This window comes from Pseudomonas sp. KH_046_2 (genome assembly GCF_057838985.1).
In genome coordinates, this window is the sequence record NZ_CM174480.1 from 1812835 (window position 1) to 1869163 (window position 56329).

The following is a 56329-nucleotide window of genomic DNA, read 5'->3' on the forward strand; positions in this document are numbered from 1 at the left end:
GGCAGGGCTTACTTCTTGTCGCGAATCGAGAAGTTCGCCATGTGTTCCAGACCCTTGATCAGCGCCGAGTGGTCCCAGTTGCTGCCACCGATGGCCGCGCAGGTGCTGAACACTTGCTGGGTGTTGGCAGTGTTCGGCAGGTTGATGTTCAGTTCCTTGGCGCCTTGCAGGGCCAGGTTCAAGTCCTTCTGGTGCAGGCTGATGCGGAAGCCTGGATCGAAGGTGCCCTTGATCATGCGCTCGCCGTGCACTTCGAGGATCTTCGAGGACGCGAAACCGCCCATCAGCGCTTCACGCACCTTGGCTGGATCGGCACCGTTTTTCGAAGCGAACAGCAGGGCTTCAGCCACGGCCTGGATGTTCAGGGCCACGATGATCTGGTTGGCCACCTTGGCGGTTTGACCGTCGCCGTTGCCACCGACCAGGGTGATGTTCTTGCCCATGGCCTGGAACAGCGGCAGGGCGCGTTCGAAGGCGTCGGCATCGCCGCCGACCATGATGCTCAGGGTCGCAGCCTTGGCGCCGACTTCACCGCCGGACACTGGCGCGTCGAGGTACTGGGCGCCAGTTTCGTTGATTTTCGCTGCGAAGGCCTTGGTGGCGGTCGGAGAGATCGAGCTCATGTCGATCACCACTTTGCCTTTGCCCACGCCGGCAGCGATGCCGTCGGCACGGAACAGCACGTCATCGACCTGCGGGGTATCCGGCACCATGACGATGATGAACTCGGCTTCCTGGGCGACTTCTTTCGGGTTCGCCAGGGCAATGGCGCCAGCGGCGACCAGGTCGGCAGGCGCAGGGTCGTGGTGGGCCGACAGGAACAGGCTGTGACCGGCTTTCTGCAGGTTCGCCGCCATTGGGTGGCCCATGATGCCGGTGCCGATAAATCCGATTTTAGCCATGAGAAAGTCCTCTTGTTTTTATTGCTGCTTCAAGCAAATAGGGGAGTGCTGCTTTTTTGTGGGGGATCTGTGTCAGATCGCGTTATGGGTTTTCAACCAGCCCAGGCCCGCTTCAGTGGTGGTCAGCGGCTTGTATTCGCAACCGACCCAGCCCTGGTAACCGATGCGGTCCAGGTGTTCGAACAGGAAGCGGTAGTTGATTTCACCGGTGCCTGGTTCGTTGCGCCCCGGGTTGTCCGCGAGCTGCACGTGGTTGATCTCGCCCAGGTGCGATTGCAGGGTGCGGGCCAGATCGCCTTCCATGATTTGCATGTGATAGATGTCGTATTGCAGGAACAGGTTGGCGCTGCCGACCTGCTCGCGAATCGACAGGGCTTGCGCGGTGTTGTTCAGGTAGAAACCTGGAATGTCACGGGTGTTGATCGCTTCCATCACCAGCTTGATACCCGCCGCTTGCAGCTTGTCGGCCGCGTACTTGAGGTTGGCGACGAAGGTTTTCTCCACGGTGGCATCGTCAAAGCCCTGCGGACGAATACCGGCCAGGCAGTTGACCTGTGTGTTGCCCAGCACTTGCGCGTAAGCGATGGCCAGGTCGACACCGGCACGGAACTCTTCGACCCGGTCCGGCAGGCACGCGATACCGCGCTCGCCCTTTGCCCAGTCACCGGCCGGCAGGTTGAACAGCACTTGGGTCAGACCGTGTGCGTCGAGCTGGGCCTTGATTTCGGCGGAGCTGAAGTCGTACGGGAACAGGTATTCGACACCACTGAAGCCGGCCTTGGCGGCCGCTTCGAAACGGGCGAGAAAGTCCTGTTCGGTGAACAGCATGGACAGGTTGGCTGCGAAACGCGGCATGGTTGTCTCCCGTAAATGTGTGAAGGCCCCCTGTAGGAGCGAGCTTGCTCGCGAAAGCGGTGGATCAGTCAACATCTCTGTTGGATGTGAAGCCGCCTTCGCGGGCAAGCCCGCTCCCACAGGGGGAGCGGTCAGCAGTTAATCGAGCAAGGAAATCGCAGTCGGTGCGTCGTCGCCGACCAGCGCCAGGTCTTCGAATTCGTTGACGGCGTTGATCTCGGTGCCCATGGAAATGTTGGTCACGCGCTCCAGGATGATCTCGACGATCACTGGCACCTTGAACTCTTCGATCAGCTCCTGGGCCTTGCGCAGGGCAGGCTGGATCTGAGCCGGTTCGAACACACGCAGTGCCTTGCAGCCCAGGCCTTCGGCCACCGCGACGTGGTCGACACCGTAGCCGTTGAGTTCCGGCGCGTTCAGGTTGTCGAAGGACAGCTGTACGCAGTAGTCCATGTCGAAACCGCGCTGCGCCTGACGGATCAGGCCCAGGTACGAGTTGTTCACCACGACGTGGATGTACGGCAGCTTGAACTGCGCGCCCACCGCCAATTCCTCGATCATGAACTGGAAGTCATAGTCCCCCGACAGGGCCACGACTTTACGGTTCGGATCGGCCTTGACCACGCCCAGTGCTGCCGGAATGGTCCAGCCCAACGGGCCTGCCTGACCGCAGTTGATCCAGTGACGCGGCTTGTAGACGTGCAGGAACTGCGCGCCGGCAATCTGCGACAGACCGATGGTGCTGACGTAGCAGGTGTCTTTGCCAAACACCTGGTTCATTTCTTCGTAAACGCGTTGCGGCTTGACCGGCACGTTGTCGAAGTGAGTCTTGCGCTGCAGGCTGGCTTTACGCTGCTGGCAGTCTTGCAGCCAGGCGCTGCGGTTCTTCAGCTTGCCGGCGGCTTGCCATTCGCGAGCGACTTCGATGAACACGGTCAGCGCGGCAGCGGCGTCGGAAACGATGCCCAGGTCCGGGGTGAACACGCGGCCGATCTGAGTGCCTTCGATGTCGACGTGAATGAACTTGCGGCCTTCGGTGTAGACGTCGACCGAACCGGTGTGACGGTTGGCCCAACGGTTACCGATACCCAGAACCACGTCGGATTTCAGCATGGTCGCGTTGCCGTAGCGGTGCGAGGTCTGCAAGCCAACCATGCCCACCATCAGCGGGTGATCGTCCGGAATGGTGCCCCAGCCCATCAGGGTCGGGATGACCGGGATGCCGGTCAGCTCAGCGAACTCGACCAGCAGATCGCTGGCATCGGCGTTGATGATGCCACCACCGGCGACCAGCAATGGACGCTCGGCCTGATCCAGCATGGCCAGGGCTTTTTCAACCTGGACGCGGGTAGCGCTCGGCTTGGCCAATGGCAGCGGCTGGTAGGCGTCGATGTCGAATTCGATTTCGGCCATCTGCACGTCGAACGGCAGGTCGATCAGCACCGGGCCTGGACGGCCGGAGCGCATTTCATAAAAGGCTTTCTGGAACGCGTAAGGCACCTGGCCCGGTTCCATGACGGTGGTTGCCCACTTGGTCACTGGCTTGACGATGGTGGTGATGTCGACAGCCTGGAAGTCTTCCTTGTGCATACGGGCGCGGGGTGCCTGGCCGGTAATGCAGAGGATTGGAATCGAGTCGGCCGAGGCGCTGTAGAGCCCGGTGACCATGTCGGTACCGGCAGGGCCGGAAGTGCCGATGCACACGCCGATGTTGCCGGCCTTGGTGCGGGTGTAGCCCTCGGCCATGTGCGAGGCGCCTTCAACGTGGCGAGCGAGTACGTGATCGATGCCGCCGACCTTTTGCAGGGCGGAGTACAGCGGGTTGATGGCGGCACCCGGGATGCCAAAAGCGGTATCGACCCCTTCACGGCGCATCACCAGAACGGCGGCTTCGATTGCTCTCATTTTGCTCATGGTTTTGTGCCTCTTTACGTTTTGTAATTGTATACAAGTGGCTTTGCGCAGAGTGTATTCACGGCGGACGGCGCAGGTCAATCCATTTTCTCAAGCGCTTGTTTCATTCGTCGGAAGCCGGTTCTGCTGTGGCTTTTCGTCGCATGTGGCGCCTTTCGAGAATTATTGTATACAAAAAAATAATTCATTGTGTTCTATTTGTTGCATCGGGCTGCGACGCAAGCGCGCAGCCCACCGACTTTCCGAAAAACAAAATGAGGACGGCACCATGAGCGCTTTAACCTTGAAAGTCGCAGTCAACCTGGTCAACGAGGCCATCACTGCAGGGCGTGCAATCTCCGCGGCACCCTTGACCATTGCGGTACTGGATGCCGGTGGGCATCTGATCACCCTGCAACGCGAAGACGGCGCCAGCCTGCTGCGCCCGCACGTCGCCATCGGCAAAGCCTGGGGCGCCATCGCGCTGGGCAAGGGTTCACGCCTGCTGGCGCTGGACGCCCAGCAACGCCCGGCGTTTATCGCCGCGTTGAACAGCCTGGGGCAGGGCAGCGTCGTGCCGGCACCGGGTGGTGTGCTGGTTCGGGATCAGGACGGGAACGTGCTGGGTGCGGTGGGGATCAGCGGCGATTTGTCGGATGTCGACGAGCAGTGCGCGATCAATGCCATCGAGGCGTTGGGGTTGGTGGCGGATGCGGGGGTGGCGGCTTGATCTTTAGCGCCTGACCTAATGCCATCGCGAGCAGGCTCGCTCCTACCATGATCGAAGGTGCTCACATATTTTATGTACACCATCAGACCCTGTGGGAGCGGGCTTGCCCGCGATGGCTATCGACAGGACACATCCAGCTAAAAGCCTGCATGACCATCCAGTATTTCCGGGGCTAGCCTTCTCATGACTTCATCATGAGAGTGGCAAAGGAATGTCCGATTCACCTGCTTCACATCGCCTGCGTACGGGTCGCTATGCCGAACCCAATCGAATCTATTTACTGACCACCAATACGCTTCGCCGTGAGCCGGTTTTTGCCGATTACGCTTTGGGCAGATTGGTGGTGCATCAGTTTCGGCAGGCACAAAGCCTAGGATTGGCAAATTCATTGGCTTGGGTTGTCATGCCTGACCATTTCCACTGGTTGGTGGAATTGGAGAAATGCTCACTCAGTAGTTTGATGCGGCAAACCAAGTCACTGACAACGCGGGAGGTGAACCTTTCCAGTGCCAGGCACGGGCCACTCTGGCAACAGGGTTATCACGACCGAGCACTGAGGCGAGATGAGGATTTGGTGAAGATGGCGCGATATGTTGTGGCCAACCCGTTGCGGGCTGGGCTTGTAGAGCGTCTTGGCGACTATCCGTTGTGGGATGCGATTTGGGTCTGATCCACTCCCGAGTTGCCGCCATCGCGGGCAAGCCCGCTCCCACAGGGATATTTGTCGGTCACAGAATTTGAATTCAACACTGAAAATTGTGGGAGCGAGCCTGCTCGCGAAGGCCGCGCTGCGGTCTACCGCTCCGGCTCACACCCCTTCAACACCAACCGGATAATCGTCTGCGCCGCCGCTTCATAATCTTCTTCATCCAGCCTGGCTTTGCCGGTGATGGCGGTGATTTGCCAGTCGAAGTCGGCGTAGGTCTGGGTCGCGGCCCAGATGCTGAACATCAGATGGTTGGGGTCGATGGGGGCTATTTGCCCGCGGTCGATCCAGGTCTGGATGCACTCGATGTTGTGTTTGGCCTGGCCATTGAGCTGTTCGACCAGATCGCTGCTCAGGTGGGGGGCGCCGTGCATGATTTCGCTGGCGAACACCTTGGAGGCGAATGGCAGGTCGCGGGAGATGCGGATCTTCGAGCGAATGTAGCCGCTGAGCACTTCACCGGGCTCGCCGTCCGGATTGAATGGTGTCGAAGCCTGCAGGATGGGCTCGATGATGCTTTCCAGAACCTCGCGGTAGAGGTTTTCCTTGGACTTGAAGTAGTAGTAGACGTTGGGCTTGGGCAATCCCGCCTTGGCTGCGATGTCGCTGGTTTTGGTCGCAGCGAAGCCTTTGTCGGCGAATTCCTCACTGGCGGCACGCAGGATCAGTTGTTTGTTGCGCTCGCGGATAGTGCTCATAAACCGGGTGATTCCTTGCCTGTTCTGGCGGTTGCGCATGGTATCACCGGCCTCGCGCGGCGCTCAAGAATGCACCGCGACCCGTTATGCCGCGCTATGCTGCTGCGCATTCATTACAGAAGGAAACCCGATTCATGGCAGGAAGCAGTTTGCTGGTGCTGATCGACGACATCGCGACCGTGCTGGACGACGTGTCTTTGATGACCCAAATGGCCGCCAAGAAAACGGCCGGTGTACTCGGTGACGATCTGGCACTCAATGCCCAACAAGTCAGTGGCGTACGTGCCGAACGGGAAATCCCGGTGGTCTGGGCGGTCGCCAAGGGATCGTTCATCAATAAACTGATCCTGGTGCCATCGGCGCTGGCGATCAGTGCGTTCATTTCTTGGCTGGTCACGCCGTTGTTGATGGTCGGCGGTGCCTATCTGTGCTTCGAAGGGTTTGAGAAGCTCGCCCACAAGTTCCTGCACAGCAAGGCTGAAGATGTCGCCGAGCATGCGCAGTTGGTCGAGGCGGTGGCCGATCCTGCCATCGACCTGGTGGCGTTCGAGAAGGACAAGATCAAAGGCGCGATCCGCACCGATTTCATTCTTTCGGCAGAAATCATCGCCATCACCCTCGGCACCGTGGCCGGCGCGCCATTGCCCCAGCAAATCATCGTGCTTTCGGGCATTGCCATTGTCATGACCGTCGGCGTGTACGGATTGGTCGCGGGTATCGTCAAGCTCGACGACCTCGGCCTGTGGTTGACCCAGAAACCCGGGCAGATGGCGAAAAGCATCGGCGGCGGGATTCTGCGTGCGGCGCCGTACATGATGAAGAGCCTGTCGGTGATTGGTACGGCGGCGATGTTTCTGGTGGGCGGCGGGATCCTCACGCACGGTGTGCCGGTGGTGCATCACTGGATCGAAAGTGTCGGTGCAGCGGCGGGCGGTGGCGGATTTATCGTGCCGGTGTTGCTCAATGGAGTAGCAGGAATTGTGGCGGGTGCGGTGGTGTTGATTGGCGTGATGGCCGTCAGCAAGATCTGGAAAGCCCTGAAAGGCTGAAGACAACACATGACAACTGTGGGAGCGAGCCTGCTCGCGATGGCGGTGTAACAGTCAACATCAATGTTGAATGTAACGGCCTCATCGCGAGCAATCGAGCGTCGACCGGCTGCTCCCACAGTGTTTTTGGGGTGCCTTGTTTATTCGGCGATCTGCAACTTGCGCGCTTCGGTGTACACGTAACGCACTTTCTCGTACTCGAATGGCGAGTTCATCTGGCCATAGCGGAAGCTGGTCTGGTGGCGCTTGTCGATGCCGCGCAGGATCAAGACTTCCGGATGGTTGGAGCTGACTTCGGCGACGTTGAGGAAGTTGATCGCATTCTCGGCCGAGTAATCCACCAGCAGGCCGCCGGTGTCACGCAGGTTCGACGGACCGAGGATCGGCAGGACGAAATAAGCGCCGCCCGGCACGCCGTAGAAGCCCAGCGTCTGGCCAAAGTCTTCGCTCTGGCGCGGCAGGCCCATGGCGGTGGCCGGGTCCCACAGGCCGGCGATGCCGATGGTGGTGTTGAGCAGCAGTCGCCCGGTGGTTTCCAGCGAGCGCTGGCCCTTGAGTTGCAGCAGGCTGTTCATCAGGTTCGGCACGTCGCCGAGGTTGTTGAAGAAGTTGCTGACGCCGGTGCGCAGGAAGCTCGGGGTGACGTAGCGGTAACCATTGACCACCGGCAGGAACACCCATTGGTCGAAGCGGTAGTTGAAGTGATAGACGCGCCGGTTCCACTCTTCCAGCGGATCGTAGACGGCCAGTGCGTTGAGCGTCGACCGTTCGAACTCGCGCTGATCCAGGCCCGGGTTGAATTTGAGTTTGCTCAGCGGCTCCTTGAAGCCGTCGCTGTCGACGACCACGGGGGCGTTGGCTTTGCTGTTGTCGGCATTGGCGACGCCTGCGCAGAGTAGCGCTGCGAAAAGCAGGAGATATTTAGCCACGGAAAAACTCCAGCATGGCGTCGCTGTTGACGCGGTAGTTAATGTTGCCGCAATGGCCGCCATACGGGTAAACGGTCAGGCGATCACCGAAGGTCTTGCGCAGGAAGCCCAGGTCGCCAGGGCCGAGGATCACGTCATCGGCGTTGTGCATGACCGCGATTTTCGGGCTTTCGTGCAGGTAGTCCTTCAGCGCATACAGGCTCACCTGGTCAATCAGTTGCAGCAGGCTGCCGCCGTCGGTGCGGGCGCGCCACATCGGGATCACTTGTTCGGTGATGTAGCAGTCGAAGTCGCATTGCAGCGCACGCTTGAGGAATGGGGTGAGGCTGGTGCCCTCGGTGATCGGGAACTTGGGTGGGGTGATCAGGCCGCGACGGTTGACCAGGTCCGAAGTGAAGGCAATGTCGGCCGCGGAAAAGCGGAACGAGGTGCCGATCAGCATGGCCATCTGTTCGTTGGTCAGGTGCTGCTTGGACTGCTGGAAGTCGTAGAGCAGGGCGTCATTGAGGTCGATGTAGCCCTTCTGCTGGAAGTAGCGGGTCAGCTTGTCCAGTACCAGTTCATAGAATGTGGTGCTGGTGTTGATGCCCTTGACCTCGGTCTGGACCAGCTTGTCGAGGTTGGTGATCGAGGTGTAGAGGTTGACCGGCGGGTTGAGCAGCAGGACTTTCTTGAAGTTGAAGCTGCGGCGGGTTTCGTCCAGGTGCGAGACGAAAGCGGCATCCAGTGCACCCAGGCTGTACCCGGTCAGGTAGTAATCGGTGATCGGCATTTTCGGGTTCTGTGCCCGCACGGCCTGCATCACCCGGTACAGATCTTCGGCGTCTTCCTTGGAAACACCCGGCGTGGCGAAGCGTGATGCGGCGCTCATGAAGTCATAGCTGGTGGGCGATGACAACTGCACCACGTGGTAGCCGGCTTTGTAATAGAGCTTCTTCAGGTATTCGTTCAGGGTACTGTCATAGCGCGCGCCGGTGCCGGCGATCAGGAACATCAGCGGTGCGGCGTGATCCTGCGTGGCAATGCGATAGTCGAGTTTCTTGACCGCCCAGAAATTGTCCGGCAATTCGAACGCCCGTTCCGGACGCAAGGTGACGCTGCGCACTTCCTGATCGATGTCGTCGTCCAGGGGTAACTCCGGACGCAGGTCCGGTGGCGTGGTCGCGATGGTCGCCTCGAACGGGTTGGTCAGGGGGTAGCCGTAACTGGCGGCGTCAATGTCGACCGCCAGTGCGGACGCACTCAATATAAGGCCGCCAAACAGGGCAGCGAAGCGCAAGGAACGGAGCATGACTAAATCCCTTAGAAGAAGGTGCCGAATGAATTTCGCAGGCTATGACCACCGGATTTGCGCCAAAGTGCCAACCCTCGGCACCAAACAGGCTTATTTTCGAAGTAATAGTAGCTGGACGATACACTTTGCAGCGATTGAATGACCAGTTATCAGTTGTTATCGCTTGCGAAACCCTTGAGGGCGATTAAGCTGGCCGCCGTTTTTCGCCAATTGGAGTGTTTCATGTCCCGCCGCCTGCCTGTGATCCTGCTGCTTGTTTTGCTGCCTGTCTGGCTTGCCGCCAGTTATGGCGCGCGTTATGGCTTCATGGAGGATGCGCAGTGGGTCGGCATTTGCGTGGATGAGGCCAATCGTTGGGAATGCCAGGTGCGTTCGAACCTGGGGCTGATGATTCACTTCGGGGTGCTGGCTTGGGCTGCGTTGGCAGCTGCGATCGTCGGCTTCGTTGTGCCGGGGCGGGCAGGGTGGTGGCTGGCGGTGCTGGCGCTGGTGTTCGGGTTTCCGGCACTGGCGTTGTACAACACGACGCTGGCGGTGTTTGCGGTGGTGATTGCGGGGTTGCGGTTGGTCAGAGAGTCCCGCGGCGTCTGACCGTCAGCCATCGCGGGCAAGTCGGATCGCCGCACCGCCGCTCCCACAGGGTTATTCAGTGAACACAGAATTTGTGTACGACAAAGATCCTTGTGGGAGCGGGCTTGCCCGCGAAGAGGCCGGCTGAGTCGCTAAAGAATCAAGCCTTGCGAACCCGCAGGCAGCGCCACAACGCAGCCACCATCAACACACTCACCAGCGCCCAGCCCCAGGCCTGCTGGTTCTGCAAGCCTTCGCGGAACAGCTGCGGCGCAATGCCTGCCCCAATAATGAATGTCAGCAACGCAATCTCGCGGCGCGGCACGTTCACCGGGCGGCACAGATACACCAGCGCAGGCACGATGAACGCAACACTCGGGAAGCTGCGATAACGTGGATCGAGCACCAGTTCCAGCATCATCACGGCTGCCGCGAAACCTGTCGTTGCAACCAGCCAGCCAGCACGGCGTTCCAGCAGGTTGAAAGCCCGTCCACGCCAACCGCCACGAGGGCTCAACGTCAGCGCAGCATGGGCCAGCACCAGCAGATTCAGAGCGGTCAGCAATCCGACCCATAGCCATTCACTGGTAAAACGCGTGGTCACCCGTGCCAGGTCGCCCCAGGCGCCGATCGAGCACGCCGCCAATGCACCGAGCAGTGGCAGCACCAGCGCCGAGCGCGTCGTGCGAACCCGACCGCCGAGCAGCAAGGTGCCAATGAAGATCAATCCACCCACCGCCAGCCATTGCGGCCAGTACGGTACGTTTGTCACTGGCCCGGCCAGTACGCCCTTGTCCTGGCGATCGGCATCGAACAAACCCCAGTAACCACCGACCGCACCTTCACTGGCGCGTTTCCAGGGCTGGTCGAAGGCTTCGATCAGGTTGTAATGCCAACCTTGTTGCTCGGCCATGGCGACAAAGCCGCGAATGAACCTGGCTTCGTTGACCCGGCTCGGCAGGGCCGTTTCGCGCTGGCGACCTTCGCTTGGCCAGCCGGTTTCGCCGATCAGCACATCCTTGGGCGCGAACTTGTTGCCGAACACCTGGCGTACTTCGGCCACATGTTGCAGGGCGGCGTCAATGTTCGACGGATCATCTTCCCAGTACGGCAGCAAGTGGATGGTCAGGAAACCCACGGCGGGGGCGATTTCCGGATGCTTGAGCCAGAACTCCCAGACGTCGGCGTAGGTGACAGGCTGTTTGACCTGGCTCTTGACCTTGTTGATCAGCTTCGCCAATTGCGCGCCAGTGACTTCCTTGCGCAGCAGGGTTTCGTTGCCGACGATCACCGCGCTCACCACATCCGGGTTGGCGTTGGCCGAGGCGATCAGCAGGTCGACTTCTTTCTCGGTGTCCACCGGGTTGCTGTTGACCCAGGAGCCGATCATCAGCTTCAAGCCATGCTTGCGCGCAAGGTCCGGCAGGGCTTCCAGGCCGGTCATGGAATAGGTGCGAATGCACTCGAAGCTTTTGGACAGCAGCGCGAGGTCGGCATCCATACGCTCGGGGCGCAAGTTGAATGGCACGTCAAACGGCGATTGATCCTTGTCAAACGGGGTGTAGGAGGCGCATTGCAGCTTGTGCGTGGCGCTGGCCACGTCCGGCAGGACCACTGGTTTGCCGAGGCCGTACCAGAAGCCGCCAAGGGCAAACAGCCCGAGCAGGCAAGCGAATAGATAAGCAGCAAAAGGGAAGCGGGAGGTCGCGGACATGGTCAGGCCGTGTGGGAACAAAGCGGCGCATGTTACCTGCATTTGCCGCGTGCTTGGTGGCTTGCATGATTTTGACATGCAAAGTTCGGGCGGATCGGCAGGGGGTGTTTGTTGCGCTGAGGATTAATGGCTTTCTGATGTCGTTTCTCGATGCCTTGAGGTCGCTGGCAGAGCAGGTCGCCATGAGCGTCAGGTTGATTATCGCAAGTGTCAGTACTCCGCTGATGTTCGAACGAGTTTGCGGTGAGGCGTGATGGGCGTGATGGGGGCGCTGTGCACCATAACAATACGTTTAAGCGACTCGGCATCCGTCGAGCGCAGCACTTTCGGGGAAGTAACGATGAAGATGCGACGACTCTTGGGCGCAGGTGCCGCTTTGGTGCTGGCGATCAGTTCGACCGTGGCGAGCGCCGCCAGCAAGGAAGTGACGCTCGGTTATGTCGACGGCTGGTCGGACAGTGTCGCCACGACCAACGTGGCGGCTGAAGTGATCAGGCAGAAACTCGGTTATGACGTGAAACTGCAAGCCGTCGCTACCGGGATCATGTGGCAAGGCGTGGCCACCGGCAAACTCGACGCCATGCTGTCGGCCTGGCTGCCGGTGACCCACGGCGAATACTGGACGAAGAACAAGGATCAGGTCGTCGATTACGGCCCGAACTTCAAGGATGCGAAAATCGGCCTGATCGTGCCGGAATACGTTAAAGCCAAGACCATCGAGGACCTGAAAACCGACGACAGCTTCAAGAATCGCATCGTCGGCATCGACGCCGGTTCAGGCGTGATGCTCAAGACCGATCAGGCCATCAAGGACTACGACCTGACCGGCTATCAACTCAAGGCCAGTTCCGGCGCCGGCATGATCGCCGAGCTGACCCGTGCCGAGAAGAAAAACGAATCCATCGCCGTGACCGGCTGGGTGCCGCACTGGATGTTCGCCAAGTGGAAACTGCGCTTCCTCGAAGATTCGAAAGGCGTGTACGGCGCGGCTGAAACCGTGAACAGCATCGGCAGCAAAGGCCTGGAGGCCAAGGCGCCGGAAGTGGCCAAGTTCCTGAAGAACTTCCAGTGGGAATCCAAGGATGAAATCGGTCAGGTGATGCTGGCGATTCAGGATGGCGCCAAGCCTGAAGCCGCGGCGAAGGATTGGGTCGCCAAACACCCTGAGCGTGTGGCTGACTGGACCAAGTAACAAGGAACCTCGCTGTACCCTGTAGGAGCGAGCCTGCTCGCGATCGCAGTCTGTCAGCTGACTGAGAAGTCGCCTGACACGACGCTATCGCGAGCAGGCTCGCTCCTACATTTATTTGTTCATGCTGATAATTGGCGAAAACACCATGTGGTTCTAAGACTAAGGTCGTCTGGAACCTGCCCCGCAGCCGCATAGAGTGGATACCGTTCCAACTCAATCTGTGCTGCGAGGATAAAAACAATGAACGACAGCATTTACCTCTCGATTCAAAACAGCCCGCGCTTCAAGGAGCTGGTTAGCAAGAGGGAACGATTCGCCTGGATTCTATCGGCGATCATGCTAGGGCTTTACTCCGGATTCATCCTTCTGATTGCCTACGGGCCGCAGGTGCTGGGGGCGAAAATCAGCCCTGAGTCCTCGATTACCTGGGGCATACCGATCGGTGTCGGGCTGATTGTCTCGGCCTTCATCCTGACCGGTATCTACGTACGACGCGCCAACGGCGAGTTCGACGACCTGAACAATGCGATTCTCAAGGAGGCTCAGCAATGATCCGCCGTCTAATGGCTCTTTTGAGCATCGCAGCATTCGCACCCGGCGCCTGGGCGGCTGACGCCCTGACCGGTGCCGTGCAGAAGCAACCACTCAACGTATCCGCGATCGTTATGTTTGTCGCCTTCGTCGGTGCCACCCTGTGCATCACCTACTGGGCTTCCAAGCGTAATAATTCGGCAGCCGACTACTACGCCGCCGGCGGCAAGATCACCGGTTTCCAGAACGGTCTGGCGATTGCCGGTGACTACATGTCGGCTGCGTCCTTCCTGGGTATTTCCGCGCTGGTGTTCACCTCCGGCTACGACGGCCTGATCTACTCGATCGGCTTCCTGGTGGGCTGGCCGATCATTCTGTTCCTGATCGCCGAGCGCCTGCGTAACCTGGGTAAATACACCTTTGCCGACGTGGCGTCCTATCGCCTTGGGCAAACCCAGATCCGCTCGCTGTCCGCCTGCGGTTCGCTGGTGGTGGTGGCGTTCTACCTGATCGCGCAAATGGTCGGTGCCGGCAAGCTGATCCAGCTGCTGTTTGGTCTCGATTACCACGTTGCGGTGATCCTGGTCGGTATCCTGATGTGCATGTACGTGTTGTTCGGCGGCATGCTGGCGACCACCTGGGTGCAGATCATCAAGGCTGTGCTGCTGCTGTCCGGCGCCTCCTTCATGGCCCTGATGGTGATGAAGCACGTCAACTTCGACTTCAACATGCTGTTCTCCGAGGCGATCAAGGTTCACCCGAAAGCTGAAGCGATCATGAGCCCGGGCGGCCTGGTGAAAGATCCGATCTCGGCGTTCTCCCTCGGTCTGGCGCTGATGTTCGGTACCGCTGGCCTGCCGCACATCCTGATGCGCTTCTTCACCGTGAGTGACGCAAAAGAAGCTCGCAAGAGCGTGCTGTACGCAACCGGCTTCATTGGCTACTTCTACATCCTGACCTTCATCATCGGCTTCGGCGCGATCCTGCTGGTCAGCACCAACCCGGCTTTCAAAGACGCTGCTGGTGCCTTGCTGGGCGGTAACAACATGGCGGCGGTGCACCTGGCCAACGCGGTGGGTGGCAGTATCTTCCTGGGCTTCATCTCGGCGGTGGCGTTCGCGACCATTCTGGCAGTGGTTGCCGGTCTGACCCTGGCCGGTGCTTCGGCGGTGTCCCACGACCTGTACGCCAGCGTGATCAAGAAGGGCAAGGCCAACGAGAAGGACGAGATCCGCGTCTCGAAAATCACCACCATCGCCTTGGCGGTGCTGGCAATTGGTCTGGGTATCCTGTTCGAGAGCCAGAACATTGCGTTCATGGTGGGCCTGGCGTTCTCCATCGCGGCAAGCTGCAACTTCCCGGTACTGTTGCTTTCCATGTACTGGAAAAAGCTGACCACTCGCGGTGCGATGATCGGCGGCTGGATGGGGCTGGTCAGTGCCGTGGGCCTGATGGTGCTTGGTCCGACCATCTGGGTGCAGATCCTGCATCACGAGAAGGCCATCTTCCCGTATGAGTACCCGGCGCTGTTCTCGATGATGATTGCCTTTGTCGGGATCTGGTTCTTCTCGGTTACCGACAAGTCCACTGCTGCGGACAATGAGCGGGCGCTGTTCTTCCCGCAGTTTGTTCGTTCGCAGACTGGCCTGGGTGCAAGTGGTGCTGTTTCGCACTAAGCGTTCGGGTTTGACTGTTTAAGTTGTGTTGAATGGAAATGCCCTGGTCGAGAGACCGGGGCATTTTTTATTGGGCGGTAATCGACCTGAATTTGGTGGGTGTACCCGATTTACTGTGGGCGAGCCTGCTCGCGAAGGCGGCCTGACAGCCGACCTGACTTTTGTTGACCGCGTACATATCCATTCCTGCGGTAACGGCGACTTATGGTTCCGCTCTTACAGCGGGTCACTTTGGCAAACGCCCCAAAGTAACCAAAGGTCTCGCCCCTTACGTACGGCCCCTCGCTAAGGCTCGGGGTTCCTTCGCTGCGGTATTCATCCGGGGGCATTGCCCTCCGGTCGGCTTCGCTTCGACCTACATGCAATGAGTTCGACTGCGTCGAACGGCGCTGCGCGCCAATCCCCGGATGAACACCTCCGCTCAGCCTTCCGAGGGGGCGGGTGGATCAAGATCAAGAGCTGCAGGCGAGCTAACGCTCGGCCTGATGAGTGGTGAAGAGCGTGGGTGTACGCTGCTCTGCCTTTGCTCTTCTGTGGGAGCGGTGTCGAGCGCAAAATCCGTGTATATCCTCGTCTCCCTGTGGGAGCGAGCCTGCTCGCGATGACGGCCTGCCAGTCGACCAGGTACATCACAGCCGAACGAACCCGGCAAACAGGCCGGCCGGTAGGCCGCCTCGAGCGCTGTTGCGGTGTACGCCCACGGAGCAGGACCGGAGCGAGGGCATGCCGAGCCTTGGCGAGGCACCGAACGTCAGGGGCAAGAGCCCTTGGTTACTTGGGGCTTTTCCAAGTGACCCGCCGTAATTGGATGGACTCGCCCGCGCCGAGGCGTCAATGCGCCACGGGGGCAGTCTAAGAAGCCACCGACAGCGAGGGCGAATCCATGAAAAAGAATACGACGGTTAAACAGTCCCTGTCTCCAACCGATCTATCGACATGCACGACAGTGGCAGTCGATCTTGCCAAGCAGATATTCCAGGTCGCGGGGGAAGATGCCCTTGGCCAAGTGCTTTACGAAGAGCGAATCAAGTCGCGTGAAGCCTTTCATACCTTCCTGCGCAAACTGCCGCCAACCGTAGTGGTGCTGGTAGAAACGGGCCCAGGCGCTCAAGCATGGGCGCGGCAGCTACAGGCTCAGGGCAATCTGGCGCGAATTCTTCCGGCGCAACTTGTGGCCAAGCACCGCAGCGGCGCCAAAAATGATCGTAATGATGCCCGGGCCATATTGCGTGCGGGGCGCGACAGCAAAATTGCGGCGGTCCCCATCAAAAGTGCCACAGCACTGGCCATGCAGGCCTTGCACCGTGCCCGGCAGGGTTATGTCCGTCGGCGCACAGCCATGAGTAACCAGATGCGGGGCTTGCTGATGGAACACGGTATAACCCTGGCACAAGGTGATGTCGCTATCAGTCAGACCCTGCCTCGGGTGCTGGAAGACGCGACACAACCATTGCCAGACATATTGCGTGAGCTGATAGACGAGCTGCTGGGCGAGTGGCGTCAGTTAGGCGAACGGATCAACGTGCTGACCGGTCGCCTGGAGAGCGCCGCGAACGAGGATAAAACAGCCCGGCGACTGATGACCGTGCGCGGTATCGGCCCGATCATCGCCACAGCGCTTTTGGCCAAGGAGACCGAACCTGAACGTTTTGCCAATGCACGCCAGTTCGCGGCCTACTTTGGCATGGTGCCTGAGCAGAACAGCAGTGGGCAGAAGATTCGCCTGGGCAGGATGAGCAAACGAGGCGACAGCTATGTGCGCAGCCTGATGGTTCAAGGGGCTCACGCGGTATTGAGGCATTTGCGCCCTGATTCAGAGCAGCCCGACGATCGTCGGTTGCAACGTTGGCTGGGTCGACTGGGACGCAAGGAAGCGGCGATACGGTTGGCGAACCGCAACCTTCGAATCGTTTGGGTGCTGCTACAAAATGACCAGACTTACCGCAGCCAACCGGCCAATGGCCGGCCAGCTGCGCCAAGTTACTGATCGACAGCGTTCTGCCTCCGGGGCGCCAAGGCGCTCCAGCCCCTGCTAGAAAACATTGACCCCAGGTCAGACCGTCGCGGATCGATGCCTGCGCCCTTACCGGCCTTCGAGGCCTGAACGTAATCGGCATGCCGCGAGCTCAACCAATGTTGGCCAGAAGCCGAAGACAGCTTCCTCGAACAGGCCTTATACATAGATGCAACCGGGTAGCAGTGTTTGAAAAGCAGGTAGACCGTAGGGGCGAGTCCATACATAAGGGCGGAACCATTAGCGGCCGTAACCGCAGAAACGGATATGTACACCATCAAAAAGGCGCACAAACAAAAACGGCCTCCTGCTCTTTATATAAAAAGCAGAGGCCGTTCCCGGTACAACTCAACACCCTACAGCAAGACAGCGCTTACTTGCGGTCTTCCAGCTTTGTGATGTCACGCGACTCGTAGCCGGTGTACAACTGGCGCGGACGGCCGATCTTGTACGGGCTGGAGAGCATTTCCTTCCAGTGGGAGATCCAGCCGACGGTCCGCGCCAGGGCGAAGATCACGGTGAACATGCTGGTTGGAATGCCGATCGCCTTGAGGATGATCCCCGAGTAGAAGTCGACGTTCGGGTACAGCGAGCGTTCGATGAAGTACGGGTCGGTCAGGGCGATCTCTTCCAGGCGCATGGCCAGTTCGAGTTGCGGATCGTTCTGGATGCCCAGTTCCTTCAACACTTCGTCGCAGGTCTGCTTCATTACCGTGGCGCGCGGGTCGCGGTTTTTGTAGACGCGGTGACCGAAGCCCATCAGCTTGAACGGATCGTTCTTGTCCTTGGCCTTGGCGATGAACTTGTCGATGTTCGAAACATCGCCGATTTCATCGAGCATGGTCAGTACGGCTTCGTTTGCACCGCCGTGGGCAGGGCCCCACAGTGCAGCGATACCGGCGGCGATACAGGCGAACGGGTTGGCACCCGAAGAGCCGGCCAGGCGTACGGTGGAGGTCGAGGCGTTCTGCTCGTGGTCGGCATGGAGGATGAAGATCCGGTCCATGGCCTTGGCGAGCACCGGGCTGATCGGTTTGATCTCGCACGGGGTGTTGAACATCATGTGCAGGAAGTTTTCCGCGTACGACAGGTCGTTGCGCGGGTACATCATGGGTTGGCCCATGGAGTACTTGTAAACCATCGCGGCCAGGGTCGGCATCTTGGCAACCAGGCGGATCGCGGAGATTTCGCGATGCTGCGGGTTATTGATGTCCAGGGAGTCGTGGTAGAACGCCGAGAGGGCGCCGACTACGCCGCACATGACGGCCATCGGGTGGGCGTCGCGACGGAAGCCGTTGAAGAAGGTCTTCAGCTGCTCGTGAACCATGGTGTGGTTCTTCACGGTGCCGACGAACTGGGCCTTCTGTTCTGCGGTCGGCAGTTCGCCGTTGAGCAGCAGATAGCAGGTTTCCAGGTAGTCCGATTTTTCAGCCAGCTGTTCGATCGGGTAGCCGCGGTGCAGCAGAATGCCGTTGTCGCCGTCGATATAGGTGATCTTCGACTCGCACGAGGCGGTCGACATGAAGCCTGGGTCAAAGGTGAAACGGCCCGTGGCCGTCAGGCCCCGAACATCGATAACATCGGGACCAACGGTGCCGGTTAAAATGGGCAGCTCGACGGGGGCTGCGCCCTCGATGATCAACTGCGCTTTTTTGTCAGCCATGTGGCCTCCTATTTATGCTTGAAATCATCAGACAGACCCCCCACGCAGGGCCCGCACCACTATAGTGAGATAAATTCGAATGTCAATTTGCCTAAAGTCTTGCTCCAGAAGGCTTTAACCGGACTTTTTTCTCGAAATTGGCTGCCATTTACGCCTTTTATGTCAGTTGCGCAATCAGCTGTTTGGGTTAGGTGTTTGCGTTGTCATTAGTAGCCTAACTGTCTATACTCGGCCACCGACCGCCAAGGGCTTTTGGGCTTGCTTTCATTGGGGGTCGCATCCCTGGGTGGTGGTTACCTGACCAGTGCACTCCCCAACAACTTTGCCCTGATTGTTAGGGGCTCTTCAGTGTGAAAAAAAAGCCGTGAAAAGCCAACGACCTGTAAACCTAGACCTAAGGACCATCAAACTCCCAGTCACTGCTTACACGTCCATCCTTCACCGAATTTCCGGTGTCATCCTCTTCGTGTGCCTTGCCATCATGCTTTACGCATTGGACAAGTCGCTGAGCTCCGAGGAAGGCTTCGGTCAGGTGAAAGCGTGTCTGACCAGTCCGCTAGCCAAGCTAGTGACATGGGGCATCCTGTCCGCTCTGCTTTATCACCTGGTAGCCGGTGTGCGCCATTTGATCATGGACATGGGCATCGGTGAGACGCTGGAAGGCGGCAAGCTGGGCTCGAAAATCGTTATCGCCGTTTCCGTGGTGGTAATCGTTCTGGCAGGAGTTTGGATATGGTAACTAACGTCACGAACCTGTCGCGTTCGGGCCTCTATGACTGGATGGCGCAACGTGTGTCTGCGGTCGTTCTCGCGGCTTACTTCATCTTCCTGATCGGATACATCGTGGCCAACCCTGGCCTCGAGTACGCCCAGTGGCATGAACTGTTCGCCCATAACGGAATGCGTATCTTCAGCCTCCTGGCCCTCGTTGCCCTCGGCGCTCACGCCTGGGTCGGCATGTGGACCATCGCGACCGACTACCTGACGCCAATGGCGTTCGGCAAGTCCGCGACGGCTATACGTTTCCTTTTCCAGGCAGTCTGCGGCGTTGCGATGTTCGCTTACTTCGTCTGGGGCGTGCAGATTCTCTGGGGTATCTGAGTCATGGCTAACATTCCAACGATTTCTTTCGACGCCATCATTATTGGTGGTGGCGGTGCCGGCATGCGCGCAGCGCTGCAACTGGCACAGGGCGGTCACAAGACTGCCGTGATCACCAAGGTTTTCCCGACCCGTTCGCACACTGTATCCGCCCAGGGCGGCATCACCTGCGCAATCGCGTCCGCTGACCCGAACGATGACTGGCGCTGGCACATGTACGATACCGTCAAGGGTTCCGACTACATCGGTGACCAGGACGCTATCGAATACATGTGTCAGGAAGGCCCGGCTGCCGTTTACGAGCTGGACCACATGGGTATGCCATTCTCGCGTACCGAGCAAGGTCGTATCTACCAGCGTCCATTCGGTGGTCAGTCCAAGGACTACGGTAAAGGCGGCCAGGCTGCGCGTACTTGCGCTGCGTCCGACCGTACCGGTCACGCTCTGCTGCACACCCTTTATCAGGGCAACCTGAAAGCCGGTACCGTGTTCCTGAACGAGTACTACGCTGTCGATCTGGTGAAGAACGGCGAAGGCGAGTTCGTCGGCGTGATCGCCATCTGCATCGAAACCGGCGAAACCACCTACATCCGTGCCAAGGCCACCGTACTGGCTACCGGCGGTGCAGGTCGTATCTACGCTTCGACCACCAACGCCCTGATCAACACCGGTGACGGCGTTGGCATGGCGTTGCGTGCTGGCGTTCCGGTGCAGGATATCGAAATGTGGCAGTTCCACCCGACCGGTATCGCCGGCGCTGGTGTACTGGTTACCGAAGGTTGCCGTGGAGAAGGTGGCTACCTGATCAACAAGCACGGCGAGCGTTTCATGGAGCGTTATGCTCCGAACGCCAAAGACCTTGCCGGTCGTGACGTTGTTGCCCGTTCGATGGTTAAAGAGATCATCGCCGGCAACGGTTGCGGTCCGAATGGCGACCACGTAATGCTCAAACTCGACCATTTGGGCGAGGAAGTGCTGCACAGCCGTCTGCCAGGCATCTGCGAGCTGTCGAAGACTTTCGCCCACGTTGACCCGGTTGTTGCTCCGGTTCCGGTTGTTCCGACCTGCCACTATATGATGGGCGGCGTTCCGACCAACATTCACGGTCAGGCAATCACCCAGAACGACGAAGGCGTCGATGAGATCATCCCTGGCCTGTTCGCCGTGGGCGAAGTGGCTTGCGTATCGGTTCACGGTGCCAACCGTCTGGGCGGCAACTCGCTGCTCGACCTGGTGGTATTCGGCCGTGCTGCCGGCCTGCACCTGGAAAAGGCGCTGACCGACGGTATCGAATACGACGACGCCACCGACGCCGACATCCAGGCTGCCCTGGCGCGTCTGTCCGCCCTGAACGAGCGTACTGAAGGCGAAGACGTGGCTACCCTGCGTCGCGAGCTGCAAAACTGCATGCAGAACTACTTCGGTGTATTCCGTACTGGCGAATACATGCAGAAGGGTATTGCCCAGCTGGCTGACCTGCGCAAGCGCATCGCCAACGTGAAGATCAACGATAAGTCGCAGGCGTTCAACACTGCGCGTATCGAAGCTCTGGAACTGCAGAATCTGCTGGAAGTGGCCGAAGCCACCGCCATCGCTGCAGAAGTACGTAAAGAGTCCCGTGGTGCTCACGCCCGTGAAGACTTCGAAGATCGTGACGACGAAAACTGGCTGTGCCACACCCTGTACTTCCCGGGTGACAAGCGCGTGACCAAGCGTGCCGTGAACTTCTCGCCGAAGACTGTTCCGACTTTTGAACCTAAGATTCGGACTTATTAAGGGTGGCCGCCATGTTGCAAGTCAGCGTTTATCGTTACAACCCTGATCAGGACGCCGCGCCGTTCATGCAGGAATTCCAGGTTGATACCGGTGGTAAAGACCTGATGGTGCTGGACGTGCTGGCCCTGATCAAAGAGCAGGACGAGGGTTTCTCCTATCGTCGCTCTTGCCGTGAAGGTGTTTGCGGTTCCGACGGCATGAACATCAACGGCAAAAACGGCCTGGCATGCGTCACGCCGCTGTCTGCGGTCGTAAAAGGTAACAAGTTGATCGTTCGTCCTCTGCCAGGTTTGCCGGTTATCCGTGACCTGGTCGTCGATATGAGCATCTTCTACAAGCAATACGAGAAGGTTAAGCCATACCTGCAGAACGACACCCCGGCTCCGGCCATCGAGCGTCTGCAGTCCCCTGAAGAGCGTGAAAAGCTGGACGGTCTGTACGAGTGCATCCTGTGCGCCTGCTGCTCGACTTCCTGCCCGTCCTTCTGGTGGAACCCGGACAAGTTCCTGGGTCCAGCTGCCCTGCTGCAAGCGTACCGCTTCCTGGCAGACAGCCGTGACACCAAGACGTCCGAGCGTCTGGCTTCGCTGGATGACCCGTTCAGCGTATTCCGCTGCCGCGGGATCATGAACTGCGTCAGCGTATGTCCGAAAGGCCTGAACCCGACTAAGGCCATCGGTCACATCCGTAACATGTTGCTCTCAAGCGGCGTGTGATTCAGCTGCTGTACCCGCTGTACCCGTAGATGCTACGGCGCAGGCTTCAACCGGCGCCGTAGTTTTAACCTGAGCAGCAGCTTAAAAGGCTGCGGCTCTTATTTTGAAGAAATGAGACAAGCAGGGGCATCCGGGCTGGTACCCGGACTATCAGTGTGATCCTAGTGGCTTGTTTTGGTCGCTGCATTCGGACTTCTGCAAGTTTGCTCGGTGTCGACACCGGTGGTGTTCCCCTAACCGAGGGTGACCAAGCATGCAAGAAAGCGTGATGCAGCGCATGTGGAACAGTGCCTACCTATCCGGTAGTAACGCTGCCTATGTGGAAGAGCTTTACGAGCTCTACCTGCACGACCCTAACGCTGTGCCAGAAGAGTGGCGCACCTACTTCCAGAAGTTGCCTGCTGACGGCAACTCTGCCACCGATGTTTCGCACTCCACAATTCGCGATCATTTCGTCTTGCTGGCAAAGAACCAGCGCCGCGCCCAACCGGTTTCCGCCGGCAGCGTGAGCAGTGAGCACGAGAAGAAGCAAGTTGAAGTGCTGCGATTGATCCAGGCCTACCGTATGCGTGGCCACCAGGCAGCCCAGCTTGACCCGCTGGGACTGTGGCAGCGTCCTGCACCTGCAGACCTGTCGATCAATCATTACGGCTTGACCAATGCCGATCTTGATACGACCTTCCGTGCCGGCGACCTGTTCATCGGCAAAGAGGAAGCGAGCCTACGCGAAATTCACGAAGCGTTGCAGCAGACATATTGCCGCACCATCGGCGCTGAGTTCACGCACATCACCGATTCCGAGCAGCGCCAGTGGTTCCAGCAGCGTCTGGAAAGCGTGCGCGGTCGTCCGACGTACTCCGCCGACATCAAGAGCCACCTGCTTGAGCGCGTGACCGCCGGCGAAGGCCTGGAAAAATACCTGGGCACCAAATACCCGGGTACCAAGCGTTTCGGTCTGGAAGGCGGCGAAAGCCTGATTCCGATGCTCGACGAGCTGATCCAGCGTTCCGGTTCCTACGGCACCAAGGAAATCGTCATCGGCATGGCCCACCGTGGCCGTCTGAACGTGCTGGTCAACACCTTCGGCAAGAACCCGCGCGAGCTGTTCGACGAGTTCGAAGGCAAGAAGAAGGTCGAGCTGGGCTCCGGTGACGTGAAATACCACCAGGGCTTCTCGTCCAACGTGATGACCTCCGGCGGTGAAGTTCACCTGGCCATGGCGTTCAACCCGTCCCACCTGGAAATCGTTTCCCCGGTGGTCGAGGGTTCGGTTCGCGCCCGTCAGGATCGTCGTAACGATCCGACCGGTGAGAAGGTTCTGCCGATCTCCATCCACGGTGACGCTGCGTTCGCCGGTCAGGGCGTGGTCATGGAAACCTTCCAGATGTCGCAGACCCGCGGTTTCAAGACCGGCGGTACCGTGCACATCGTGATCAACAACCAGGTCGGTTTCACCATCAGTAACCCGCTGGACTCGCGTTCCACCGAGTACGCGACCGACGTTGCGAAAATGATCCAGGCGCCGATCCTCCATGTGAATGGTGATGATCCGGAAGCCGTATTGTTCGTGACCCAGCTGGCCATCGACTACCGCATGCAGTTCAAGCGTGACGTGGTGATCGACCTGGTCTGCTACCGTCGTCGCGGCCACAACGAGGCCGACGAGCCAAGCGGCACCCAGCCGATCATGTATCAGCAGATCACCAAACAGCGCACCACCCGTGAGCTGTATGCCGATCGTCTGACCCAGGGCGGTGTGCTGGACGCAGAGCGTGTTCAGGCGAAAGTCGACGAATACCGCAACGCACTGGACAACGGTCTTCACGTGGTGAAGAGCCTGGTCAAAGAGCCGAACAAAGAGTTGTTCGTGGATTGGCGTCCGTATCTGGGCCACGCCTGGACCGCACGTCACGACACTCGCTTCGATCTGAAGACCCTGCAGGAACTGTCCGCCAAGCTGCTGGAAATCCCGGAAGGCTTCGTGGTTCAGCGCCAGGTTGCCAAGATCTACGAAGACCGCCAGAAGATGCAAGCCGGCGGCCTGCCGATCAACTGGGGTTACGCCGAAACCATGGCGTACGCGACCCTGGCGTTCGAAGGTCACCCGATTCGCATGACTGGCCAGGACATCGGCCGCGGTACGTTCTCGCACCGCCATGCTGTCCTGCACAACCAGAAGGACGCGGGCACCTACATCCCGCTGCAGAACCTGTACGACGGCCAGCCACGTTTCGACCTGTACGATTCGTTCCTGTCCGAAGAAGCCGTACTGGCGTTCGAATACGGTTACTCGACCACCACGCCTGATGCGCTGGTGATCTGGGAAGCCCAGTTCGGCGACTTCGCCAACGGTGCCCAGGTGGTTATCGACCAGTTCATCACCAGTGGCGAGCACAAGTGGGGCCGTCTGTGCGGTCTGACCATGTTGCTGCCGCACGGTTACGAAGGTCAGGGGCCGGAGCACTCCTCGGCGCGTCTGGAGCGTTACCTGCAGCTGTGCGCCGAGCACAACATTCAGGTAGCCGTGCCGACTACGCCGGCACAGATCTATCATTTGCTGCGTCGTCAGGTGATTCGCCCGCTGCGCAAGCCTTTGATCGTTCTGACTCCGAAGTCGCTGCTGCGCCACAAGCTGGCCATCTCGACGCTGGAAGATCTGGCCGAAGGTTCGTTCCAGACCGTCATCCCGGAAATCGATGCCCAAGACCCGAAAAAGGTCGAGCGCGTTGTTCTGTGTAGCGGCAAGGTCTACTACGACCTGCTGGAAAAACGCCGTGCCGAAGGTCGTGACGACATCGCTGTCGTGCGTATCGAGCAGCTGTACCCATTCCCAGAGGACGACTTGAAAGAAGTCCTGGCGCCTTACACCAACGTCAAAGCTGCCGTTTGGTGTCAGGAAGAGCCGATGAACCAGGGTGCGTGGTACTGCAGCCAACACCACATGCGTCGCAGCATCAGCAACCTCAACAAGTCTCTCGTACTCGAGTACGCGGGCCGTGAGGCTTCTGCTGCACCAGCATGCGGTTACGCATCGATGCACGCCGAACAGCAGGAAAAACTGCTGCAAGACGCCTTTACTGTTTAACGCCTTCGCGCACCTGAAACCGAATTTAAGGAACCACAGACAATGGCTATCGAGATCAAAGCCCCCACTTTCCCGGAATCGGTTGCTGATGGCACCGTTGCCACCTGGCACAAGCAACCGGGCGACGCGGTCAAGCGCGACGAACTGATCGTCGACATCGAAACCGACAAAGTCGTGCTGGAAGTGCTGGCTACCGCTGACGGCGTGCTGGGCGCTATCGTCAAGAACGAAGGCGAAACCGTTCTGTCCGACGAAGTCCTGGGCTCCATCGTTGAAGGTGGCGCTGCTGCCGCTGCTCCAGCCGCCGCTGCTCCGGCCGCTGCCGCTGCTCCAGCTGCCGGCGCTGACGAAGACGCTATCGCAGCTCCGGCTGCTCGCAAGCTGGCCGAAGAAAACGGCATCAACCTGGCTTCCGTCAAAGGCACCGGCAAAGATGGTCGTGTAACCAAGGAAGACGTGGTTGCCGCTGTCGAAGCCAAGAAAGCTGCTCCTGCTGCCGCACCTGCCAAGGCTGCTGCTCCGGCTGCCGCTGCTCCTGTGTTTGCCGCTGGCGATCGCATCGAGAAGCGCGTACCGATGACCCGCGTACGTGCCACCGTGGCCAAGCGTCTGGTTGAAGCTCAATCGAACATGGCGATGCTGACCACTTTCAACGAAGTCGACATGACCGAAGTCATGGCCCTGCGTTCGAAGTACAAGGACCTGTTCGAGAAGTCCCACAACGGCGTGCGCCTGGGCTTCATGTCGTTCTTCGTGAAAGCAGCTACCGAAGCGCTGAAACGCTTCCCGGCTGTCAACGCCTCGATCGACGGCGGCGACATCGTTTACCACGGCTACGCTGACGTCGGCGTTGCAGTTTCCAGCGATCGCGGCCTGGTTGTACCGGTTCTGCGTAACGCCGAACTGATGAGCCTGGCTGAAATCGAAGGCGGCATCGCCACCTTCGGCAAGAAAGCCCGCGACGGCAAACTGTCGATGGACGAAATGACCGGTGGTACTTTCACCATCACCAACGGTGGTACTTTCGGTTCGATGATGTCGACCCCGATCGTCAACCCGCCACAAGCAGCCATCCTGGGCATGCACAACATCATCCAGCGTCCGATGGCCATCAACGGTCAGGTCGTTATCCGTCCGATGATGTACCTGGCACTGTCCTACGATCACCGTCTGATCGATGGCAAAGAAGCTGTGACCTTCCTGGTGACCATCAAGAACCTGCTGGAAGACCCGGCTCGTCTGTTGCTGGATATCTGATAGAAGCAGCCATGGGTTGCAAGCACGGGCTGTCGGAAAACCCGCAGCCTGGCTTGCCGCTCGCGGCTTGAAGCTTTTCGCTAAAGAGGATTTTTTGAATGTCGCAGAAATTTGACGTAGTAGTGATCGGCGCGGGCCCTGGCGGCTACGTGGCTGCCATCAAGGCCGCTCAGCTTGGTCTTTCGACGGCCTGCATCGAGAAGTACACCGACAAGGAAGGCAAACTGGCTCTGGGCGGTACTTGCCTGAACGTCGGCTGCATTCCATCCAAGGCCCTGCTGGACAGCTCGTGGAAATTCCACGAAGCCCAGGACGGTTTCGCGATCCACGGTATCAATCACGCTGGCGTGACCATGGACGTGCCAGCGATGGTCGGCCGCAAGGCCAACATCGTCAAAGGCCTGACCTCCGGCGTTGCGACCCTGTTCAAAGCCAACGGTGTGACCTCCATCCAGGGTCACGGCAAGCTGCTGGCCGGCAAGAAAGTCGAAGTCACCAAGCCAGACGGTTCGGTAGAAATCATCGAAGCCGAAAACGTCATCCTGGCTCCAGGTTCGCGTCCGATCGACATTCCGCCAGCTCCGGTTGACCAGAATGTGATCGTCGATTCGACTGGCGCCCTGGAATTCCAATCCGTGCCCAAGCGTCTGGGCGTGATCGGCGCTGGCGTGATCGGTCTGGAACTGGGTTCGGTCTGGTCGCGTCTGGGTGCAGAAGTGACCGTCCTGGAAGCCCTGGACACCTTCCTGATGGCAGCCGACGCCGCTGTTTCCAAGGAAGCGCTGAAAACCCTGACCAAACAGGGTCTGGACATCAAGCTGGGCGCTCGCGTAACCGGTTCCAAAGTGAACGGCGACGAAGTCGTGGTGAACTACACCGATGCCAAGGGCGAACAGAACATCACTTTCGACAAGCTGATCGTAGCCGTTGGTCGCCGTCCGGTGACCACTGATCTGCTGGCTGCCGACTGCGGCGTGACCCTGGACGAGCGCGGTTTCGTGCACGTTGACGATCACTGCGCCACCACCGTACCGGGCGTCTACGCCATCGGCGACGTGGTTCGCGGCATGATGCTGGCGCACAAAGCCTCGGAAGAGGGCATCATGGTTGTCGAGCGCATCAAGGGCCACAAGGCCCAGATGAACTATGATCTGATCCCGTCGGTTATTTATACTCACCCGGAAATCGCATGGGTTGGTAAAACCGAGCAGGCCTTGAAAGCTGAAGGCGTTGAAGTTAACGTCGGCACCTTCCCGTTCGCAGCCTCTGGCCGTGCTATGGCTGCCAACGACACCGGTGGTTTCGTCAAGGTCATCGCAGATGCCAAGACAGACCGCGTATTGGGCGTCCACGTGATTGGCCCAAGCGCCGCGGAACTGGTTCAGCAGGGCGCGATCGGTATGGAATTCGGCACCAGCGCTGAAGACCTGGGCATGATGGTTTTCTCCCATCCGACCCTGTCTGAAGCCTTGCACGAAGCTGCTTTGGCTGTGAATGGCGGCGCCATCCACATCGCCAACCGCAAGAAGCGTTAAGACAATAAGAAACCACGGCGGAATGGCCCGTCGTGAGCCTTGCATGCAAGACTCACCGCGGAATATCCGCTGGACGCAGTCTTGCATAGCTGCACCGGGTATCCGGAAAGGCTATGCAAGCAGCAGTCACAGGTGGTGCGGCACTTGAATGAGTGCAGCACCGAATGCGCAGTACCTAACGAAGACGGTAATAAGCATGAATCTTCACGAGTATCAGGGTAAGCAGCTGTTCGCTGAATACGGCCTGCCAGTTTCCACCGGTTACGCGGTAGACACCCCGGAAGCAGCAGCAGAAGCTTGCGACAAAATCGGCGGCAGCGAGTGGGTTGTCAAAGCCCAGGTCCACGCCGGTGGTCGCGGTAAAGCGGGCGGCGTAAAGCTGGTTCGCAGCAAAGAAGACGCCAAAGCCTTCGCACAGCAGTGGCTGGGCAAGCGTCTGGTGACTTACCAGACTGACGCCAACGGTCAGCCAGTCACCAAGATCCTGGTTGAATCGTGCACTGATATCGCTAAAGAGCTGTACCTGGGCGCTGTCGTTGACCGTTCGAGCCGTCGTATCGTGTTCATGGCTTCCACCGAAGGTGGCGTGGACATCGAGAAAATCGCTCACGACACTCCAGAAAAAATTCTGAAAGCCACTATCGATCCACTGGTTGGCGCTCAGCCATTCCAGGGTCGCGAGCTGGCATTCCAGCTGGGTCTGGAAGGCAAGCAAGTTGCCCAGTTCGCCAAGATCTTCGTAGGTCTGGCCAAACTGTTCAAGGATCACGACCTGGCCCTGCTGGAAGTGAACCCGCTGGTGATCAAGGCTGACGGCGATCTGCACTGCCTCGATGCCAAGATCAACATCGACGCCAACGCCATGTACCGTCAGCCCAAGCTGAAGACTTTCCACGATCCGTCGCAAGACGATCCGCGCGAAGCGCACGCTGCCAAGTTCGAACTGAACTACGTAGCGCTGGAAGGCAACATCGGTTGCATGGTCAACGGTGCTGGCCTGGCCATGGGTACCATGGACATCGTCAACCTGCATGGCGGCAAACCAGCCAACTTCCTCGACGTGGGCGGCGGTGCTACCAAGGAACGCGTTACCGAAGCGTTCAAGATCATCCTGTCCGACACTAACGTCGCTGCAGTACTGGTCAACATCTTCGGCGGCATCGTTCGTTGCGACATGATTGCCGAAGGCATCATCGGCGCCGTGAAAGAAGTCGGCGTGAAAATCCCGGTTGTTGTTCGCCTTGAAGGCAACAACGCTGAGCTGGGCGCTAAAGTACTGGCAGAAAGCGGTTTGAACATCATCGCTGCTACCAGCCTGACCGACGCTGCTCAACAAGTTGTCAAAGCTGCGGAGGGCAAATAATGAGCGTCCTGATCAATAAAGACACCAAAGTTATCTGCCAGGGTATTACCGGTTCGCAAGGTAGTTTCCACACCCAGCAAGCCATCGAGTACGGCACCAAGATGGTTGGTGGTGTAACTCCAGGCAAAGGCGGCACCGAGCACCTGGGCCTGCCAGTGTTCAACACCGTGAAAGACGCAGTAGCTGCCACTGGCGCCACCGCCAGCGTGATCTACGTTCCGGCTCCTTTCTGCAAGGACTCGATCCTGGAAGCTGCCTTCGGCGGCATCAAGCTGATCGTGTGCATCACCGAAGGCATTCCTACCCTGGACATGTTGGACGCTAAAGTTAAGTGCGACGAGCTGGGCGTAGTCCTGATCGGCCCTAACTGCCCAGGCGTGATCACCCCAGGCGAATGCAAGATCGGCATCATGCCAGGTCACATTCACTTGCCAGGCAAGGTCGGTATCGTTTCCCGTTCCGGCACCCTGACCTACGAAGCTGTGAAGCAGACTACTGACGCCGGTTTCGGTCAGTCGACTTGCGTCGGCATCGGTGGTGACCCGATCCCGGGTTCGAACTTCATCGACATCCTGAAGCTGTTCCAGGAAGACCCGAAGACCGAAGCGATCGTGATGATCGGTGAGATCGGCGGTTCGGCTGAAGAAGAAGCGGCTGCCTACATCAAGGCACACGTGACCAAGCCGGTTGTTTCCTACATCGCTGGTGTGACTGCTCCTCCGGGCAAGCGCATGGGCCATGCTGGCGCAATCATCTCTGGCGGCAAAGGCACTGCAGACGAGAAATTCGCTGCTCTGCAAGATGCAGGCGTTAAAACCGTGCGTTCGCTGGCAGACATCGGCAAGGCCCTGGCCGAGCTGACCGGCTGGGCTGTCAAGTAAGCCTCGCGCTTAGCTTGCAACTCTGCTGACAAAGGCCACCTTCGGGTGGTCTTTGTCGTTTCCGGGATATGTGTTGATGGAACTGACGCCTTCGCGAGCAGGCTCGCTCCCACAGGTATGCGCGTTCCAATGTGGGAGCGAGCCTGCTCGCGAAGACGGACTTACAGTCGACAATCATTAACATGCAAAAACGCGACACAAAGATGTCGTATATCGGATAGTTCGCCCTCTAACAGTGCGTTTATCGGCCAAATTCGTTAGGCTACGCGCCATTTTTGCGTCTGCGGCCCACAAGGCGGCAACGCGCTAAAAGGGTCGGTCTTATACGGACTGACAGCATTTCCCTCACCCATAGGGAAATCCCTCTCTAAATTCCGATTCAGTAGTGTGGTATTTCCTTAATGAAAGTGTTGAAAGGCCAGGACATCCTGGCACTTGGTTTTATGACGTTTGCCCTGTTCGTCGGGGCTGGCAACATCATCTTCCCGCCTATCGTCGGTTTGCAGTCCGGGCCTAATGTCTGGATGGCGGCGCTGGGTTTTCTGGTCACCGCTGTGGGGTTGCCGGTGATCACCGTTGTTGCGCTGGCCAAGGTCGGCGGGGCAATGGATGCATTGAGCAGTCCGATCGGTAAACTGGCAGGCGGTCTGTTGGCGGCAGCGTGCTATCTGGCTGTAGGGCCACTGTTCGCGACGCCACGTACCGCCACAGTATCGTTCGAAGTGGGCCTGGCGCCGCTGACCGGCGAGAGCCCGCTGGGGCTGTTCCTGTACAGCTCGGTCTACTTCCTGCTGGTGTTCTTCATTTCGCTGTATCCGGGCCGTCTGCTGGATACCGTAGGGCGCTTCCTTGCACCGCTGAAGATTATCGCCCTGGCTGTACTCGGCATTGCAGCATTCGCCTTGCCGGCCGGTGACATTGGCCAGGCAACCCCTGAATACGTGGCGGCACCGTTTTCCCAAGGTTTCATCAATGGTTACCTGACCATGGATACCCTGGGCGCCCTGGTGTTCGGCATCGTCATCGTCAACGCCATCCGTTCCCGCGGTGTCGAGTCGCCAGCACTGATCACCCGTTACGCGATCATCGCTGGCCTGATCGCCGGTGTCGGCTTGGCGCTGGTGTATGTCAGCCTGTTCCGTCTCGGTTCGGGCAGCCATGAAGTGGCCGCTGGCGCTACTAATGGCGCGGCGGTTTTGCATGCCTACGTGCAGCACACCTTCGGTTCGCTGGGCAGTGGTTTCCTTGCCGTGCTGATTTCGCTGGCGTGCCTGGTGACCGCGGTCGGCCTGACCTGTGCCTGCGCCGAGTACTTCAGCCGCGTATTACCACTGTCCTACAAGACACTGGTGATCATCCTCGCCGCGTTCTCGCTGCTGGTGTCCAACCTGGGCCTGACCAAGCTGATTGCGTTCTCGATCCCGGTACTCACCGCGATCTACCCGCCGTGCATCGTTCTGGTGGCGCTGAGCTTCTGCAAGGACTTCTGGCATGAGCAGGGTCGTATCCTCGGCCCGGTGATGCTGGTGTCGTTCATCTTCGGCCTGATCGACGCCCTCAAGGGGGCAGGCCTGGCGGACTGGATGCCGACGCAAATGGCCCACCTGCCGCTGAGCGAGCAGGGCCTGGCCTGGCTGGTGCCGTCGGTGATGACACTGGTGGTCGCGGTGGTTTGCGATCGCCTGCTGGGCAAGCGCGCCGAAGCCTTGGCTTAAGTCGCTTCACGGCCCGCCACAAGCGGGTCTTGAGCAGAAACAGAAATGCCCCGTATCAATCGATACGGGGCATTTTTTTTGTGAGGGATGCGGTGCCTTTTCCGTTGAGCTAACGTCGAAGCACTGCAACACCCTATGTGGGAGCGAGCAGGCTCGCTCCCACAAGGTTTCAGTGTTCCGTTACTACTTCACAAGGACCTGCATGTCGTTCATCCAAGCCAACCTGATTCACATTCTAGCCGCCGTCTGGTTCGTTATCTGCTGGGGCGGCTACACCCGCTATGCCACCTGGAAGGGCCGTGATACCGCGTGTCTGGCCAGCGTTCTGCACCTTTATCGCGAAGACTGGATGCGCCGCATGCTGCTGCGCGACAACCGCATCGCCGATGCCAGCGTGATCGGCAATCTGGAGCGCAACGCTTCGTTCTTCGCCTCCAGTACCTTGATTATCCTGGCGGGTATTCTCACGGTGCTGGGGGCTTCGGAGCGGGCGGTATCGTTGCTGGCGGATATCCCGATGGTGCAACAGGCATCCCAGGGCATGTCGGAAATCAAGTTGCTGTGTCTGGCGCTGGTGTTTGTCTATGCGTTCTTCACATTCAGTTGGTGTATGCGCCAGTACAACTTTGCCGCCATTCTGGTCGGCTCGGCGCCGATGGTCGGTGAACGTCATGTGTCGGAGCAAGAGCGCAAGGCGTTCGCTTCCCGTGCGGCTCGCGTCATTTCCATGGCTGCCAACCAGTTCAACTTTGGCCTGCGCTCTTATTACTTTGGCATGACCATGCTGGCCTGGTTCGTCAGCCCATGGCTGTTCATGTTGATGAGTGCCGGTGTGGTGTTCGTATTGTATCGCCGCGAGTTTCACTCCGACGTTCTCGACGTAATGGTCTATACCCCTACAGAGGCGCCATTGCCCGAGGCGAATAAAGAGGCTGCCTGATCGGGCGCCCGCGCGCTGGCTATCCAGTGTGTAACTGGAAGGACCTGGCCTGGCAACGCAGTCTGGTTTGGCTGGTGGGATTAATCTGTTCGCTGTTGTTGATGATTAGTCCGACTTTTCGAACGATTTTGCTCTAACCACTTTTTTCAAGGCAAAAGAAAACCCGCACTTGGCGGGTTTTCTTTTGTCACGCTAAAAACCGTATTAGTTCTTAGGTGCTTCCGGAGCGGCTGGAGCAGCCTCTTTTGCCGCTTCTGTGTTCGATTCAGCCTGATCTTTGGCGGCTTCGGCGTTTTCTTTCGCCGCGTCGTTCACTTTATCCTGAGCTTCGTTCATTTTTTGCTGGGCTTGCTCAGCTGGTTGGTTGGCATCTTGAGCTTTGTCCTCGGATTTTTTATCGCAGGCAGCGAGACCGAGGGAAGCGGTCAACATCAAGGCAATAGCTAAAGTCTTACGCATAGGGTGTTTCTCCTGATGAAAAGCATCTACTGGCATTAAGAGCACATGCATCAGGGTTAAGTTCCTTAATTCTTTCAGATATATAAGTTTGCTCTAGTGCGGAACTTTTACCCGGACCGCCACCCCACTGTAAAAACATAAACAAGAGCTTTTATCAAATGGCTGAAAACCCCGTTTTTGAGCGTGCGATGCGCTTTCTGTCGGCGCTGCGACATTGTCAGGTACTTGGACTAAGCGTTCACAGTGCCAACAACGAAGGGCTGACGATTGTGCTGCCGTACAGCCCGCAGATCGTCGGCAATCCCGAAACCGGCGTGATTCATGGCGGGGCGCTGACCTCGCTGATGGACACCGCCTGTGGCATGGCGACCCTCTGCGTACTCCCGGAATTCGAAGTCTGCCCGACCCTCGACCTGCGCATCGACTACATGCACGCCGCCGAGCCACATAAGGATGTCTACGGCTTTGCCCAGTGCTATCGGGTCACCACCGACGTGATTTTTGCCCGTGGCTTCGCCTATCAGGATGACCCCGGGCAACCCATTGCCCATGTGATGGGCACTTTCATGCGCATGGGCAAGAACATCAAAGGCACCAAGGGCTTTGGTGGCACGGTTATCGGAGGTGCGCAATGAGCGAGTCGCTCAAGGATCAATTGCAAAAGGCCCATGAGCAGGGCGATTACGCCGCGCTGCTGGATTTGATTCCCTATGCCCGGCTGATCGGCGTCGAATGTTCACGGGTGGGAGATGAGCTGCTGTTCAAGCTGCCGGCGAACAAGGACAACATCGGTAACCCTTTGTTGCCGGCGATTCATGGCGGCGTGATCGCCGGTTTCATGGAGTTGGCCGCGGCGCTGCACCTGTTGGTGTTTACCGGATCGCCCGGGGTGCCGAAGATCATCGACTTCTCCCTGGATTACCTGCGAGCCGGGCAATTTCGCGATACCTGGGCCCGATGCCAGGTCTGGCGCCAGGGTCGCCGGGTCGCCAATGTGGCGATTACCGCCTGGCAAAGCACCGAAGCCGAACCCATTGCCACGGCCCGTGCACATTTCAAACTCGAAGAGCCCTTGAAATCCTGAACTCAGCCCCAAACTCTGAGGACAACCCGCCGTCGACCCTCATGGTCGCGGCTTATGCCATCTGATTGGAGTTTGATGACCATGAGTGTGGAAACTCAAAAGGAAACCCTGGGCTTCCAGACCGAGGTGAAGCAACTGCTGCATCTCATGATCCATTCGCTGTATTCCAACAAGGAAATTTTCCTTCGCGAATTGATCTCGAACGCCTCTGACGCTGTCGACAAATTACGTTTCGAAGCCCTGGCCAAGCCAGAGCTGCTGGAAGGTGGTGCCGAACTGAAAATCCGCGTGAGCTTCGACAAGGACGCTAAAACCGTCACTCTCGAAGACAACGGTATCGGCATGAGCCGTGAAGACGCGATCACCCACCTGGGTACCATCGCCAAGTCCGGCACCGCCGATTTCATGAAGCACCTGAGCGGCGACCAGAAGAAAGATTCGCACCTGATCGGCCAGTTCGGTGTCGGTTTCTACTCCGCCTTCATCGTCGCCGATAAAGTCGATGTGTACAGCCGTCGTGCCGGCAGCGCTGCCAGCGAAGGCGTGCACTGGTCGTCCAAGGGCGAAGGTGATTTCGAAGTTGCGACCATCGACAAGGCCGAACGCGGCACTCGCATCGTCCTGCACCTGAAATCCGGTGAAGACGAGTTCGCCGATGGCTGGCGCCTGCGCAACATCATCAAGAAGTACTCCGACCACATCGCCTTGCCGATCGAGTTGCCGAAAGAAGTGGCCGCTACCGAAGGCGAAGAGCAGCCGGCCGTTGAGTGGGAAACCGTCAACCGCGCCAGCGCCCTGTGGACCCGTCCGCGTACCGAGATCAAGGACGAGGAATACCAGGAGTTCTACAAGCACATCGCTCACGATTTCGAAAACCCGCTGAGCTGGAGCCACAACAAGGTCGAAGGCAAGCTCGAATACAGCTCGCTGCTGTACGTGCCGACCCGTGCGCCGTTCGACCTGTACCAGCGTGAAGCGCCGAAAGGCCTGAAGTTGTACGTACAGCGCGTGTTCGTCATGGATCAGGCCGAGTCTTTCCTGCCGCTATACCTGCGCTTTATCAAAGGCGTGGTCGACTCCAATGACCTGTCGCTGAACGTGTCGCGGGAAATCCTGCAGAAAGACCCGATCATCGACTCGATGAAGTCGGCGCTGACCAAGCGTGTCCTGGACATGCTGGAAAAACTGGCGAAGAACGAGCCTGAGCAATACAAGGGCTTCTGGAAAAACTTCGGTCAGGTCATGAAAGAAGGCCCGGCAGAAGATTTCGCCAACAAGGAGAAAATCGCCGGCCTGCTGCGTTTCGCATCGACCCACGGCGACGATGGCGAGCAGGTTGTTGGCCTGGCCGAGTACCTGGCGCGCGCCAAGGAAGGTCAGGACAAGATCTACTACCTGACCGGCGAAACCTACGCCCAGGTCAAGAACAGCCCGCACCTGGAAGTCTTCCGCAAGAAAGGCATCGAAGTGCTGCTGCTGACCGACCGTATCGACGAGTGGCTGATGAGCTACCTCAGCGACTTCGAAGGCAAGAGCTTTGTCGACGTGGCGCGCGGTGACCTGGACCTGGGCAATCTGGACTCGGAAGAGGACAAGAAGGCTGCGGAAGAAGTCGCCAAGGCCAAAGAAGGTCTCGTTGAGCGTCTGAAGACCGCGTTGGGCGAATCCGTTGCGGAAGTTCGGGTGTCCCATCGCCTGACCGATTCGCCGGCGATCCTCGCGATCGGCGAGCAGGACCTGGGCTTGCAGATGCGCCAGATCCTGGAAGCCAGCGGCCAGAAGGTTCCGGATTCGAAGCCGATTTTCGAGTTCAACCCGGCTCACCCGCTGATCGAGAAGCTCGACAACGAGCAGAGCGACGAGCGCTTCGGCGATCTGTCGCACATCCTCTTCGATCAGGCGGCCCTGGCGGCCGGCGACAGCTTGAAAGACCCGGCGGCCTATGTGCGCCGTCTGAATAAGCTGTTGGTCGAGCTATCGGCCTGACTGTGTTGTAGAAAAACCCGCTTCGGCGGTTTTTTTCATTTCGGTGCTAAAACATCAGGAGTCAGAAATGAGCCAAATCACTGTACGTTCCGTTGCCTATCAGATTGACGGCCAGGCTTACGAAAGCCGTCTGGCCTTCGATGCCGACCATAAAGGCCCGCGCCCGGGTTTGTTGATGGCGCCGAACTGGATGGGCGTCAGCGCCGGTGCCGAGGAGATCGCCAAATCGGTGGCCTCCAAGGGTTATGTGGTGCTGATTGCAGACCTTTACGGTCAATCGATTCGTCCGACGAACAATGACGAGGCCGGCGCTGCCATGATGCCGTTGAAGAATGACCGCCCATTGCTGCGCAAGCGCATGCAGGTGGCATTCGAACAGTTGCAAAGCCAGGGTGAAGTGGCTGTCGATACTTCGAAACTGGCCACTTTCGGTTTCTGCTTCGGCGGTTGCTGTGCCCTGGAGTTCGCCCGTACCGGCGCGCCAGTGAAAGCGGCGGTGTCGTTCCACGGCACGCTGGACACACCGAATCCGGCCGACGCGAAAAACATCAAGGGTAAGGTCCTGGTACTGCATGGTGCCTCCGATCCACTGGTGCCGAAGGAGCAGTTGCCGGCGTTCGAAGATGAAATGAACGCGGCCGGTGTGGACTGGCAGTTGCTGAGCTACGGCGGTGCGTTCCACTCGTTCACCGACCCCCACGCCAACGTGCCGGGCATGATGATGTATGACGCCAAGGTGGCTGCCCGGGCGTTCACGTCGATGCACAACTTGCTGGATGAAGTGTTCAAGGGCTGATCGTGATTTGGTCGGTGTGAGTGCCGGCCCCTTCGCGGGCAAGCCCGCTCCCACAGGGAATTGTGTTGTTTGCAGGTTTCTGTGACCGACTCGGTCAAATGTGGGAGCGGGCTTGCCCGCGAAGGCGACCTGACAAACGATAGAAAAACTAAGGCAGTTCGATCCGCTCGCTTTCCCCCGGCACGGTAGGCCAATCCCCAGCCGCCCAACGCCGGCGTGCTTCATCAATTGTTGCCGGATCGCTCGCGACAAAATTCCAGTTGATCCGTCGTGGCCCGTCCAGCGGTGCGCCGCCAAACAACACGGCATGACTGTCGCTTTCAGCAAACAGTGTCATCTCTTCCCCCGCAGGCAGTACCACCAGCGAGTACGGCGCTATCGGCTCGCCATCGAGTTGCACTTCGCCGCTCAACACATACAGCGCACGTTCTTCATGCTCGGTGGGGATCAGCAATGTCGTCGCCGTTTGCAGGTGCAGTTCCGCGTACAACGTAGGAGAAAGCACCGGCACGGGCGATTCCAGGCAAAAGCCTGACCCGGCAATCATGCGAATCTTCACCCCCAGGTTTTCGCTGACCGGCAATGTGGAAGATGGATGGTGGCTGTAATGCCCCGGACCTTGTTCTTTGTCCTTGGGCGAAGCCAGCCAGATTTGCAATCCGTGCATGGTGAAGCCGCTTTCTCTCAGGGCTTCTGGCGTGCGTTCGACGTGGGCGATGGCACTGCCGGCCGTCATCCAGCTGACGTCGCCAGTCCCGACCACTTGATCGGAGCCGAGGCTGTCCTTGTGCTGGATCTGCCCCTGGAACAAGTAGGTGAGGGTGGACAGGCCAATGTGTGGATGCTGGCGGATGTTCATGCCTTTGCCCGGTGGATAACGGGTTTCCAGCATGTGGTCGAAAAACACGAATGGCCCGACGCTGCGGCACTTGGCCGATGGCAGCGGGCGGAGAATCGGCTGGCCTTCGACATCTTCGGCGCGGGGGCGGATCACGAGCGGAGTGTTCATGGTGCGTTCCAGGCTGAGCGGGTAATGCGTTCGAGCATAACCCGCTTGCGCAGCCCTTGCCGCTATTGGCTGAACGCGCCTTCGGACAAATGCGTTTCGATGCTGACTTCAGAGGTGGTCATCAGCTTGTGGATCGGGCAGCGATCGGCCACGCGGTGCAGTTCATCGCGCTGGGCGTCGGTGAGTACGCCCTTGAGGGTCAGTTTGACGTGCAGCGCGTATTTACCTTTTTGCTCTTCACTGTTGTCGCGCTTGACCTCCACACCGACACCGGTCAGCGGGATGTTTTTCTTTTTGGCATACAGCTTCAGGGTCAGGGCTTTGCAGGCACCCAGCGCGGCATCGAAATAATCGTGTGGCTCCGGTGCCGAGCCTTCACCACCCGCCGTGACGGGCACGTCGGCGAAGAGTTCGTGGTCATCGATCTGGATGCTGTGGCGAAAGCCTTCGGCTGAAACGGTGTTGACAGTAACGGTCATGGGAAACCTCGCAGGCGACAGGAAAACTCATTCGATCAAAAAAGACCTTGAAGGTATAGAGCCATCGCGCTTTTCGGGTGCTCCAATCTTCGAGCCCACAAAAAAGCCCCGCGACTGCGGGGCTTTTCGTAGTGCGCCCAGCATGGGCGCAATCTTGTGGGTGAAAGTCCCGCCGTGAGCTGACCACAGCGAACGAAGTGAAGCGCAACTGCATGAGGGTGACCGAGTGTGGGGAGGAAGCGTGAATCGAAACCGTGAGCCGATGAACAAGAACCGGATACAAGGCGAAGCCGATCAGGGCGAGCGAGCCATGAATCGCGAAGCTCTTGTGGTCAAAGATCAGGCTGCGTAAATCCGGCGGTTGTGCGGGGAAGGATTGCGTTCTTACCTGGGGAGATCTCGCCTTGTGCCTGAAAGGGCGACGGCGTCAGCCGGAGCGAGAAGTCAGCAGAGGCCGTAGTAGTTTTTTTTTTTGACGAAGGGCTGAACGAGAGAAAGCGTTATAGGCCATGTTGATGCGAAAGACCGGAAGTCAGATGCCTGCCAAACGCGGGGCGGATGGAGATAACGAGCGGTGAAGCCGTGAGAAGTCCTGTCAGCGACGAGGTCAATCGCCCGCAAGATGAATCCGACAACGCAGGGCAAGGGCTGCTGGAACGGGCCTTTGCGAGAGAAAACCTGAAACGGGCGTGGAAGCGGGTCAAGGCCAACAAAGGTGCAGCGGGAGTCGACGGTCTGGACATTGAACAGACGGCCGAACATCTGCTCACTCAGTGGGCGGCGATTCGTGAACAGCTTCTGTCAGGTGTCTACCGGCCCAGTCCGGTACGCCGCGTGGTCATTCCAAAACCCGACGGCGGTGAGCGCGAGCTGGGTATTCCAACGGTCACCGACCGTTTGATCCAGCAAGCCTTGCTGCAAATCTTGCAGCCATTACTCGATCCGACTTTCAGTGAACACAGCTACGGCTTCCGTCCGGGACGCTGCGCGCAGGACGCCGTTTTAGCGGCCCAGCGGTATGTGTCCTCGGGGCGCAAAGTGGTGGTGGATGTGGATCTGGAGAAGTTCTTCGACCGGGTCGATCACGACATTTTGATTGATCGTTTACGCAAGCGGATTGCGGATCGGGCGGTTATCCGACTGATCCGGGCGTATCTGGATGCGGGAACGCAGATCAATGGCGCGGTCGAGAAAAGCCGTTGCGGGGCGCCGCAAGGCGGTCCGCTGTCACCGCTGCTGGCGAACGTGTTGCTGGACGAAGTGGATCGGGAGCTTGAACACCGAGGTCATTGCTTCGTGCGCTATGCCGACGATGCGAATGTGTATGTTCGCAGCCACAAGGCGGGCCAGCGGGTGATGATCTTGCTGAGGCGTCTGTATGAAAAGCTGCACCTGAGCGTCAACGCGAGCAAGAGTGCGGTGACGAGTGCATTTGGTCGCAAGTTTCTTGGGTACGCCTTCTGGGCCTCTCCACAAGGCGTCAAAAGAGCAGTGGCGATCAAGGCGCGTAAGCAGTTCAAGCAACGGATACGCGAACTCACCCGCCGCTCAGGTGGCCGCAGTATGCGACAAGTTGTCGAGCATCTACGCCCTTATCTCTTGGGCTGGAAAGCTTACTTTGGGTTGTCACAAACACCGAGAGTTTGGCGAGAGCTGGACGAATGGATACGACACCGACTGAGAGCAATCCAGCTTAAGCAATGGAGACGTGGCTCGACGATCTACCGCGAACTGAGGGCGCTGGGAGCCAGCAGCCAAACGGCCCGGAAAGTGGCGGCCAACTCGCATAGCTGGTGGCGTAACAGCCGATTTGAGCTGAATCGAGTGTTGGATATAGCGTGGTTCGACAGGCTGGGACTGGTGCGTCTCTCATAACCTCAATCTCTCGAACCGCCCGGTGCGGACCCGCATGCCGGGTGGTGTGGCAGGGGAGCGGCCTATGAAGGCCGCCCCCTATGCCGATTCGATCCGGATCAGCTGCCTTTGACTGGCTTGCCGTTGACCGTACCGTCCAGGAGCATGATGTTGTATTCCTTGCCGTCGGTTTCGACTTGTTGCAGGCGGACCAGCAGGTAATCCCAATCCTTGGCGAACCACATCACGGTGATGCGTTTGTTTTGTGTCGGGTCGCGTACACGTTCAACCTTGATCGCATCGATCTTGCCGGCCTTGGTGTCGACCTTTTCAGCGCCCAGCACGCGGAAGTCATAGGTATCGACTTCACCGCCGTCGACCACCTGATAACTCATGCTTTTTTTGCCGGCGGCGACGTCGTGCTGCAGGGCCAGTTGATAGCTGGATTTGTCGAGCATGCCGCGGTTCAGCGGAACCTTGACCGCGTCGCCGCGATCGGTACCGGTGACCATCTTGGTGTTCCAGTCGAAATCCAGATCCGCTTTCTTGGCCTTGCCCAAGCCGCCACGTTCAAAGTGGTACGACTCTGGAAGAAGCGTGTCCTTGTCCATGGTCAGGGTGCTTTCCTCGGACAGGCTGGCGATCATCATCGATGCCTTGAAACTCAGTTTCCATTTGCCATCACTGGTTTTTTCGAGGTTGCGCTCGGCAGTGCCACTCATGGGCAGCTGTTTCCAGTCGGCGGTGTAGCTGGCGGAGAAAGGTTGAAGGTCTGCCGCCTGGGCGAAGGGCAAGGCAAGCAGAGCGCAAGCGAAGAGCAGGGCGCGATGCATAAAATCTCCTAGTTTCGAATCAAGTGGCCGCTGGCCGCGAGTAACTGTCCATCCAGTAAAGCACCTTGCTCGCCGAGGGCCAGACGACCTTCGGCAAACCAGCGTACGGCCATCGGGTAGATCAGGTGTTCCTGAACATGGACCCGCTGCGCCAGACTCTGCGGCGAATCCTGTAACTCTACCGGTATTACAGCCTGTACGACCAGTGGTCCGCCATCGAGTTCCTCAGTGACGAAGTGCACGGAGCAGCCGTGCTCGGTGTCGCCGGCCTCCAGCGCGCGCTCATGAGTGTGTAACCCTTTGTATTTGGGTAGCAGCGAGGGATGGATATTGAGCAGGCGACCCTGATAGTGGCGTACGAAACCAGCGCTGAGAATGCGCATGAATCCGGCCAGTACCACGAGTTTGGGGTTGAAGGCGTCGATCAGTTCGATCAGCGCGGCGTCGAAGGCCTCGCGACCTTCGAAAGCCTTGTGATCCAGGGAGCGGGTGTCGATACCCGCGTCCCTGGCGCGTTGCAGGCCGTAGGCGTCGGCGCGGTTGGAGATCACCGCAGCGATGCGGACCGGGCTGTTGCCGGTCCGCGTGCTGTCGATCAAGGCCTGCAAGTTACTGCCGGTGCCGGACAACAGCACCACCACATCACAGGTGACGGACATTAATGAGCCTTGAGGTTCTTCAGTTCAACCTGGGCCGCGCCTTCGGCAGCGGTGGCGATCTGACCGATGACCCAAGGCTGCTCGCCAGCTTCACGCAGTACGTTCAGCGCGGTTTCAACGTGCTCTTGAGCCACGCAGATCACCATGCCGACGCCGCAGTTCAGCACGCGGTGCATTTCGTTTTCGTCGACGTTGCCTTTCTCTTGCAGCCAGTCGAACACGGCCGGGCGGTTCCAGCTAGCCACGTCAACCACGGCTTGCGCGCCTTTTGGCAGAACGCGCGGAATGTTGTCCAGCAGGCCGCCACCGGTGATGTGGGCCATGGCTTTGACAGCGCCGGTTTCCTTGATCAGCTTGAGCAGCGGCTTCACGTAGATACGGGTCGGGGCCATCAGCAGATCGGTCAGCGGCTTGCCGTCGAGCTGGGTGTTTTCGATGTCGGCACCGGACACTTCGATGATCTTGCGGATCAGCGAGTAGCCGTTGGAGTGCGGGCCGGAAGACGGCAGGGCGAGCAAGGCGTCGCCGGCAGCCACTTTGGAACCGTCGATGATTTCGGATTTTTCAACGACGCCGACGCAGAAACCGGCCAGGTCGTAGTCTTCGCCTTCGTACATGCCAGGCATTTCAGCGGTTTCGCCACCGACCAGGGAGCAGCCGGACAGTTCGCAGCCTGCGCCGATGCCGGTCACGACCTGGGTCGCGGTTTCGACGTTGAGTTTGCCGGTGGCATAGTAGTCGAGGAAGAACAGCGGTTCAGCGCCGCAGACCACCAGGTCGTTCACGCACATGGCAACCAGGTCGATGCCGATGCTGTCGTGCTTGTTCAGGTTCAGTGCCAGGCGCAGCTTGGTGCCGACGCCGTCAGTGCCGGAAACCAGCACAGGCTGCTTGTAGCCGGCCGGGATTTCGCAGAGGGCGCCGAAACCGCCCAGGCCGCCCATGACTTCCGGGCGCGCAGTGCGCTTGGCGACGCTCTTGATGCGTTCGACCAATGCTTCACCGGCGTCGATGTCTACACCGGCGTCCTTGTAGCTCAGGGAGGGTTGCTTGCTCATGATCCAGGCCTTTAGGGGGGGATTTCTGGGTAACGACCGAGTCCGTCGGGAGCGCCGAAACTGCGTAGGCGAGAACCATGCGCGCTATTCGGACACTACCCGGCTGTTGCCGGTCTGCGAAGGCGCGCGATTTTATCAGGCTTGAGCCGCAGCGGCCATCCTCAGGCCGACAGCAGGGCCATATCCGGTCAAAAAAAACCGTTGATGCGCGGTGTCAGTGGCATCCTGCATGGCTGTATAAGGTATCGCGATTAACCGTCTATCGTTATGACAGTGCGAAAACTTACCCGGAACGTGTGAATGTTTTGCGTCGGGCAACGGTCACAGTCTTGCTCGATCGTCTTCATGCGGTCTGTTCCAGCCGCTCTTGTCGTCAGGAATCTTTCATGCGTTTTTGTAAATTCTTGCTTGTGAGTTGTTTGTCAGTGGTCAGCCTGGTCAGTCAAGCCGAAACCGTCAAAGGCCTTTACCTGGTGCGCGAGCCGGTGAATGGCCAGTCGCCCGAGGAGCGCGACCAGGCGACTCAGCGTGCGTTGGACACGCTCGTATTGCGCCTGACCGGCGACCCCAAGGCCGCTCAAAATCCGGGGCTGGCGGCAATTCGCAAAGACCCGCAACAGATCATCAGCCAATACGGCTTTGAGGCCGGGCCGCCGGAAGTCCTGAAGGTCGATTTCGATCCGGGTACCACCGAGCAGGCCTTGCGTCGTGCCGGCCTGGCCATGTGGGGGGCCAATCGGCCGTCGATCCTCGGCTGGTGGTTGAATGAGTCCGCCGAGGGTTCAAGCCTGGTGGGCGACGGCCAGGCCAGCGCGGCGCCGCTGCGTCGGGCTGCCCAGCACCGTGGCTTGCCATTGCGCTTGCCGTTGGCGGATTTGAATGAGCAGATCGTCGCCACTGCGCCGAATCTGGAAGGCGCAGATCCCGAGCCTTTGCAAGCGGCATCGGAACGCTACAACGCCGACGCCCTGCTCGCGGTACACGCCAAGGAAGAGGGCGGGCAGTGGCAAGCCAAGTGGCAATTGTGGCTGGGGGATAAAAAAGAGGCCGGCAGTGTGCAGGGAGCCGATCAGGCCGCCGTGGCCGATGCGGTGATGCTGGCGGTCAACGAGCGCCTGGCGCCGCGGTTTGTCGCCAAACCCGGCGCTTCGAGCGAGCAATTGCTGGAAGTGCAAGGCATGAATCTTGAGCGCTACGCGTCGCTCGGACGATTGCTGGAGCCGTTTGGCGGGCGTGTGCGCAGTGTCGAGGGTGACCGGATTCTTTATCGGGTCAATGGCAGCGTCGATCAACTGCGTGCGCAACTGTCGCTGGCGAGGTTGCAGGAAACGTCGGCAGCTCAAGCTCCGGCTCCGGCAGTGCCGGCTCAGCCTGCCGTCGGTGGTGCGGTGTCTGCACCTGCGCCCGCCCCAATCCCGCAACTGCGTTTTCGCTGGTAGTTTTTCTTTCTTTATATAGAAGCAATGGAGTGGTTCATGGCCGATACGCGGCGTTGGTTCTGGCTCGGTGGGGTGGTCCTGCTGTGTGTGTTTGTCTGGTTGTTGCATCCGATCCTGACGCCGTTCCTGGTGGCGCTGCTGTTGGCCTACCTGTTCGACCCGCTGGTGGACCGGCTGGAGCAGGCAGGCCTTTCAAGAACCTGGGGTGTCGTGGCGGTGTTTACCCTGTTTACATTGATCTTCACCGCGCTGCTGTTGGTCTTGGTGCCGTTGCTCGCCAGGCAGTTGTTTCGTTTGTATGAACTGGCTCCGCAGATGCTCGACTGGCTGCAGCACACGGCGTTGCCCTGGGCGCAATCGAAGTTCGGCCTGTCGGACGGTTTCTGGAAGTTCGACAAGCTCAAGGCTGCCATCAGCGAGCATATGAGTCAGACCACTGATGTTGTCGGCGTGGTATTGAGTCACGCCACGGCCTCGGGGTTGGCGCTGATCGGCTGGCTGGCGAACCTGGTGTTGATTCCGGTGGTGAGCTTCTACCTGTTACGGGATTGGGACCTGATGATGGCCAAAATCCGCAGCCTGCTGCCCCGTGACCGTGAAGCGCGCGCAGTATTGCTGGCGGGTGAATGCCATGAAGTGCTCGGCGCGTTCGTGCGCGGGCAGCTGCTGGTGATGGTGGCCTTGGGCGTGATCTATGCGGCAGGCTTGATGGTGGTTGGGTTGGAGCTGGGCCTGCTGATTGGCCTGATTGCCGGCCTGGCGGCGATCGTGCCGTATATGGGGTTTATCATCGGCATTGGCGCGGCGCTGCTTGCGGGGTTGTTCCAGTTCGGTGGTGATCTTTATCCGATGCTCGGTATTGTCGCGGTGTTCATGGTCGGCCAGGCGCTGGAGGGTATGGTGTTGACCCCCTTGCTGGTCGGTGACCGGATTGGCCTGCACCCGGTGGCGGTGATTTTCTCGATACTGGCCGGTGGTGAGCTATTTGGCTTTACCGGTGTGCTGCTGGCATTGCCGGTCGCCGCGGTGATTATGGTGCTGTTACGCCATGTGCATGATTTGTATAAAGATTCTGAAATTTACGGAAGGGTCGACGAACCGCGGATGTAAGGAGCGTCGATAGCCGCTGGCAGGCTGCCCGGGTTCGTACCGGATCAGCCTGCTGGCGTCACCCGACTGTCACATGCACCGCCAAAGAATCTGCCACAAAACCGGTGCATTAACGCAAACCTTTGATTTTGCTTGTGGTCTGTCGCATTGTGCGGTCCGCTTCACGGGTATAAACTTCGCAAACTTTACACAGAGGCCACTAACGGTTCCTTTGGAACTGTTCAGTCAGCATGAAACCGATTCAGCTGCCCCTAGGTGTGCGTCTGCGTGACGACGCCACCTTTATCAACTACTACCCAGGCGCCAATGCCGCTGCACTCGGCTATGTCGAGCGGCTGTGCGAAGCCGACGCCGGCTGGACCGAAAGCCTGATCTACCTTTGGGGCAAGGACGGGGTAGGGCGTACGCACCTGTTGCAGGCCGCCTGCCTGCGCTTCGAGCAATTGGGCGAGCCGGCGGTGTACTTGCCATTGGCCGAGCTGCTCGATCGCGGCATTGAAATCCTCGACAACCTCGAACAGTACGAACTGGTCTGCCTGGATGATTTGCAAGTGGTTGCCGGGCGAGCTGACTGGGAAGAGGCGCTGTTCCATCTGTTCAATCGCCTGCGCGACAGCGGCAGACGCTTGCTGATTGCCGCGTCGACATCCCCGCGTGAGTTGCCGGTGAAACTGGCGGATCTCAAATCGCGCCTGACCCTGGCCTTGATCTTCCAGATGCGCCCGCTGTCCGATGAGGACAAACTGCGTGCCCTGCAATTGCGTGCGTCCCGGCGCGGCCTGCATCTGACCGATGAAGTCGGGCATTTCATTCTGACTCGCGGTACCCGCAGCATGAGTGCGCTGTTCGAGTTGCTCGAGCGTCTCGACCAGGCCTCCCTCCAGGCTCAGCGCAAGCTGACAATCCCGTTTTTGAAAGAAACCCTCGGCTGGTAAACCCGCTGAAACCGGGGCTTTTAGCCGGCTCGGCAAATTTCAGGCGCCAGAAACTCCGCTTTCCTGCAAGGTTGCAGGCCGCGTGTATGTTTAAAATGGGCTTAAGCGCTTAGATGTAAACGAGAAACGGATAAGTCACAAAAAGATCGATTGAATTTGCAAATGAGGATGATAGCGGGCATAGTCTCGGCTTCTTTACAACTATCAGCCACGGTCGTGCCCATGCTAAATCGCTTCGCACCCCTCGTGCCTCTCGCACTCGTTACCCTGTTGTTCGGTTGCGCTGCCCACACTCCAGTGGCCCAGCAGCAGCAACAGCAGGTTCAAAACCCGGCCACTGCCCAGTCTTCCGCTCTTTATCAGGAAGCTCTTTACCAAGAAGAGAAGGCCACCGAAAAAGAACTCGCAGACTTCGCTGGCGGCAAGTCCTACCAGCTTCCGGTCCTGGCCGACAGCATCCTCGAACGTGGCATGTCCCTGATCGGTACCCGTTACCGTTTCGGCGGCACTTCTGAAGCCGGCTTCGACTGCAGTGGTTTCATCGGTTACCTGTTCCGCGAAGAAGCGGGCATGAACCTGCCACGCTCCACCCGCGAAATGATCAACGTGGACGCTCCGCTGGTCTCGCGCAGCAAACTTGAGCCGGGCGACCTGCTGTTCTTCGCAACCAACGGTCGTCGTGGTCGCGTCAGTCACGCCGGGATCTACCTGGGCGACAATCAGTTCATCCACTCCAGCAGCCGCCGCAGCGGTGGTGTGCGCATCGATAGCCTGGGTGACAGCTACTGGAGCAAGACCTTCATCGAAGCCAAGCGCGCCCTGGCAATGGCACCTAACGCGTCGCCAATCGTCACTGCACGTAAATAAGCGGACAATTTGTAAGGCGAACTTAAAGTCTTACTTGAAGTTTGTCGTGTAGCCGCTAGAATCTTGATCTACAAATGATGGCAAACCGCCTGCGTCCAACGCAGGCGGTTTTCTTTTCTGCGCTCCCAGCAGAAAACGCCGCAGCCAGATCAGGATGTTCTGCTTATGACGACGTCGGCCCGCCTCGCAATCATGTTTTTCGCAGCGCTGCTCAGTGCCTGCGCCAGCCGCACACCGCCTCCTGCGCCGGTGGTTCGCGCTCCCATCGTATTTGGCTCCCCGCAAGCTTTTTCGCCCGAGGCGGAAGACGTGCTGTTTCGCGCGCTCGGCCTGGTGGGTACGCCTTATCGCTGGGGTGGCAATACGCCGGATTCCGGATTTGATTGCAGCGGCCTGATCGCCTACGTGTATCGCGATGTCACCGGTATTTCGTTGCCGCGCACCACTCGCGAGATGATCTCCATGCAAGCGGCGAATGTGGGCAAGGAAGGCCTGCAAACCGGTGACCTGCTTTTCTTTGCCACCAATGGCGGTTCCCAGGTCAGTCATGCCGGCATCTACGTGGGAGAAGGGCGCTTTGTCCACGCACCGGCCACCGGCGGCACCGTGAAGCTCGACAGCTTGTCCAAGGCGTATTGGCAAAAGGCTTACCTGAGCGCCAAGCGTGTTCTGCAGCCCGAACATTTGGCGCGCAATCCGTAACTTCCGGAGCTGATGGTCATGACGGCTCGTACGCTCAATCTCGACGACGACCTGTATCAATACCTGCTCGATGTTTCCCTGCGCGAAACGCCACTGCTCAAGCGCTTGCGCGATGAGACCCAGGCGCTGCCAATGGCGCGTTGGCAGGTGGCGCCAGAGCAGGGGCAATTTCTCGCCTTGCTGGTGCAACTGACGGGGGCCAGGCGCTTGCTCGAAATCGGCACCTTTACCGGTTACAGCGCGTTGTGCATGGCGGCGGCATTACCGGCGGACGGTTCGCTGATTTGCTGTGACATCCCCGGCGACTACAACGCCATCGCGCGACGCTACTGGCAAGAAGCGGGGCTCGCCGGGAGGATTGACTTGCGACTGGCCCCGGCGCTGGAAACCCTCGCCGAGCTTGAGCGACAAGGGCAGGACGGGCAGTACGACCTGGTGTTCATCGATGCCGACAAGGCCAACTACCCGGCTTATCTGGAGCACGCCCTGCGATTGCTGCGGGTCGGTGGGCTGGCGGTGTTCGATAACACCCTGTGGAGTGGGCGCGTGCTTGAGGTCAGTCCCGAGAGTGCGGACACCCGGGCAATCCAGGCGCTCAACCGGGCGTTGAAGGATGATGTGCGGGTGGATCTGTCGTTGTTGCCGATCGGCGATGGTTTGACCCTTTGCCGTAAACGCTGAGCGCCTGTAGGAGTGAGCCTGCTCGCGATGACTGTGGGGCAGGCAACATCAAAGTTGAATGTGCCGGCCTCATCGCGAGCAGGCTCGCTCCAACAGGTAATGTAGTGCCTTTACCTGGCAGCCGAAACCCGCCAAACCTTGTTCCCCACATCATCGGCCACCAACAGGTCACCCTGCCGGTCGATCACCACGCCCACCGGGCGGCCCATGGCCTGTTCCTTGTCGTTGAGAAAACCGCTGAGCACTTCAACGGGCTTGCCGACAGGTTTGCCCGCGCTGAACGGCACGAAAATCACTTTGTAGCCGCTGTGGGGGTTACGGTTCCATGAGCCGTGCTGCCCGATGAATGCCCCTTGGGTAAAGGGCGGCGGCAGCTTGCTGTTTTCGGCGAAGGTCAGGCCCAGTGATGCCGTGTGCGGGCCGACGGCGTAGTCCGGGGCGATGGCCTTGGCCACCAGGTCCGGGTTTTGCGGCTCGACGCGAATATCGACATGCTGGCCGTAGTAACTGTACGGCCAGCCATAGAATGCGCCGTCCTTCACCGAAGTGATGTAGTCCGGTACCAGGTCACTGCCGATTTCATCCCGTTCGTTGACCGCGGTCCACAGCGCTCCACTGTGCGGTTCCCACGCCATGCCGTTGGGATTGCGCAGGCCGGAGGCGAAGATCCGCTGCTGGCCGGTGGCGCGATCCACTTCCCAGATCGCCGCGCGGCCTTCTTCCTTGTCCATGCCGTTTTCGCCGACGTTGCTGTTGGAACCCACGGTGACGTACAGCTTGCTGCCGTCCTTGCTGGCGATGACGTTTTTCGTCCAGTGATGGTTCAGCGGGCCACCCGGCAGGTCGACAACCTTGACCGGCGGCGACTTGATCTGCGTATCGCCACTTTTATAGTGGAAGCGCAGCAGGCGATCGGTGTCGGCCACATACAGGTCATTGCCGACCAGCGTCATGCCGAAGGGCGAATTGAGGTTTTGCAGAAACACCGTGCGGGTTTCCGCGACGCCATCGTGGTCCTGGTCGCGGAGCAAGGTGATGCGGTTGGCGCTGGGCACACCGGCCCCGGCGCGGTCCATGACTTTCTTCATGACCCAGCCGCGGATGCCTTTGCCGTCTTCGGGTTTGGGTGGTGCGTTGGTTTCCGCCACCAGTACGTCGCCATTGGGCAGCACATAAAGCCAGCGGGGGTGATCCAGGTCCTCGGCAAATGCGGCCACTTGAGTGCCCGTGGCGGCGACGGGTTTCGCACCCTGTGGCCAGCCGATGGCCGGGGCGATGTTCACGGTCGGGATCAGGGTTTTATTGGGTTCCGGCAGTTGGGGTGACGGGCCGGTGCCATCGGAGACTTGCAGGCTGGAGGTCTCGCCACAAGCGGCGAGCCCTCCGCTGAGCGCGATAACGAGAACGAGCGGGGGCGTGCGCATACTGGTCTTCCCTATGAATGCCTTGTTCTAATCATAGAGAAGCGTTGTCGTGCGATGGTTCAACCCTCAGCCGCGGGCTTCCTTGAACAGCACCGCAATACCGGGGTGATAGTTGCCGGCTTCGTTGCGCAACTTGCGATAGGCATAAGGGAAATACCAGGCGACAGCGCAGGTGTGTTCTTTTTGCAGGTCGTCGACCATGTCCTGGAGCTCTTCCGGCGTGGCGCCCTGCTGGGCTTTTTGCGGGGCGACGAACAGGCAGCCGAGTTTCAGGTCGCTGGCGTGGCTCAGCCGCTTGGCATCGCTGGCGATATCGAGCAGGGCCTGGGACAGGTTGAGGCTGTTGACCCGTGGCCAGCGCTGGCTGGTCTGGATGTAGGCGCGGGTTTCGGACGAGGCCAGGAGCAGGTCGGCGCGGCTATTGCGTTCGCCTTCTTCGGTCTGCTTGCGGGTTGGCGTCTGTTGCAGCGTGACCATCTCGGCCATCCAGGCGGCGGCAGACAGCAGTCCGAGATTGGCCTTTTCGTCGTGCCAGTACGGTGTGTCGCCATCGCCGCGGACGGCGTTGTAACGGTCGATGCATTCGAACCAGTGCTCGAGCACCGGGCGCAGGAATTCCAGCTTTGGATTGCTGATGATCATGCCTTGCATGGGCTCACCCTTGTTGTTGTGTTGTGAGGTTGTGGCTCTTTGATATCACTGCTGGGAGCGTGGCACAAGATTGACGTCAGTTTATTGATTGATGGCAGTTATTCGGTCGTTGGCCTCCCGGCTTTAATTGACGCTCCACCCCCAACCCTCTAACCTTCGCGGCTTGTTTCAGGTGCTCTGTGGCTTGGGTCGACAGAGTGAAACAGGGAAGCCGGTGAGTGAGTTCTTCTGTTGGTCGAAGGCCCGCAATTCCGGCGCTGCCCCCGCAACGGTAAATGAGTGAAAACTGTGTGTGATGCCACTGTGTCGATTCGATGCGGGAAGGCGCACAGTCCGGCCCCGCGCCACTCATGAGCCCGGAGACCGGCCTGATTCATCCAGCGGCATCACGGTGGGCGATGCCAGGCTTGTTGCCTTCTATTCTTGTGCCTGCCCGCCGTTATTCCTGCCTCAACGGAGAGCTCCCCCATGACTGATACCCCCGATCGTGACGAACGCCACCTGGCGCGCATGCAGCGCAAAAAAGCCGTGATCGACGAGCGCATCGCCAATTCCCCGAACGAATGCGGCCTGCTGCTGGTGCTGACCGGCAACGGCAAGGGCAAGAGCAGTTCGGCTTTCGGCATGCTTGCCCGCGCCATGGGGCACGGCATGCAGTGCGGCGTGGTGCAGTTCATCAAGGGCCGCAACAGCACGGGCGAAGAGTTGTTCTTCCGGCGCTTTCCCGAGCAGGTGCGCTTTCACGTGATGGGCGAAGGTTTTACCTGGGAAACCCAGGACCGCCAGCGCGACATCGCCGCCGCCGAAGCCGCCTGGGCGGTGTCACAGCAACTGCTGCGCGATCCTTCCATCGGTCTGGTGGTGCTGGATGAGCTGAACATCGCCCTCAAGCACGGCTACCTCGATCTCGATCAGGTGCTCAGCGACTTGCAGTCCCGGCCACCGATGCAACACGTGGTGGTTACCGGTCGTGCCGCCAAGCCGGAAATGATCGAGATGGCCGACACCGTCACCGAAATGGGCGTGATCAAACACGCCTTCCAAGCCGGGATCAAAGCGCAGAAAGGCGTCGAACTGTGAACCAGCCTCGTCATTGCCCGGCGGTACTGATTGCCGCGCCGGCCTCTGGCCAGGGCAAGACCACCGTCACCGCGGCACTGGCCCGATTGCATCGCAATCAGGGGCGCAAGGTTCGCGTGTTCAAGTGCGGCCCCGACTTTCTCGATCCGATGATCCTCGAGCGCGCCAGCGGTGCGCCGGTGTATCAACTGGACATGTGGATGGTCGGTGAGCAGGAGAGTCGCCGGTTGTTGTGGGAAGCCGCTGCTGAAGCGGATCTGATCCTGATCGAAGGCGTCATGGGACTGTTCGACGGTACGCCGTCGAGCGCCGATCTGGCGCGGCATTTCGGTGTGCCGGTGCTGGGTGTGATCGATGGCACCGCCATGGCCCAGACCTTCGGCGCATTGGCCCTGGGGCTGGCGCGTTATCAGCCGGACCTGCCGTTCGCCGGCGTGCTGGCCAATCGTGTCGGCACGCTGCGCCATGCGCAACTGCTCGAAGGCAGCCTGACTGAAGGTTTGCGCTGGTACGGCGCGCTGTCCCGGGAAACCGGGATCGAATTGCCGAGCCGGCACCTGGGGCTGGTGCAGGCCAGTGAGTTGAACGATCTCGACCTGCGCCTCGATGCGGCCGCCGATGCCCTGGCCAGCAGTTGCGAGGTCGCGCTGCCGCCGGCGGTCGAGTTCGCCGCGCCTGATGTCATCGCGGCCGAACCGCTGCTGGCCGGTGTGCGCATTGCCGTCGCCCGGGATGAAGCCTTTGCGTTCACCTACGGCGCGAGCCTGGATCTGCTGCGGACGATGGGTGCCGAGTTGTCGTTCTTCTCGCCGATCCGCGACCGAGCGTTGCCGGAGGCGGACAGCCTGTATCTGCCGGGTGGTTACCCGGAGCTGCACCATGTTGCGCTGGCGCAAAACACTGCGATGCTCGATGCCATCCGCGCCCACCACCAGGCAGGCAAACCCTTGCTCGCCGAGTGTGGCGGCATGCTGTATCTGCTCGATTCCCTGACCGATGTCGAGGGCGCTCGCGCCGAACTTGTTGGCTTGCTGGCCGGTGATGCGGTGATGCAAAAGCGTCTGGCGGCGTTGGCGTTGCAGGCGGTGGATTTGCCGGAAGGTTCGCTGCGCGGGCACACCTATCACCATTCGTTGACCACCACTGAACTGGCGCCGATTGCCCGGGGCTTGAGCCCTAACGGCGGGCGCGGAGCGGAGGCGGTCTACCGTGAGGGGCGGATGACCGCTTCTTATGTGCACTTTTATTTTCCGTCGAACCCCTCGGCGATTGCCGCGCTGTTTGCCCCGGACCTTGAGACCGTCATCGCTTCCATAATGGATCACCTGACTCCTGTGGGAGCGAGCCTGCTCGCGAAGAGGCCATGACGGACAACGCATTTTCCGAAGCCGAACGCGCAGCGGTCTATCGCGCCATCGCCGAACGCCGCGACATGCGCCACTTCAGTGGCGGCACCGTCGAGCCTGAATTGCTGCGGCGCCTGCTCGAAGCCGCACACCAGGCCCCCAGTGTCGGCCTGATGCAGCCCTGGCGCTTCATCCGCATCAGTGATCGCGCCTTGCGCGGGCAAATCCAGGCACTTGTGGAAGAAGAACGCATCCGCACCGCCGAAGCCCTCGGCGAGCGCAGCGATGAGTTCATGAAGCTCAAGGTCGAAGGCATCGGCGATTGCGCCGAGGTACTGGTTGCCGCGCTGATGGACGACCGCGAGCAGCATATCTTCGGCCGCCGCACCTTGCCGGAAATGGATATGGCTTCGCTGTCCTGTGCCATCCAGAACCTGTGGCTGGCGTCCCGCGCCGAAGGACTGGGCATGGGCTGGGTGTCGCTGTTCGAGCCCCAGGCACTGGCGGACTTGTTGAGATTGCCGCCGGGAGCAAAACCGCTGGCGGTGCTGTGCCTGGGACCGGTCAAAGAGTTCTACCCGGCGCCGATGCTGGTGCTCGAAGGCTGGGCACAGGCGCGTCCGCTACATGAATTGCTGTACGAAAATTATTGGGGAGTGAGTCAATGAGTGTGGCGTTGTTGAGTGTCGCCGCGGTTGCGCTGGATGCGCTGCTGGGCGAGCCCAAACGCTGGCATCCGCTGGTGGCGTTCGGCCGTTTTGCCGAGCGCATCGAGCAACGTTTCAACGGCGGCGGTCGCGGCTGGCGCAGTCATGGCGTCACCGCATGGGTGATTGCCGTGTTGCCGCTGACATTGTTGGCCACGGCATTTTCCTGGGCGCCTTATGTCGGCTGGATCGTCGAGATTCTCGCGCTCTATTGCGCCCTTGGCATGCGCAGCCTCGGTGAGCACGTCACGCCTGTGGCCAAGGCCCTGCGCAGTAATGACCTGGAGGCGGCGCGCACGCGGGTGAGCTATCTGGTCAGTCGCCAGACCAGCGAACTGGATGAAACCGAGGTCGCCCGTGCCGCTACCGAATCGGTACTGGAAAACGGCAGCGATGCGGTGTTCGCGGCGTTGTTCTGGTTTGCCGTGGCAGGCGCGCCGGGCGTGGTGCTCTACCGCCTGAGCAATACGCTGGATGCGATGTGGGGTTATCGCAATGAACGTTTCGAACGGTTCGGCTGGGCGGCAGCGAAGGTCGACGACGTGCTCAATTACATTCCTGCGCGCCTGGTGGCACTGACTTACGCGTTGCTGGGCAAAACCCGGCTGGCGTTGAAGTGCTGGCGCACCCAAGGGCCGACCTGGGACAGCCCGAACGCCGGCCCGGTGATGGCGGCAGGGGCGGGTGCCCTTGGCGTCGAATTGGGTGGGGCGGCGATTTATCACGGCGAACTGCATCAGCGTCCGCAGTTGGGCGAAGGGGTACCGGCCGACGCCGACTCCATTGACCGGGGCTGGCAATTGGTCCAGCGCGGGGTATGGTTATGGCTGCTGATTCTCTGCCTGGGGGCCGAATTTTATGCTTGAGCACGGTGGGCGACTGCGCAAAGCGGCGCTCGAATACGGCATAGATGAAGCCGACTGGCTGGACTTGTCCACGGGCCTTGCGCCCTGGCCGTTCCCGGTGCCGAATATTCCGCTGCGGGCCTGGGCCCGTTTGCCGGAGTCGGACGACGGTCTGGAGCAGGCCGCCTGTGATTACTACGGCACCTTGCAGGCCTTGCCGGTGGCCGGCTCGCAAATGGCGATTCAACTGCTGCCGCGATTGCGTCGGGCGGGCAAGGTCGGCGTGCTGTCACCCTGTTACGCAGAGCACGCCGAAGCGTGGCGTCGCAACGGCTACATCGTGCGTGAAGTGCTGGAGCAGGAAGTCGACTTCTTTATCGACAGTTTCGACGTGCTGGTGGTGGTCAATCCGAACAACCCCACGGGCCTGAGCCTCACCCCCAGTCGCCTGCTCGACTGGCACACGCGACTGGCCCAGCGCGGTGGCTGGCTGGTGGTGGACGAAGCGTTCATGGATAACACGCCGCAACTGAGCCTGGCGCCGTTTGCCCATCAGGTCGGATTGATCGTCTTGCGCTCCTTCGGCAAGTTTTTCGGCCTGGCCGGTGTGCGCCTGGGGTTTGTGCTGGCCGAGCGCAAGTTGCTCAAGTTGCTGGCAGAACAAGTGGGGCCGTGGGCCGTGAGCGGGGCAACCCGGGTCGTGGGCCAGGCCTGCCTGCGCGATACCGAGGCGCAAACGGCGCAACGGGTGCGCACCGAAGAGGCCAGCGAGCGCCTTGCGTCGTTGCTGGCGCAACACGGCTTCGAGCCCCAGGGCGGCTGTGCGCTGTTCCAATGGCTGATCACCGAGCGCGCCGAAGCACTGCATGAGTTCATGGCCCGGCGCGGCATTCTCCTGCGGTTGTTCACGCACAACAGCAGCCTGCGATTCGGCTTGCCCGGTGACGAAGCCGGCTGGGTACGACTGGCGCAGGCGTTCGACGATTTCGCCAAGGAAAACCAATGACCACGCTGATGGTGCAGGGCACCACATCGGATGCCGGTAAAAGCACGCTGGTCACCGCGCTGTGCCGTTGGGCTACGCGCCAAGGCGTCAGGGTGGTGCCGTTCAAGCCGCAGAACATGGCCCTCAACAGTGCGGTGACCGCCGACGGTGGCGAGATCGGCCGCGCCCAGGCGGTACAGGCCCAAGCCGCGCACCTTGAGCCGCACACCGACATGAACCCGGTGTTGCTCAAGCCCAACAGTGACACCGGTGCCCAGGTGATCATCCATGGCCGCGCTGTCACGACCATGAATGCCGTCGCCTATCACGACTACAAAACCATCGCCATGCAAGCGGTACTGGCCTCCCACGAGCGCTTGAGTGCAGCGTATCCGCTGGTGATGGTCGAGGGTGCAGGCTCGCCGGCGGAAATCAATCTGCGGGCCGGCGACATCGCCAACATGGGCTTCGCCGAAGCGGTGGATTGCCCGGTGCTGCTGATCGCCGATATCAATCGCGGCGGCGTTTTCGCTCACCTGGTAGGCACCCTCGAAC

At 59.5% G+C, this 56329-nt stretch carries 52 protein-coding genes, 1 pseudogene and 1 riboswitch (1 of these 54 cut by a window edge); of the genes and pseudogenes, 37 read left to right on the forward strand and 16 right to left on the reverse strand.

Annotation, left to right across the window (positions count from 1 at the left end):
* Window positions 1-8: 8 nt before the first annotated feature.
* The 3 genes from AC3IX1_RS08265 to gcl all read right to left on the reverse strand — a co-directional run bounded on the left by AC3IX1_RS08265 (window position 9) and on the right by gcl (window position 3671).
* Complete coding sequence (locus AC3IX1_RS08265) at window positions 9-902, reverse strand: 2-hydroxy-3-oxopropionate reductase (protein ID WP_489387806.1); 894 nt, start codon at window positions 900-902, stop codon at window positions 9-11.
* A 72-nt stretch (window positions 903-974) separates the two neighbouring features.
* A complete protein-coding gene (gene hyi, locus AC3IX1_RS08270; RefSeq protein ID WP_046037664.1) occupies window positions 975-1757 on the reverse strand; it encodes a hydroxypyruvate isomerase in 783 nt (260 codons plus the stop codon).
* 138 nt (window positions 1758-1895) lie between these two features.
* On the reverse strand, window positions 1896-3671 hold the full coding sequence (gcl, locus tag AC3IX1_RS08275) for a glyoxylate carboligase (protein ID WP_223447957.1): 1776 nt from the start codon (window positions 3669-3671) through the stop codon (window positions 1896-1898).
* A 268-nt stretch (window positions 3672-3939) separates the two neighbouring features.
* On the opposite strand from gcl, the gene AC3IX1_RS08280 reads away from it, so the two are divergent.
* Together AC3IX1_RS08280 and AC3IX1_RS08285 are read left to right on the forward strand one after the other, a co-directional pair.
* Window positions 3940-4380 (forward strand): GlcG/HbpS family heme-binding protein, encoded by a 441-nt coding sequence (locus tag AC3IX1_RS08280; protein WP_150757696.1) that lies wholly within the window; start codon window positions 3940-3942, stop codon window positions 4378-4380.
* Between the two features lie 211 nt (window positions 4381-4591).
* Window positions 4592-5050: an REP-associated tyrosine transposase gene (locus tag AC3IX1_RS08285; protein ID WP_489387807.1), complete on the forward strand. Its 459-nt coding sequence runs from the start codon at window positions 4592-4594 to the stop codon at window positions 5048-5050.
* Window positions 5051-5175: 125 nt separating this feature from the next.
* Here AC3IX1_RS08285 and AC3IX1_RS08290 read toward each other — a convergent pair whose 3' ends face one another.
* Entirely contained in the window at window positions 5176-5784 is a 609-nt protein-coding gene (locus AC3IX1_RS08290) for a TetR/AcrR family transcriptional regulator (protein ID WP_015096199.1), read from the reverse strand.
* A gap of 134 nt (window positions 5785-5918) precedes the next feature.
* Between AC3IX1_RS08290 and AC3IX1_RS08295 the strand changes: the two genes are divergently transcribed.
* Window positions 5919-6833: a DUF808 domain-containing protein gene (locus tag AC3IX1_RS08295; protein WP_489387808.1), complete on the forward strand. Its 915-nt coding sequence runs from the start codon at window positions 5919-5921 to the stop codon at window positions 6831-6833.
* Between the two features lie 140 nt (window positions 6834-6973).
* On the opposite strand, the gene AC3IX1_RS08300 is transcribed toward AC3IX1_RS08295, so the two are convergent.
* Window positions 6974-7762 (reverse strand): MlaA family lipoprotein, encoded by a 789-nt coding sequence (locus AC3IX1_RS08300; RefSeq protein WP_489387809.1) that lies wholly within the window; start codon window positions 7760-7762, stop codon window positions 6974-6976.
* Window positions 7755-9053 (reverse strand): serine/threonine protein kinase, encoded by a 1299-nt coding sequence (locus AC3IX1_RS08305; protein WP_489387810.1) that lies wholly within the window; start codon window positions 9051-9053, stop codon window positions 7755-7757. Before AC3IX1_RS08305 ends, AC3IX1_RS08300 begins: the two co-directional genes overlap by 8 nt.
* A gap of 225 nt (window positions 9054-9278) precedes the next feature.
* Between AC3IX1_RS08305 and AC3IX1_RS08310 the strand changes: the two genes are divergently transcribed.
* On the forward strand, window positions 9279-9647 hold the full coding sequence (locus AC3IX1_RS08310) for a hypothetical protein (RefSeq protein ID WP_489387811.1): 369 nt from the start codon (window positions 9279-9281) through the stop codon (window positions 9645-9647).
* A 139-nt stretch (window positions 9648-9786) separates the two neighbouring features.
* On the opposite strand, the gene AC3IX1_RS08315 is transcribed toward AC3IX1_RS08310, so the two are convergent.
* Window positions 9787-11382, reverse strand: coding sequence for a glycoside hydrolase family 17 protein (locus AC3IX1_RS08315; protein ID WP_489387812.1), 1596 nt, complete (start codon window positions 11380-11382; stop codon window positions 9787-9789).
* A 298-nt stretch (window positions 11383-11680) separates the two neighbouring features.
* On the opposite strand from AC3IX1_RS08315, the gene AC3IX1_RS08320 reads away from it, so the two are divergent.
* The 4 genes from AC3IX1_RS08320 (at window position 11681) to AC3IX1_RS08335 (ending at window position 16726) form a co-directional block, all read left to right on the forward strand.
* Window positions 11681-12532, forward strand: coding sequence for a glycine betaine ABC transporter substrate-binding protein (locus tag AC3IX1_RS08320; RefSeq protein ID WP_489387813.1), 852 nt, complete (start codon window positions 11681-11683; stop codon window positions 12530-12532).
* 240 nt (window positions 12533-12772) lie between these two features.
* A complete protein-coding gene (locus AC3IX1_RS08325; protein ID WP_008052644.1) occupies window positions 12773-13084 on the forward strand; it encodes a DUF485 domain-containing protein in 312 nt (103 codons plus the stop codon).
* Window positions 13081-14739 carry a cation acetate symporter gene (locus AC3IX1_RS08330; RefSeq protein ID WP_489387814.1) on the forward strand — a complete coding sequence of 553 codons (1659 nt, stop codon included), beginning with the start codon at window positions 13081-13083 and terminating at the stop codon, window positions 14737-14739. Before AC3IX1_RS08325 ends, AC3IX1_RS08330 begins: the two co-directional genes overlap by 4 nt.
* An 883-nt stretch (window positions 14740-15622) precedes the next feature.
* Window positions 15623-16726 (forward strand): IS110 family RNA-guided transposase, encoded by a 1104-nt coding sequence (locus AC3IX1_RS08335; RefSeq protein ID WP_489385047.1) that lies wholly within the window; start codon window positions 15623-15625, stop codon window positions 16724-16726.
* A 400-nt stretch (window positions 16727-17126) separates the two neighbouring features.
* On the opposite strand, the gene gltA is transcribed toward AC3IX1_RS08335, so the two are convergent.
* Window positions 17127-18416, reverse strand: coding sequence for a citrate synthase (gene gltA / locus AC3IX1_RS08340; RefSeq protein WP_007959044.1), 1290 nt, complete (start codon window positions 18414-18416; stop codon window positions 17127-17129).
* 364 nt (window positions 18417-18780) lie between these two features.
* Here gltA and sdhC point away from each other — a divergent pair, with 364 nt between their 5' ends.
* From sdhC to AC3IX1_RS08400, 12 genes and pseudogenes are all read left to right on the forward strand, one after another.
* Window positions 18781-19155: a succinate dehydrogenase, cytochrome b556 subunit gene (sdhC, locus tag AC3IX1_RS08345; RefSeq protein WP_032829628.1), complete on the forward strand. Its 375-nt coding sequence runs from the start codon at window positions 18781-18783 to the stop codon at window positions 19153-19155.
* Complete coding sequence (sdhD, locus tag AC3IX1_RS08350) at window positions 19149-19517, forward strand: succinate dehydrogenase, hydrophobic membrane anchor protein (protein ID WP_008049683.1); 369 nt, start codon at window positions 19149-19151, stop codon at window positions 19515-19517. Before sdhC ends, sdhD begins: the two co-directional genes overlap by 7 nt.
* 3 nt (window positions 19518-19520) lie before the next feature.
* Entirely contained in the window at window positions 19521-21293 is a 1773-nt protein-coding gene (sdhA, locus tag AC3IX1_RS08355; RefSeq protein WP_489387815.1) for a succinate dehydrogenase flavoprotein subunit, read from the forward strand.
* Between the two features lie 11 nt (window positions 21294-21304).
* A complete protein-coding gene (locus AC3IX1_RS08360; protein WP_095944019.1) occupies window positions 21305-22009 on the forward strand; it encodes a succinate dehydrogenase iron-sulfur subunit in 705 nt (234 codons plus the stop codon).
* A 253-nt stretch (window positions 22010-22262) separates the two neighbouring features.
* On the forward strand, window positions 22263-25094 hold the full coding sequence (locus AC3IX1_RS08365) for a 2-oxoglutarate dehydrogenase E1 component (protein ID WP_223542121.1): 2832 nt from the start codon (window positions 22263-22265) through the stop codon (window positions 25092-25094).
* Between the two features lie 42 nt (window positions 25095-25136).
* Window positions 25137-26351, forward strand: a complete 1215-nt coding sequence (gene odhB / locus AC3IX1_RS08370; protein ID WP_489387816.1) for a 2-oxoglutarate dehydrogenase complex dihydrolipoyllysine-residue succinyltransferase — start codon at window positions 25137-25139, stop codon at window positions 26349-26351.
* A 98-nt stretch (window positions 26352-26449) separates the two neighbouring features.
* Window positions 26450-27886 (forward strand): dihydrolipoyl dehydrogenase, encoded by a 1437-nt coding sequence (lpdA, locus tag AC3IX1_RS08375; RefSeq protein WP_053156817.1) that lies wholly within the window; start codon window positions 26450-26452, stop codon window positions 27884-27886.
* A 196-nt stretch (window positions 27887-28082) separates the two neighbouring features.
* The gene (sucC, locus tag AC3IX1_RS08380; RefSeq protein WP_007919879.1) at window positions 28083-29249 is read left to right on the forward strand and encodes an ADP-forming succinate--CoA ligase subunit beta; all 1167 of its coding nucleotides are present in this window, start codon (window positions 28083-28085) and stop codon (window positions 29247-29249) included.
* Window positions 29249-30130: a succinate--CoA ligase subunit alpha gene (gene sucD, locus AC3IX1_RS08385; protein WP_007919877.1), complete on the forward strand. Its 882-nt coding sequence runs from the start codon at window positions 29249-29251 to the stop codon at window positions 30128-30130. Before sucC ends, sucD begins: the two co-directional genes overlap by 1 nt.
* Before the next feature lie 401 nt (window positions 30131-30531).
* Window positions 30532-31845, forward strand: a complete 1314-nt coding sequence (gene brnQ / locus AC3IX1_RS08390) for a branched-chain amino acid transport system II carrier protein (protein WP_489387817.1) — start codon at window positions 30532-30534, stop codon at window positions 31843-31845.
* 202 nt (window positions 31846-32047) lie between these two features.
* Window positions 32048-32785: a DUF599 domain-containing protein gene (locus AC3IX1_RS08395; protein WP_489387818.1), complete on the forward strand. Its 738-nt coding sequence runs from the start codon at window positions 32048-32050 to the stop codon at window positions 32783-32785.
* A 20-nt stretch (window positions 32786-32805) separates the two neighbouring features.
* A pseudogene (locus AC3IX1_RS08400) lies at window positions 32806-32922 on the forward strand (MAPEG family protein); the annotation flags it as partial.
* Window positions 32923-32989: 67 nt separating this feature from the next.
* Here AC3IX1_RS08400 and AC3IX1_RS08405 read toward each other — a convergent pair.
* Entirely contained in the window at window positions 32990-33244 is a 255-nt protein-coding gene (locus tag AC3IX1_RS08405) for a hypothetical protein (RefSeq protein WP_489387819.1), read from the reverse strand.
* A gap of 158 nt (window positions 33245-33402) precedes the next feature.
* Here AC3IX1_RS08405 and AC3IX1_RS08410 point away from each other — a divergent pair, with 158 nt between their 5' ends.
* From AC3IX1_RS08410 to AC3IX1_RS08425, 4 genes are all read left to right on the forward strand, one after another.
* The gene (locus AC3IX1_RS08410; protein ID WP_489387820.1) at window positions 33403-33879 is read left to right on the forward strand and encodes a PaaI family thioesterase; all 477 of its coding nucleotides are present in this window, start codon (window positions 33403-33405) and stop codon (window positions 33877-33879) included.
* Entirely contained in the window at window positions 33876-34328 is a 453-nt protein-coding gene (locus tag AC3IX1_RS08415) for a PaaI family thioesterase (RefSeq protein ID WP_008049698.1), read from the forward strand. Before AC3IX1_RS08410 ends, AC3IX1_RS08415 begins: the two co-directional genes overlap by 4 nt.
* A gap of 81 nt (window positions 34329-34409) precedes the next feature.
* Complete coding sequence (gene htpG, locus AC3IX1_RS08420; protein ID WP_489387821.1) at window positions 34410-36314, forward strand: molecular chaperone HtpG; 1905 nt, start codon at window positions 34410-34412, stop codon at window positions 36312-36314.
* A gap of 67 nt (window positions 36315-36381) precedes the next feature.
* Window positions 36382-37110 (forward strand): dienelactone hydrolase family protein, encoded by a 729-nt coding sequence (locus tag AC3IX1_RS08425; protein ID WP_489387822.1) that lies wholly within the window; start codon window positions 36382-36384, stop codon window positions 37108-37110.
* 148 nt (window positions 37111-37258) lie between these two features.
* Here AC3IX1_RS08425 and AC3IX1_RS08430 read toward each other — a convergent pair whose 3' ends face one another.
* Both AC3IX1_RS08430 and AC3IX1_RS08435 read right to left on the reverse strand, forming a co-directional pair.
* Entirely contained in the window at window positions 37259-38119 is an 861-nt protein-coding gene (locus AC3IX1_RS08430) for a pirin family protein (RefSeq protein WP_489387823.1), read from the reverse strand.
* Between the two features lie 62 nt (window positions 38120-38181).
* Window positions 38182-38598, reverse strand: coding sequence for an OsmC family protein (locus tag AC3IX1_RS08435; protein WP_489387824.1), 417 nt, complete (start codon window positions 38596-38598; stop codon window positions 38182-38184).
* A gap of 558 nt (window positions 38599-39156) precedes the next feature.
* Here AC3IX1_RS08435 and ltrA point away from each other — a divergent pair.
* Window positions 39157-40473: a group II intron reverse transcriptase/maturase gene (gene ltrA, locus AC3IX1_RS08440; RefSeq protein ID WP_489387825.1), complete on the forward strand. Its 1317-nt coding sequence runs from the start codon at window positions 39157-39159 to the stop codon at window positions 40471-40473.
* 98 nt (window positions 40474-40571) lie between these two features.
* On the opposite strand, the gene AC3IX1_RS08445 is transcribed toward ltrA, so the two are convergent.
* The 3 genes from AC3IX1_RS08445 to purM are packed head-to-tail and all read right to left on the reverse strand — an operon-like array spanning window position 40572 to window position 43002.
* On the reverse strand, window positions 40572-41285 hold the full coding sequence (locus AC3IX1_RS08445; RefSeq protein WP_489387826.1) for a DUF3108 domain-containing protein: 714 nt from the start codon (window positions 41283-41285) through the stop codon (window positions 40572-40574).
* A gap of 8 nt (window positions 41286-41293) precedes the next feature.
* Window positions 41294-41944 carry a phosphoribosylglycinamide formyltransferase gene (gene purN / locus AC3IX1_RS08450; RefSeq protein WP_489387827.1) on the reverse strand — a complete coding sequence of 217 codons (651 nt, stop codon included), beginning with the start codon at window positions 41942-41944 and terminating at the stop codon, window positions 41294-41296.
* Window positions 41944-43002 (reverse strand): phosphoribosylformylglycinamidine cyclo-ligase, encoded by a 1059-nt coding sequence (purM, locus tag AC3IX1_RS08455; protein WP_489387828.1) that lies wholly within the window; start codon window positions 43000-43002, stop codon window positions 41944-41946. The genes purN and purM overlap by 1 nt, the downstream gene beginning before the upstream one ends.
* Window positions 43003-43388: 386 nt before the next feature.
* On the opposite strand from purM, the gene AC3IX1_RS08460 reads away from it, so the two are divergent.
* The 6 genes from AC3IX1_RS08460 to AC3IX1_RS08485 all read left to right on the forward strand — a co-directional run bounded on the left by AC3IX1_RS08460 (window position 43389) and on the right by AC3IX1_RS08485 (window position 48736).
* The gene (locus AC3IX1_RS08460) at window positions 43389-44441 is read left to right on the forward strand and encodes a DUF2066 domain-containing protein (RefSeq protein ID WP_489387829.1); all 1053 of its coding nucleotides are present in this window, start codon (window positions 43389-43391) and stop codon (window positions 44439-44441) included.
* A 36-nt stretch (window positions 44442-44477) separates the two neighbouring features.
* Complete coding sequence (locus AC3IX1_RS08465) at window positions 44478-45551, forward strand: AI-2E family transporter (RefSeq protein WP_489387830.1); 1074 nt, start codon at window positions 44478-44480, stop codon at window positions 45549-45551.
* A 230-nt stretch (window positions 45552-45781) separates the two neighbouring features.
* The gene (gene hda, locus AC3IX1_RS08470; protein ID WP_007984552.1) at window positions 45782-46486 is read left to right on the forward strand and encodes a DnaA regulatory inactivator Hda; all 705 of its coding nucleotides are present in this window, start codon (window positions 45782-45784) and stop codon (window positions 46484-46486) included.
* Window positions 46487-46708: 222 nt separating this feature from the next.
* Window positions 46709-47353: a C40 family peptidase gene (locus tag AC3IX1_RS08475; RefSeq protein WP_489387831.1), complete on the forward strand. Its 645-nt coding sequence runs from the start codon at window positions 46709-46711 to the stop codon at window positions 47351-47353.
* A 165-nt stretch (window positions 47354-47518) separates the two neighbouring features.
* Window positions 47519-48055, forward strand: a complete 537-nt coding sequence (locus AC3IX1_RS08480) for a C40 family peptidase (protein ID WP_489387832.1) — start codon at window positions 47519-47521, stop codon at window positions 48053-48055.
* A gap of 18 nt (window positions 48056-48073) precedes the next feature.
* On the forward strand, window positions 48074-48736 hold the full coding sequence (locus AC3IX1_RS08485; protein WP_489387833.1) for an O-methyltransferase: 663 nt from the start codon (window positions 48074-48076) through the stop codon (window positions 48734-48736).
* Between the two features lie 110 nt (window positions 48737-48846).
* Here the strand turns inward: AC3IX1_RS08485 and AC3IX1_RS08490 are convergent, their stop codons facing one another.
* Complete coding sequence (locus AC3IX1_RS08490) at window positions 48847-50160, reverse strand: PQQ-dependent sugar dehydrogenase (RefSeq protein ID WP_489387834.1); 1314 nt, start codon at window positions 50158-50160, stop codon at window positions 48847-48849.
* A gap of 66 nt (window positions 50161-50226) precedes the next feature.
* A complete protein-coding gene (locus AC3IX1_RS08495; protein ID WP_489387835.1) occupies window positions 50227-50811 on the reverse strand; it encodes a hypothetical protein in 585 nt (194 codons plus the stop codon).
* A 153-nt stretch (window positions 50812-50964) separates the two neighbouring features.
* Window positions 50965-51197, forward strand: a riboswitch (cobalamin riboswitch).
* A gap of 82 nt (window positions 51198-51279) precedes the next feature.
* On the opposite strand from AC3IX1_RS08495, the gene cobO reads away from it, so the two are divergent.
* The 6 genes in view from cobO to AC3IX1_RS08525 are tightly spaced (each overlapping or abutting the next) and all read left to right on the forward strand, a layout consistent with a single transcriptional unit that may run on beyond the window.
* On the forward strand, window positions 51280-51891 hold the full coding sequence (gene cobO, locus AC3IX1_RS08500; RefSeq protein WP_008017892.1) for a cob(I)yrinic acid a,c-diamide adenosyltransferase: 612 nt from the start codon (window positions 51280-51282) through the stop codon (window positions 51889-51891).
* Window positions 51888-53258, forward strand: coding sequence for a cobyrinic acid a,c-diamide synthase CobB (locus AC3IX1_RS08505; protein ID WP_489387836.1), 1371 nt, complete (start codon window positions 51888-51890; stop codon window positions 53256-53258). The genes cobO and AC3IX1_RS08505 overlap by 4 nt, the downstream gene beginning before the upstream one ends.
* Window positions 53255-53905 carry a 5,6-dimethylbenzimidazole synthase gene (bluB, locus tag AC3IX1_RS08510; protein ID WP_489387837.1) on the forward strand — a complete coding sequence of 217 codons (651 nt, stop codon included), beginning with the start codon at window positions 53255-53257 and terminating at the stop codon, window positions 53903-53905. Before AC3IX1_RS08505 ends, bluB begins: the two co-directional genes overlap by 4 nt.
* Window positions 53902-54810 carry an adenosylcobinamide-phosphate synthase CbiB gene (cbiB, locus tag AC3IX1_RS08515; RefSeq protein ID WP_046037626.1) on the forward strand — a complete coding sequence of 303 codons (909 nt, stop codon included), beginning with the start codon at window positions 53902-53904 and terminating at the stop codon, window positions 54808-54810. The genes bluB and cbiB overlap by 4 nt, the downstream gene beginning before the upstream one ends.
* Window positions 54803-55795 (forward strand): threonine-phosphate decarboxylase CobD, encoded by a 993-nt coding sequence (cobD, locus tag AC3IX1_RS08520; protein ID WP_489387838.1) that lies wholly within the window; start codon window positions 54803-54805, stop codon window positions 55793-55795. The genes cbiB and cobD overlap by 8 nt, the downstream gene beginning before the upstream one ends.
* Window positions 55792-56329: the beginning of a cobyric acid synthase gene (locus AC3IX1_RS08525; protein WP_489387839.1), read on the forward strand. Its footprint extends 914 nt past the window's final position; the window shows 538 of its 1452 coding nt (coding positions 1-538); it begins with the start codon at window positions 55792-55794; the stop codon falls past the right edge of the window. Before cobD ends, AC3IX1_RS08525 begins: the two co-directional genes overlap by 4 nt.

Excerpts from the sequence above, each read along its gene's own strand:
- AC3IX1_RS08265 (WP_489387806.1), bottom strand. The coding sequence starts at position 902 with ATGGCTAAAATCGGATTTATCGGCACCGGCATCATGGGCCACCCAATG.
- hyi (WP_046037664.1), bottom strand. The coding sequence starts at position 1,757 with ATGCCGCGTTTCGCAGCCAACCTGTCCATGCTGTTCACCGAACAGGAC.
- gcl (WP_223447957.1), bottom strand. The coding sequence starts at position 3,671 with ATGAGCAAAATGAGAGCAATCGAAGCCGCCGTTCTGGTGATGCGCCGT.
- AC3IX1_RS08280 (WP_150757696.1), top strand. The coding sequence starts at position 3,940 with ATGAGCGCTTTAACCTTGAAAGTCGCAGTCAACCTGGTCAACGAGGCC.
- AC3IX1_RS08285 (WP_489387807.1), top strand. The coding sequence starts at position 4,592 with ATGTCCGATTCACCTGCTTCACATCGCCTGCGTACGGGTCGCTATGCC.
- AC3IX1_RS08290 (WP_015096199.1), bottom strand. The coding sequence starts at position 5,784 with ATGAGCACTATCCGCGAGCGCAACAAACAACTGATCCTGCGTGCCGCC.
- AC3IX1_RS08295 (WP_489387808.1), top strand. The coding sequence starts at position 5,919 with ATGGCAGGAAGCAGTTTGCTGGTGCTGATCGACGACATCGCGACCGTG.
- AC3IX1_RS08305 (WP_489387810.1), bottom strand. The coding sequence starts at position 9,053 with ATGCTCCGTTCCTTGCGCTTCGCTGCCCTGTTTGGCGGCCTTATATTG.
- AC3IX1_RS08310 (WP_489387811.1), top strand. The coding sequence starts at position 9,279 with ATGTCCCGCCGCCTGCCTGTGATCCTGCTGCTTGTTTTGCTGCCTGTC.
- AC3IX1_RS08315 (WP_489387812.1), bottom strand. The coding sequence starts at position 11,382 with ATGCAGGTAACATGCGCCGCTTTGTTCCCACACGGCCTGACCATGTCC.
- AC3IX1_RS08320 (WP_489387813.1), top strand. The coding sequence starts at position 11,681 with ATGAAGATGCGACGACTCTTGGGCGCAGGTGCCGCTTTGGTGCTGGCG.
- AC3IX1_RS08325 (WP_008052644.1), top strand. The coding sequence starts at position 12,773 with ATGAACGACAGCATTTACCTCTCGATTCAAAACAGCCCGCGCTTCAAG.
- AC3IX1_RS08330 (WP_489387814.1), top strand. The coding sequence starts at position 13,081 with ATGATCCGCCGTCTAATGGCTCTTTTGAGCATCGCAGCATTCGCACCC.
- AC3IX1_RS08335 (WP_489385047.1), top strand. The coding sequence starts at position 15,623 with ATGAAAAAGAATACGACGGTTAAACAGTCCCTGTCTCCAACCGATCTA.
- gltA (WP_007959044.1), bottom strand. The coding sequence starts at position 18,416 with ATGGCTGACAAAAAAGCGCAGTTGATCATCGAGGGCGCAGCCCCCGTC.
- sdhD (WP_008049683.1), top strand. The coding sequence starts at position 19,149 with ATGGTAACTAACGTCACGAACCTGTCGCGTTCGGGCCTCTATGACTGG.
- sdhA (WP_489387815.1), top strand. The coding sequence starts at position 19,521 with ATGGCTAACATTCCAACGATTTCTTTCGACGCCATCATTATTGGTGGT.
- AC3IX1_RS08360 (WP_095944019.1), top strand. The coding sequence starts at position 21,305 with ATGTTGCAAGTCAGCGTTTATCGTTACAACCCTGATCAGGACGCCGCG.
- AC3IX1_RS08365 (WP_223542121.1), top strand. The coding sequence starts at position 22,263 with ATGCAAGAAAGCGTGATGCAGCGCATGTGGAACAGTGCCTACCTATCC.
- odhB (WP_489387816.1), top strand. The coding sequence starts at position 25,137 with ATGGCTATCGAGATCAAAGCCCCCACTTTCCCGGAATCGGTTGCTGAT.
- lpdA (WP_053156817.1), top strand. The coding sequence starts at position 26,450 with ATGTCGCAGAAATTTGACGTAGTAGTGATCGGCGCGGGCCCTGGCGGC.
- sucC (WP_007919879.1), top strand. The coding sequence starts at position 28,083 with ATGAATCTTCACGAGTATCAGGGTAAGCAGCTGTTCGCTGAATACGGC.
- sucD (WP_007919877.1), top strand. The coding sequence starts at position 29,249 with ATGAGCGTCCTGATCAATAAAGACACCAAAGTTATCTGCCAGGGTATT.
- brnQ (WP_489387817.1), top strand. The coding sequence starts at position 30,532 with ATGAAAGTGTTGAAAGGCCAGGACATCCTGGCACTTGGTTTTATGACG.
- AC3IX1_RS08395 (WP_489387818.1), top strand. The coding sequence starts at position 32,048 with ATGTCGTTCATCCAAGCCAACCTGATTCACATTCTAGCCGCCGTCTGG.
- AC3IX1_RS08405 (WP_489387819.1), bottom strand. The coding sequence starts at position 33,244 with ATGCGTAAGACTTTAGCTATTGCCTTGATGTTGACCGCTTCCCTCGGT.
- AC3IX1_RS08410 (WP_489387820.1), top strand. The coding sequence starts at position 33,403 with ATGGCTGAAAACCCCGTTTTTGAGCGTGCGATGCGCTTTCTGTCGGCG.
- AC3IX1_RS08415 (WP_008049698.1), top strand. The coding sequence starts at position 33,876 with ATGAGCGAGTCGCTCAAGGATCAATTGCAAAAGGCCCATGAGCAGGGC.
- htpG (WP_489387821.1), top strand. The coding sequence starts at position 34,410 with ATGAGTGTGGAAACTCAAAAGGAAACCCTGGGCTTCCAGACCGAGGTG.
- AC3IX1_RS08425 (WP_489387822.1), top strand. The coding sequence starts at position 36,382 with ATGAGCCAAATCACTGTACGTTCCGTTGCCTATCAGATTGACGGCCAG.
- AC3IX1_RS08430 (WP_489387823.1), bottom strand. The coding sequence starts at position 38,119 with ATGAACACTCCGCTCGTGATCCGCCCCCGCGCCGAAGATGTCGAAGGC.
- AC3IX1_RS08435 (WP_489387824.1), bottom strand. The coding sequence starts at position 38,598 with ATGACCGTTACTGTCAACACCGTTTCAGCCGAAGGCTTTCGCCACAGC.
- ltrA (WP_489387825.1), top strand. The coding sequence starts at position 39,157 with ATGGAGATAACGAGCGGTGAAGCCGTGAGAAGTCCTGTCAGCGACGAG.
- AC3IX1_RS08445 (WP_489387826.1), bottom strand. The coding sequence starts at position 41,285 with ATGCATCGCGCCCTGCTCTTCGCTTGCGCTCTGCTTGCCTTGCCCTTC.
- purN (WP_489387827.1), bottom strand. The coding sequence starts at position 41,944 with ATGTCCGTCACCTGTGATGTGGTGGTGCTGTTGTCCGGCACCGGCAGT.
- purM (WP_489387828.1), bottom strand. The coding sequence starts at position 43,002 with ATGAGCAAGCAACCCTCCCTGAGCTACAAGGACGCCGGTGTAGACATC.
- AC3IX1_RS08460 (WP_489387829.1), top strand. The coding sequence starts at position 43,389 with ATGCGTTTTTGTAAATTCTTGCTTGTGAGTTGTTTGTCAGTGGTCAGC.
- AC3IX1_RS08465 (WP_489387830.1), top strand. The coding sequence starts at position 44,478 with ATGGCCGATACGCGGCGTTGGTTCTGGCTCGGTGGGGTGGTCCTGCTG.
- hda (WP_007984552.1), top strand. The coding sequence starts at position 45,782 with ATGAAACCGATTCAGCTGCCCCTAGGTGTGCGTCTGCGTGACGACGCC.
- AC3IX1_RS08475 (WP_489387831.1), top strand. The coding sequence starts at position 46,709 with ATGCTAAATCGCTTCGCACCCCTCGTGCCTCTCGCACTCGTTACCCTG.
- AC3IX1_RS08480 (WP_489387832.1), top strand. The coding sequence starts at position 47,519 with ATGACGACGTCGGCCCGCCTCGCAATCATGTTTTTCGCAGCGCTGCTC.
- AC3IX1_RS08485 (WP_489387833.1), top strand. The coding sequence starts at position 48,074 with ATGACGGCTCGTACGCTCAATCTCGACGACGACCTGTATCAATACCTG.
- AC3IX1_RS08490 (WP_489387834.1), bottom strand. The coding sequence starts at position 50,160 with ATGCGCACGCCCCCGCTCGTTCTCGTTATCGCGCTCAGCGGAGGGCTC.
- AC3IX1_RS08495 (WP_489387835.1), bottom strand. The coding sequence starts at position 50,811 with ATGCAAGGCATGATCATCAGCAATCCAAAGCTGGAATTCCTGCGCCCG.
- cobO (WP_008017892.1), top strand. The coding sequence starts at position 51,280 with ATGACTGATACCCCCGATCGTGACGAACGCCACCTGGCGCGCATGCAG.
- bluB (WP_489387837.1), top strand. The coding sequence starts at position 53,255 with ATGACGGACAACGCATTTTCCGAAGCCGAACGCGCAGCGGTCTATCGC.
- cbiB (WP_046037626.1), top strand. The coding sequence starts at position 53,902 with ATGAGTGTGGCGTTGTTGAGTGTCGCCGCGGTTGCGCTGGATGCGCTG.
- cobD (WP_489387838.1), top strand. The coding sequence starts at position 54,803 with ATGCTTGAGCACGGTGGGCGACTGCGCAAAGCGGCGCTCGAATACGGC.